At 61.0% G+C, this 54,786-nt stretch carries 58 protein-coding genes and 1 tRNA gene (2 of these 59 only partly in view); 31 read left to right on the top strand and 28 right to left on the bottom strand.

The genetic code is table 11. The features are described from left to right. A protein-coding gene (locus tag ACP15S_RS07085) for a CinA family protein (RefSeq protein WP_425038869.1) crosses the window boundary here: on the top strand, positions 1–332 show its 3' portion. The gene continues 142 nt to the left of window position 1, outside the view; the window shows 332 of its 474 coding nt (coding positions 143–474); the start codon falls outside the window, past its left edge; its stop codon occupies positions 330–332. Between the two features lie 143 nt (positions 333–475). After that, a complete protein-coding gene (locus ACP15S_RS07080) occupies positions 476–1,657 on the top strand; it encodes an ammonium transporter (protein WP_425038868.1) in 1,182 nt (393 codons plus the stop codon). 26 nt (positions 1,658–1,683) lie between these two features. On the opposite strand, the gene ACP15S_RS07075 is transcribed toward ACP15S_RS07080, so the two are convergent. The 3 genes from ACP15S_RS07075 to ACP15S_RS07065 form a co-directional block, all read right to left on the bottom strand. Beyond that, complete coding sequence (locus tag ACP15S_RS07075; protein WP_425038867.1) at positions 1,684–2,949, bottom strand: MmgE/PrpD family protein; 1,266 nt, start codon at positions 2,947–2,949, stop codon at positions 1,684–1,686. A gap of 57 nt (positions 2,950–3,006) precedes the next feature. Beyond that, positions 3,007–3,336 carry a hypothetical protein gene (locus ACP15S_RS07070; protein WP_425038866.1) on the bottom strand — a complete coding sequence of 110 codons (330 nt, stop codon included), beginning with the start codon at positions 3,334–3,336 and terminating at the stop codon, positions 3,007–3,009. Between the two features lie 109 nt (positions 3,337–3,445). Further along, positions 3,446–3,904, bottom strand: coding sequence for a type II toxin-antitoxin system RatA family toxin (locus tag ACP15S_RS07065; RefSeq protein ID WP_425038865.1), 459 nt, complete (start codon positions 3,902–3,904; stop codon positions 3,446–3,448). 70 nt (positions 3,905–3,974) lie between these two features. Here ACP15S_RS07065 and hpt point away from each other — a divergent pair, with 70 nt between their 5' ends. The 4 genes from hpt (at position 3,975) to ACP15S_RS07045 (ending at position 6,101) form a co-directional block, all read left to right on the top strand. Beyond that, positions 3,975–4,514, top strand: a complete 540-nt coding sequence (gene hpt / locus ACP15S_RS07060) for a hypoxanthine phosphoribosyltransferase (RefSeq protein ID WP_425038864.1) — start codon at positions 3,975–3,977, stop codon at positions 4,512–4,514. A gap of 25 nt (positions 4,515–4,539) precedes the next feature. Beyond that, positions 4,540–4,683: a hypothetical protein gene (locus ACP15S_RS07055; protein WP_425038863.1), complete on the top strand. Its 144-nt coding sequence runs from the start codon at positions 4,540–4,542 to the stop codon at positions 4,681–4,683. Between the two features lie 81 nt (positions 4,684–4,764). After that, a complete protein-coding gene (locus tag ACP15S_RS07050; RefSeq protein WP_425038862.1) occupies positions 4,765–5,223 on the top strand; it encodes a c-type cytochrome in 459 nt (152 codons plus the stop codon). A 5-nt stretch (positions 5,224–5,228) separates the two neighbouring features. After that, a complete protein-coding gene (locus ACP15S_RS07045; protein ID WP_425038861.1) occupies positions 5,229–6,101 on the top strand; it encodes a c-type cytochrome in 873 nt (290 codons plus the stop codon). Here the strand turns inward: ACP15S_RS07045 and ccmB are convergent. The 10 genes from ccmB to zwf all read right to left on the bottom strand — a co-directional run bounded on the left by ccmB (position 6,098) and on the right by zwf (position 15,415). Beyond that, entirely contained in the window at positions 6,098–6,754 is a 657-nt protein-coding gene (gene ccmB, locus ACP15S_RS07040; protein WP_425038860.1) for a heme exporter protein CcmB, read from the bottom strand. The two genes, ACP15S_RS07045 and ccmB, sit on opposite strands and share 4 nt — an antisense overlap. Then, positions 6,751–7,362: a heme ABC exporter ATP-binding protein CcmA gene (ccmA, locus tag ACP15S_RS07035; RefSeq protein ID WP_425038859.1), complete on the bottom strand. Its 612-nt coding sequence runs from the start codon at positions 7,360–7,362 to the stop codon at positions 6,751–6,753. The genes ccmB and ccmA overlap by 4 nt, the downstream gene beginning before the upstream one ends. Further along, positions 7,363–7,719 (bottom strand): Mth938-like domain-containing protein, encoded by a 357-nt coding sequence (locus tag ACP15S_RS07030; RefSeq protein WP_425038858.1) that lies wholly within the window; start codon positions 7,717–7,719, stop codon positions 7,363–7,365. A 3-nt stretch (positions 7,720–7,722) separates the two neighbouring features. Beyond that, complete coding sequence (locus ACP15S_RS07025; protein WP_425038857.1) at positions 7,723–8,475, bottom strand: sulfite exporter TauE/SafE family protein; 753 nt, start codon at positions 8,473–8,475, stop codon at positions 7,723–7,725. Further along, a complete protein-coding gene (gene secF, locus ACP15S_RS07020; RefSeq protein ID WP_425038856.1) occupies positions 8,468–9,442 on the bottom strand; it encodes a protein translocase subunit SecF in 975 nt (324 codons plus the stop codon). The genes ACP15S_RS07025 and secF overlap by 8 nt, the downstream gene beginning before the upstream one ends. Before the next feature lie 2 nt (positions 9,443–9,444). Further along, entirely contained in the window at positions 9,445–11,106 is a 1,662-nt protein-coding gene (gene secD / locus ACP15S_RS07015) for a protein translocase subunit SecD (RefSeq protein ID WP_425038855.1), read from the bottom strand. Positions 11,107–11,135: 29 nt separating this feature from the next. Then, positions 11,136–11,423: a preprotein translocase subunit YajC gene (gene yajC / locus ACP15S_RS07010; RefSeq protein WP_425038854.1), complete on the bottom strand. Its 288-nt coding sequence runs from the start codon at positions 11,421–11,423 to the stop codon at positions 11,136–11,138. Between the two features lie 173 nt (positions 11,424–11,596). Then, complete coding sequence (gene pgi / locus ACP15S_RS07005) at positions 11,597–13,174, bottom strand: glucose-6-phosphate isomerase (protein ID WP_425038853.1); 1,578 nt, start codon at positions 13,172–13,174, stop codon at positions 11,597–11,599. 42 nt (positions 13,175–13,216) lie between these two features. Beyond that, positions 13,217–13,888 (bottom strand): 6-phosphogluconolactonase, encoded by a 672-nt coding sequence (gene pgl, locus ACP15S_RS07000; RefSeq protein WP_425038852.1) that lies wholly within the window; start codon positions 13,886–13,888, stop codon positions 13,217–13,219. Between the two features lie 72 nt (positions 13,889–13,960). Continuing rightward, entirely contained in the window at positions 13,961–15,415 is a 1,455-nt protein-coding gene (gene zwf / locus ACP15S_RS06995; RefSeq protein WP_425038851.1) for a glucose-6-phosphate dehydrogenase, read from the bottom strand. A gap of 187 nt (positions 15,416–15,602) precedes the next feature. On the opposite strand from zwf, the gene ACP15S_RS06990 reads away from it, so the two are divergent. After that, complete coding sequence (locus ACP15S_RS06990) at positions 15,603–16,550, top strand: radical SAM protein (protein WP_425038850.1); 948 nt, start codon at positions 15,603–15,605, stop codon at positions 16,548–16,550. 104 nt (positions 16,551–16,654) lie between these two features. Here the strand turns inward: ACP15S_RS06990 and ACP15S_RS06985 are convergent, their stop codons facing one another. The 4 genes from ACP15S_RS06985 to ACP15S_RS06970 form a co-directional block, all read right to left on the bottom strand. Next, positions 16,655–17,203, bottom strand: coding sequence for a VPLPA-CTERM sorting domain-containing protein (locus ACP15S_RS06985; protein ID WP_425038849.1), 549 nt, complete (start codon positions 17,201–17,203; stop codon positions 16,655–16,657). Positions 17,204–17,453: 250 nt separating this feature from the next. Then, entirely contained in the window at positions 17,454–18,419 is a 966-nt protein-coding gene (locus ACP15S_RS06980) for a DUF3179 domain-containing protein (protein WP_425038848.1), read from the bottom strand. A gap of 156 nt (positions 18,420–18,575) precedes the next feature. Beyond that, the gene (locus ACP15S_RS06975; protein ID WP_425038847.1) at positions 18,576–19,127 is read right to left on the bottom strand and encodes a peptidylprolyl isomerase; all 552 of its coding nucleotides are present in this window, start codon (positions 19,125–19,127) and stop codon (positions 18,576–18,578) included. After that, positions 19,120–19,626, bottom strand: coding sequence for a peptidylprolyl isomerase (locus ACP15S_RS06970; protein WP_425038846.1), 507 nt, complete (start codon positions 19,624–19,626; stop codon positions 19,120–19,122). The genes ACP15S_RS06975 and ACP15S_RS06970 overlap by 8 nt, the downstream gene beginning before the upstream one ends. 162 nt (positions 19,627–19,788) lie before the next feature. Between ACP15S_RS06970 and ACP15S_RS06965 the strand changes: the two genes are divergently transcribed. The 7 genes from ACP15S_RS06965 (at position 19,789) to ACP15S_RS06935 (ending at position 26,325) form a co-directional block, all read left to right on the top strand. Continuing rightward, the gene (locus ACP15S_RS06965) at positions 19,789–20,985 is read left to right on the top strand and encodes a phosphoglycerate kinase (RefSeq protein ID WP_425038845.1); all 1,197 of its coding nucleotides are present in this window, start codon (positions 19,789–19,791) and stop codon (positions 20,983–20,985) included. A 106-nt stretch (positions 20,986–21,091) separates the two neighbouring features. After that, positions 21,092–21,391 carry an FtsB family cell division protein gene (locus tag ACP15S_RS06960; protein ID WP_425038844.1) on the top strand — a complete coding sequence of 100 codons (300 nt, stop codon included), beginning with the start codon at positions 21,092–21,094 and terminating at the stop codon, positions 21,389–21,391. A gap of 126 nt (positions 21,392–21,517) precedes the next feature. Beyond that, complete coding sequence (pdhA, locus tag ACP15S_RS06955) at positions 21,518–22,522, top strand: pyruvate dehydrogenase (acetyl-transferring) E1 component subunit alpha (protein WP_425038843.1); 1,005 nt, start codon at positions 21,518–21,520, stop codon at positions 22,520–22,522. Positions 22,523–22,554: 32 nt separating this feature from the next. After that, entirely contained in the window at positions 22,555–23,025 is a 471-nt protein-coding gene (locus ACP15S_RS06950) for a hypothetical protein (RefSeq protein WP_425038842.1), read from the top strand. Between the two features lie 10 nt (positions 23,026–23,035). After that, positions 23,036–24,406: a pyruvate dehydrogenase complex E1 component subunit beta gene (locus ACP15S_RS06945; protein WP_425038841.1), complete on the top strand. Its 1,371-nt coding sequence runs from the start codon at positions 23,036–23,038 to the stop codon at positions 24,404–24,406. An 84-nt stretch (positions 24,407–24,490) separates the two neighbouring features. Then, complete coding sequence (locus ACP15S_RS06940) at positions 24,491–25,807, top strand: pyruvate dehydrogenase complex dihydrolipoamide acetyltransferase (RefSeq protein WP_425038840.1); 1,317 nt, start codon at positions 24,491–24,493, stop codon at positions 25,805–25,807. A gap of 191 nt (positions 25,808–25,998) precedes the next feature. Beyond that, the gene (locus ACP15S_RS06935) at positions 25,999–26,325 is read left to right on the top strand and encodes a CBU_0592 family membrane protein (protein ID WP_425038839.1); all 327 of its coding nucleotides are present in this window, start codon (positions 25,999–26,001) and stop codon (positions 26,323–26,325) included. On the opposite strand, the gene cysE is transcribed toward ACP15S_RS06935, so the two are convergent. Further along, on the bottom strand, positions 26,298–27,110 hold the full coding sequence (gene cysE / locus ACP15S_RS06930) for a serine O-acetyltransferase (RefSeq protein ID WP_425038838.1): 813 nt from the start codon (positions 27,108–27,110) through the stop codon (positions 26,298–26,300). The genes ACP15S_RS06935 and cysE overlap by 28 nt on opposite strands. A gap of 91 nt (positions 27,111–27,201) precedes the next feature. On the opposite strand from cysE, the gene ACP15S_RS06925 reads away from it, so the two are divergent. Continuing rightward, positions 27,202–27,537 (top strand): TraR/DksA family transcriptional regulator, encoded by a 336-nt coding sequence (locus ACP15S_RS06925; RefSeq protein WP_425038837.1) that lies wholly within the window; start codon positions 27,202–27,204, stop codon positions 27,535–27,537. On the opposite strand, the gene queA is transcribed toward ACP15S_RS06925, so the two are convergent. Together queA and ACP15S_RS06915 are read right to left on the bottom strand one after the other, a co-directional pair. After that, the gene (queA, locus tag ACP15S_RS06920) at positions 27,534–28,583 is read right to left on the bottom strand and encodes a tRNA preQ1(34) S-adenosylmethionine ribosyltransferase-isomerase QueA (RefSeq protein WP_425038836.1); all 1,050 of its coding nucleotides are present in this window, start codon (positions 28,581–28,583) and stop codon (positions 27,534–27,536) included. The genes ACP15S_RS06925 and queA overlap by 4 nt on opposite strands. A 2-nt stretch (positions 28,584–28,585) precedes the next feature. Then, positions 28,586–31,933, bottom strand: a complete 3,348-nt coding sequence (locus tag ACP15S_RS06915; RefSeq protein ID WP_425038835.1) for an AsmA-like C-terminal region-containing protein — start codon at positions 31,931–31,933, stop codon at positions 28,586–28,588. Positions 31,934–32,000: 67 nt separating this feature from the next. Here ACP15S_RS06915 and ACP15S_RS06910 point away from each other — a divergent pair, with 67 nt between their 5' ends. From ACP15S_RS06910 to ACP15S_RS06885, 6 genes are all read left to right on the top strand, one after another. Further along, the gene (locus ACP15S_RS06910; RefSeq protein ID WP_425038834.1) at positions 32,001–32,462 is read left to right on the top strand and encodes a peroxiredoxin; all 462 of its coding nucleotides are present in this window, start codon (positions 32,001–32,003) and stop codon (positions 32,460–32,462) included. A gap of 150 nt (positions 32,463–32,612) precedes the next feature. Beyond that, positions 32,613–33,425, top strand: a complete 813-nt coding sequence (locus ACP15S_RS06905) for a ferritin-like domain-containing protein (RefSeq protein ID WP_425039668.1) — start codon at positions 32,613–32,615, stop codon at positions 33,423–33,425. A 199-nt stretch (positions 33,426–33,624) separates the two neighbouring features. Further along, on the top strand, positions 33,625–34,938 hold the full coding sequence (locus tag ACP15S_RS06900) for a DUF5930 domain-containing protein (RefSeq protein WP_425038833.1): 1,314 nt from the start codon (positions 33,625–33,627) through the stop codon (positions 34,936–34,938). After that, the gene (locus ACP15S_RS06895; protein WP_425038832.1) at positions 34,928–35,425 is read left to right on the top strand and encodes a bactofilin family protein; all 498 of its coding nucleotides are present in this window, start codon (positions 34,928–34,930) and stop codon (positions 35,423–35,425) included. The genes ACP15S_RS06900 and ACP15S_RS06895 overlap by 11 nt, the downstream gene beginning before the upstream one ends. Positions 35,426–35,440: 15 nt before the next feature. Then, positions 35,441–36,955, top strand: coding sequence for an MFS transporter (locus tag ACP15S_RS06890; RefSeq protein WP_425038831.1), 1,515 nt, complete (start codon positions 35,441–35,443; stop codon positions 36,953–36,955). A 59-nt stretch (positions 36,956–37,014) separates the two neighbouring features. Further along, positions 37,015–37,088 (top strand) — tRNA-Gly (locus tag ACP15S_RS06885). 51 nt (positions 37,089–37,139) lie between these two features. Here the strand turns inward: ACP15S_RS06885 and ACP15S_RS06880 are convergent. From ACP15S_RS06880 to ACP15S_RS06865, 4 genes are all read right to left on the bottom strand, one after another. Then, a complete protein-coding gene (locus tag ACP15S_RS06880; RefSeq protein WP_425038830.1) occupies positions 37,140–38,249 on the bottom strand; it encodes an acetoin utilization protein AcuC in 1,110 nt (369 codons plus the stop codon). Further along, positions 38,246–40,057 carry an ABC-F family ATP-binding cassette domain-containing protein gene (locus ACP15S_RS06875; protein ID WP_425038829.1) on the bottom strand — a complete coding sequence of 604 codons (1,812 nt, stop codon included), beginning with the start codon at positions 40,055–40,057 and terminating at the stop codon, positions 38,246–38,248. The genes ACP15S_RS06880 and ACP15S_RS06875 overlap by 4 nt, the downstream gene beginning before the upstream one ends. A 202-nt stretch (positions 40,058–40,259) precedes the next feature. Next, positions 40,260–41,000: a GNAT family N-acetyltransferase gene (locus tag ACP15S_RS06870; protein ID WP_425038828.1), complete on the bottom strand. Its 741-nt coding sequence runs from the start codon at positions 40,998–41,000 to the stop codon at positions 40,260–40,262. A gap of 127 nt (positions 41,001–41,127) precedes the next feature. Then, positions 41,128–41,541: an outer membrane protein assembly factor BamE gene (locus ACP15S_RS06865; RefSeq protein ID WP_425038827.1), complete on the bottom strand. Its 414-nt coding sequence runs from the start codon at positions 41,539–41,541 to the stop codon at positions 41,128–41,130. Positions 41,542–41,685: 144 nt separating this feature from the next. Between ACP15S_RS06865 and ACP15S_RS06860 the strand changes: the two genes are divergently transcribed. From ACP15S_RS06860 to ACP15S_RS06845, 4 genes are all read left to right on the top strand, one after another. Next, positions 41,686–42,276 carry a YceD family protein gene (locus ACP15S_RS06860; protein WP_425038826.1) on the top strand — a complete coding sequence of 197 codons (591 nt, stop codon included), beginning with the start codon at positions 41,686–41,688 and terminating at the stop codon, positions 42,274–42,276. 259 nt (positions 42,277–42,535) lie between these two features. After that, entirely contained in the window at positions 42,536–42,742 is a 207-nt protein-coding gene (gene rpmF / locus ACP15S_RS06855) for a 50S ribosomal protein L32 (protein ID WP_425038825.1), read from the top strand. Positions 42,743–42,795: 53 nt separating this feature from the next. Continuing rightward, entirely contained in the window at positions 42,796–43,956 is a 1,161-nt protein-coding gene (gene plsX, locus ACP15S_RS06850) for a phosphate acyltransferase PlsX (RefSeq protein ID WP_425038824.1), read from the top strand. After that, on the top strand, positions 43,953–44,924 hold the full coding sequence (locus ACP15S_RS06845) for a beta-ketoacyl-ACP synthase III (protein ID WP_425038823.1): 972 nt from the start codon (positions 43,953–43,955) through the stop codon (positions 44,922–44,924). The genes plsX and ACP15S_RS06845 overlap by 4 nt, the downstream gene beginning before the upstream one ends. A gap of 156 nt (positions 44,925–45,080) precedes the next feature. Here the strand turns inward: ACP15S_RS06845 and ACP15S_RS06840 are convergent, their stop codons facing one another. Beyond that, the gene (locus tag ACP15S_RS06840; RefSeq protein ID WP_425038822.1) at positions 45,081–45,293 is read right to left on the bottom strand and encodes a hypothetical protein; all 213 of its coding nucleotides are present in this window, start codon (positions 45,291–45,293) and stop codon (positions 45,081–45,083) included. On the opposite strand from ACP15S_RS06840, the gene ACP15S_RS06835 reads away from it, so the two are divergent. Together ACP15S_RS06835 and ACP15S_RS06830 are read left to right on the top strand one after the other, a co-directional pair. After that, on the top strand, positions 45,292–46,032 hold the full coding sequence (locus tag ACP15S_RS06835; protein ID WP_425038821.1) for a VPLPA-CTERM sorting domain-containing protein: 741 nt from the start codon (positions 45,292–45,294) through the stop codon (positions 46,030–46,032). The two genes, ACP15S_RS06840 and ACP15S_RS06835, sit on opposite strands and share 2 nt — an antisense overlap. 584 nt (positions 46,033–46,616) lie before the next feature. Continuing rightward, complete coding sequence (locus ACP15S_RS06830) at positions 46,617–47,618, top strand: hypothetical protein (RefSeq protein WP_425038820.1); 1,002 nt, start codon at positions 46,617–46,619, stop codon at positions 47,616–47,618. A gap of 148 nt (positions 47,619–47,766) precedes the next feature. Here the strand turns inward: ACP15S_RS06830 and ACP15S_RS06825 are convergent, their stop codons facing one another. From ACP15S_RS06825 to ACP15S_RS06815, 3 genes are read right to left on the bottom strand one after another with little or no spacing between them, the layout of a single operon-like run. Continuing rightward, a complete protein-coding gene (locus ACP15S_RS06825; protein ID WP_425038819.1) occupies positions 47,767–49,503 on the bottom strand; it encodes a thiamine pyrophosphate-binding protein in 1,737 nt (578 codons plus the stop codon). Further along, on the bottom strand, positions 49,503–50,636 hold the full coding sequence (locus ACP15S_RS06820; RefSeq protein ID WP_425038818.1) for an enolase C-terminal domain-like protein: 1,134 nt from the start codon (positions 50,634–50,636) through the stop codon (positions 49,503–49,505). Before ACP15S_RS06820 ends, ACP15S_RS06825 begins: the two co-directional genes overlap by 1 nt. Positions 50,637–50,638: 2 nt before the next feature. Next, on the bottom strand, positions 50,639–51,388 hold the full coding sequence (locus tag ACP15S_RS06815; RefSeq protein WP_425038817.1) for an aspartate/glutamate racemase family protein: 750 nt from the start codon (positions 51,386–51,388) through the stop codon (positions 50,639–50,641). 177 nt (positions 51,389–51,565) lie between these two features. Here ACP15S_RS06815 and ACP15S_RS06810 point away from each other — a divergent pair, with 177 nt between their 5' ends. The 4 genes from ACP15S_RS06810 to ACP15S_RS06795 form a co-directional block, all read left to right on the top strand. After that, positions 51,566–52,807, top strand: a complete 1,242-nt coding sequence (locus ACP15S_RS06810; RefSeq protein WP_425039667.1) for an NAD(P)/FAD-dependent oxidoreductase — start codon at positions 51,566–51,568, stop codon at positions 52,805–52,807. A 46-nt stretch (positions 52,808–52,853) separates the two neighbouring features. After that, positions 52,854–53,831: a TRAP transporter substrate-binding protein gene (locus ACP15S_RS06805; protein ID WP_425038816.1), complete on the top strand. Its 978-nt coding sequence runs from the start codon at positions 52,854–52,856 to the stop codon at positions 53,829–53,831. Between the two features lie 89 nt (positions 53,832–53,920). Then, positions 53,921–54,457 (top strand): TRAP transporter small permease, encoded by a 537-nt coding sequence (locus tag ACP15S_RS06800; RefSeq protein ID WP_425038815.1) that lies wholly within the window; start codon positions 53,921–53,923, stop codon positions 54,455–54,457. Positions 54,458–54,462: 5 nt separating this feature from the next. Beyond that, positions 54,463–54,786 carry the 5' portion of a TRAP transporter large permease gene (locus tag ACP15S_RS06795; RefSeq protein WP_425038814.1) on the top strand. 984 nt of this gene lie beyond the right edge of the window, so only the first 324 of its 1,308 coding nucleotides appear in the window; the start codon lies at positions 54,463–54,465; its stop codon lies off the right edge, out of view.

Genomic DNA, 54,786 nt, shown 5'->3' with positions numbered 1-54,786 from the left:
TGACCTATTCAAATCGGGCCAAGATCGAGATGTTGGGCGTCTCCGAGGAGACCTTGCGCACTACGGGCGCGGTCTCGGAAGAAACGGCGCGTGAAATGGCCGAGGGCGCACGGCGTGCGGCCAGCGCGGATCTTGCTGTCTCCATTACCGGTATCGCCGGGCCCGGCGGTTCGGACTTCAAACCCGAGGGCCAGGTCTGTTTTGGTCTCGCCTCTGCGGCGGGCACAGAGGTGGAAACGGTCGAGTTCGGCGCATTGGGCCGCAGCGCAGTCCGCTCCGCCGCCCGTGACCATGCCGTGCGGCTCCTGATCCGCGCCGTGCCGCAAAAGTAAGCGCCACTCCGCAAATACCGCTCATTTTTTAACCGAACCACGAAAGCACAAGCTTTGTGCAGCGATTCCGCCATTTGCCTCTTTTTTCCGCGCGCGTGATTGGGTTTGTCGCCCAAAAAGCCAAAATGAAAGGAATCTGAGGGATGAATGGAGCTGATACAGCGTGGATCATCGTGGCGACGGCCTTGGTCCTGTTTATGACCCTGCCAGGCCTTGCCCTGTTTTATGGCGGTCTGGTCCGCGCGCGGAACGTCTTGAGCGTTTTCATGCATTGCTATGCAATTGCCTGTTTGATGAGCGTTCTGTGGTTCGTCATCGGCTATTCCATCGCGTTTGGCAGCTCTGACAGCGGGATCTGGGGCGGCTATGACAAGATGTTCCTGTCGGGCATCACGGCAGATACCCTGTCCGGAACGCTGCCTGAAGTGCTGTTTTTCGCCTTCCAGATGACCTTTGCCATCATCACCCCCGCGCTGATCGTGGGCGCTTATGTCGAACGTGTGGGCTTTGGCTTCGTATTGTTGTTCTCCGGCTCATGGATGCTCTTGTGCTACGCGCCGGTTGTGCATTGGGTCTGGGGCGGCGGCATGCTCGCGGATGGTGGGATTTTCGGCGAGACGGGCGTGCGCGATTTTGCGGGCGGCATCGTTGTGCACGAGACTGCGGGCCTTGCGGCGTTGATTTTGGCGATGTTCCTCGGCCCGCGCAAGAACCAGACGACACCGCCACATAATCCCGGCTACGTGATGATTGGCGCGGCCATGCTTTGGGTCGGTTGGTTCGGCTTCAATGGCGGCTCGCAACTTGCCGCCGATGGTGGGGCCGCCATGGCGCTCACTGTCACGCATATCTCAGCCGCAACGGCGTCGCTCTCCTGGGCGCTTTGGGAGAAGATCAAATTCGGTAAAGCCTCGCTGGTGGGCATGGTCACCGGGACCATCGCAGGCCTTGCGTCGATCACACCGGCCTCCGGCTTTGTCGGGCCCGTGGAAGCGCTGGTGATTGGCTTTGTCGCGGGGATCCTCTGTCAGGAAGCTGTGAACTTCATTCGCAACATGCTCAAGATTGATGACACGCTTGACGTTTTTGCCGTGCATGGCGTGGGCGGTATCTTCGGCACGATCATGATCGCGCTCTTCGGTGCGGGCAGCTGGGCCGCACAATTGGGCAGTCTCGCCATCGTCGGCGTGTTCACGATCGTTGTGACGGTTGTGCTGATCTTTGTCTGTCGTGCCATCACGCCGCTGCGCGTGGATGAAGAGACCGAAGTGAACGGGCTCGATCTCATGGTCCACGGCGAGCGCGCCTACGACACGGCGAGCTGACTGTAGACGCCCCTGAAAACCACTTCTTAAACGCCCTGAAGCGCCGCGCCAAACTCACTTGGCGCGGCGTTTTCCGTCACAAGGGTCCACAAAGCGTCTGTGGCCTGCGCGCCCAAGAGCGCACCAGCCTTGGCCTTGACCTGCGCTTCTCGCACCTCCGGGCTCTGCCAGGCCGCGAGATCATGCTCCGCCTCAAAAACCTCGGACCCACGCGTGACCCGCACGCGGGCCTGCATTTCGCTGAGCGCATCATTGGCCGAGACCTGCACTTTGGCACGCAAATCTCTCACGCCGGGATCTTGCATCAGCGCATCGCTGTAACTCTCGGGCCTATGTGTGTCATGGCCCAGAAGCGCCATCGCGGCGACGGTCGCGTAGCTGAACTTGGCCCCAAGCCCCGTCTCCGGCGCGCTTTGATTGCACACGCTCATCCAACGCGGATGGGTCTCGATCTCAATGACGTCAGCCTCCCCGGGCGGGCATCCCTCCAAGGCATTCAAGGTGGCATGAAGCCCATGGCAACAGGCGTGCAACTTGTGGCTCACCGCGCTGAACTGCCAGTCTTTGGGAAGTGCTGCGCCCTCTCCGTGATGGGTCTCACCAAAGACGCGCAGCGCATCTGGATTTGACGTCAGGCCGCCCATGACAAGCGAGGCCACCTCGACGCCCGTCTGTGCGGCGAGACCTGCGTTGTAGGGTTTGCCCATTGTGCCGAATTGCGCCTTGAGGCCTGCAGCCCGTGTGGCCGTCAGCCCCAAAACATGCTGCATTAGCGTCTCACCGGCCTTCATCAATCGCGCAGCCGCGACCGCAGCGCCAAACGCGCCCGCTGTTGCCGTTTGATGAAACCCCTTTTGATAATGCGCGCGGCCCAGCCAGACCCCAATGCGCACGGATGCCTCGACACCCATGAGTGCGGCCTCCTGAAAAGCTCTACCGCTTGCCCCTTCCCGCTCGGCCACAGCGAGCGCTGCGGGGATCACGGCAACGGATGGATGGCCGATATGGGCGAAATGGGTGTCATCGTAGTCCAACGCGTGAGACGTTGCGCCATTGACGAGAGCCGCCCCGCGCGCAGGCGCGCGGCCACCGCCAAAAAGCGCCGCTTCGCCCGCGCCCTGCTCCTGCAAGACCATCTGTTTTGTGATGTGAGACACGGGCTCGGAGACGCCGCGCAGGCCGCACGCAAGCCAATCGAGCAAGGAGAGACGAAAAACGGCGCGTGTCTCTTCATTGGCGTCACAGTCTGCAACTGCGAAAGCGCTGAACTCTTCCAAGGGATCAAAAGACATAGGTGGCCTCCGGAGCGGTCATGACCCCAGCTGCCTAATCAGGCTCAAACCAAAATGCTAGAGGCGCGTGTCCTGCGCGCTGCGCGTGGGATCCGACAGCTGCGCATAGCCCGCTTGCGCTTTCGAAAGCGCCTGCTGGCGCGCCTCTGGCTCCACGCGTGTGCTTGCCGTCATCGCGTTCTCGGCACGCGACATGACTTGTGTTTCACTGGGTGCGAAAATGGCCAGCGCGCGCGACACCGCTTCGCCGGAGATAGCTGGCGTCGGGGCATTGGCTTGTTTGGCCGCGGCCTCTGACCGCTCGGCAGGCGGCGTCCCGGAAGACGCCTCTACTCGGGAAGACACAGTCGGCATCGCACCGCTATAGGGACGGATCGAAGACAGCATCGCGCACAGCTCCTTAACTCAGCAGACCCCACAATATCGCAGGCCAGACGAATCGCAGCGCAGTTTCTGCGTTAATGGTTAAAGCGAGGTATGCCGCGCCGGGATGTGATCAGGCTTGCGGGCCGTAGAGCTCTGCCGCGCGGCGCTCAAAGGCGCGCACAATGCGCTGCATCGCTTCATTGAAGACAACCCCAATAATGCCTTGCAAGATCGCGTTCTTGAATTCGAAATCCACGAAGAAATGCACATCACAGCCGCCATCCTCCGCATCCGAAAACGCCCAGTTGGACTTCATGTAGCGAAACGGCCCATCGAGATATTCCGTATCGATCTTCTTTTGCTCAGGCCACAAGACGACACGGCTGCCAAAGCGTTCGCGAAACACCTTGAAGGAAATGACGAGATCCGCCTCCATCAGGACCGACCCGCCCGGTTGTTCGGTTTCCTTGCGAATGCGCGCCGCGGCACACCAGGGCAAAAACTGCGGATACGCCGCCACATCCGCCACAAGGGCATACATCTGATCGGCTGTGTACGGCAGACGTTTGGTCTCGGAATGGGTTGGCATGCGCGGCCTGATTTGTCATGTGTTAGCGGGGGATGTCGCCCCTTTCGTGAGCAAGATCAAGGGGCACCCGATGTCAGAGCGGCCATATGTCATAGACAAGTTAATCTCCGCCAAATCCATTGCGGCGCGGATCGAAGCGCTGTGTTCGGAAATTCGGAATGAATTTTCCCACGCCGATAAACTTGTGGTTGTGGGTCTCTTGCGGGGCTCATTTGTCTTTATCGCGGATCTGGTCCGCGAGCTGGAGATGACTGTGGAGGTCGATTTCATTGAGGCTTCCTCTTACGGCGACGGTATGGAATCGAGCCGGGAAGTTCGTATTCTCAAAGACTTGCGGGGCGCAATTGAAGGGCGCGATGTGCTTGTGGTCGAGGATATCGTCGATACAGGCCACACGTTACATCACGTGATGGGCCTGCTGCGATCGCGCAATCCCGCCCATCTGAAATCCATCGCCCTGCTCGATAAGCCGACCCGGCGCGAGGTTGATTTCCGTGCGGATTGGATCGGCTTTGAAATTCCCGATGAGTTTGTCGTGGGGTATGGCATCGATTTCGCCCAACGAAACCGCAATTTGCCCTATATCGGGAAGGTCCGGTTCACCGATTGAGATGGGCCCGCTTTGGTTTCTCCGCATGGCCAAGTGGGCGCGCAGGCCCCCCTCCGATGCCCGCGTCAAATTGGTCTTTGGCATCCTTGTGCTCTGCGTCATCCTCTTTGCCATCGAACGCTGGATCGGCTGGCCCGACGCCCTGTCCACGCACTGGACGCAACCGTGATCACGATTGCCGTGAGGACCGTTGATCTGACAAGATGTCGCACTAAACTCCGCTCTACACTGCAATGAATGGAGCCTTCACATGAAACTCAGCCATATCGCGCTAGCCCTTGGCATCACCGCCTGCGCCACGACCGCCGTCGCGCAAGACTTCAAAAACCAAGTCAAAGCCCGGCAAGGTCAGTTTCAGATCATGGCTCTCAGCCTCGCTGAGCTTGGCGCCATGGCCAAAGGCGAAGTTGAGTATTCCGAGGAAGCGGCCAAGGCGGCGGCGATGTCCATCGCCGGGATCGCCATGGTCAACCCGGCCACGCTGTGGGTAGAAGGCAGTGACAACATGTCAATCGACGGCACGCGCGCCCTGCCCTCAATCTGGGATGACAACGCCGATTTCGTCGCTAAATGGGGCGCCTTTACCTCTGCGGCTGCTGGCATGCCTGATGCCGTGACGGGCGGTGTGCAGAATGTCGGCCCCGCCCTTGGCAAGGTTGGCGCATCCTGCAAATCCTGCCATGAGGCTCATCGCGCCCCCGCCAATTGATCGGCGTGCCGCGACTTTTGGCATATCTCGGCCTTGCGGGCGTGGCTGTTGCTGCGTCCGCATGGGTGCTCACAGCGCCTGCCCCTCTGGCAGATGACGCGCTGGCTGGTCTCTCTGGCAATGCCGAGGCAGGTGCCACGATATTCGCAGCGACAGGCTGCGCCTCCTGTCATACCCGCGAAGGGGCCGAGACATTAGGCGGCGGCGCGTCTTTCGTCACGGATTTCGGCACATTCTATGCGCCCAATATCTCACCGGACGCGGCGCACGGGATCGGAGGCTGGACGGCTCTGGATTTCGCGAATGCCGTACAACGCGGCGTATCTCCCGGGGGGCAGCATTACTACCCAGCCTTTCCCTACACATCTTATGCGCTGATGACGGCACAGGACGTATCTGACCTGTGGGCCTACATGCAAACCCTTGCGCCGGATGCCACACCGTCCAAGCCCCATGACGTGGGATTCCCGTTCAACATCCGCCGCAGCCTTGGCGGCTGGAAGATGCTCTATGCCGATGCCGGGTATCACGTGGGGCCCTCTGACGATCCAGTCCTTGCGCGGGGGCGTTACCTTGTGGAGGCCATGGCGCATTGCGCGGAATGCCATACGCCTCGGGATTCCCTCGGTGGTCTCGATCGGGCGGCATGGATGAGCGGCGCCCCAAACCCGTCAGGGCGCGGCGAAATTCCTGCACTCACGCCGGACAAGCTCGATTGGAGCGCGGTGGACATCGCCTATTATCTTGAAACCGGGTTTACGCCGGAATTCGATAGCGCAGGTGGCTCCATGGCCAAGGTGGTGAGCAATACCGCAAAACTCTCCGCCGAGGATCGCGCCGCGATTGCAGCCTATATCAAGGCCCTGCCCGCGCCCTAACGCAGATTGACGCGCAGCACCGCCGCACTCGCGAAGGGCAAGAGCGCAATCACCGCGAGAGAAATTCCGGCCAGCATCATAACAGGCGTTTGCACCGCCATGCCTTCCGCCCCGCGCCGGGCCACCTCAGCGCCAAAAATCAGGGACGGCACGTAGAGCGGCAAAACCAGCAAGGACAAGAGCAGGCCGCCCCGCTTGATCCCCACAGTCAATGCCGCGCCAAATGTGCCGATAACGGACAAAGCAGGCGTTCCCAGGGCCAATGACACGACAAGCCAGAGATACCCCTCCAGGGGCAAGTTCAGCAGCACGCCGAAAAAGGGCGCAGCAATCACGAGGGGCAAGGACGTCGTGAGCCAATGGGCGAGCGCCTTGACCGAGACGATGCCTTCGAGCGGCAGCGGCGCTGTTGCGAGCAGGTCGAGCGAGCCGTCCTCCCAATCCAGCGCGAAGATACGATCAAGCGACAGAAGGCAGGCAAGTAGCGCCCCGATCCACAAGATGCCCGGCGCGATGCGACCGAGCAATTCTGTGCTGGGGCCCACGCCAAAGGGTACAAGGATCACAACGATCAAAAAGAACGACAGTCCGAGACCAAATCCCCCTCCCGCGCGCAGCGCCAGCGACAGGTCCCTTCGCAACAAGGCAATCACAAGAACACCTCATCAAACGCGCCTGCATCGGGTTGCTTGGCCCTGAAAGGCGTTACGTCGAAGACAACGCCGTCCAGTCCAAGCTCGATATGTGTGGCAATCAACGCCGCCCCGCCTGTTTCGAGATGGGCCCGCACGGCATCGGCGAACATCTCAACAGCGCGTGTGTCGAGCGACACGGTCGGTTCGTCAAACACCCAGATCCGGCGACCCGTAACGACCATGCGCGCCAAGCCCAGCCTGCGCTTCTGGCCTGCAGACAATGCACCGGCGGGCCGCGAGGCCAGCCCATGCAGATCGAAGGCTGTCAGAGCGGCATCGATGCCTTGCGTGCCAAACACAGACGCCCAGAAGGTCAGGTTCTCGGAGACTGTGAGCGTCGATTTCAGACCATCGGCATGCGCGGCATAGGCCACGTCTTCCAGATCGCCCAGGATCTCGCCGGCATGGGGCGGCTGAAGCCCCGCGATTGTGCGCAAAAGCGTCGTCTTGCCCGAGCCGTTGGGGCCGCGCAGGATCAACGCCTGACCGGGCGTGAGCGCGAAATTAAGCCCCTCGAGAATCGGAACGCCACCGCGCGTGACGCCAAGGTCTTTCAGTTCAAACACTCACGCCACCCGGAGCGCGGCCAGCGCGATGCGGCGGCCTTCTGACAAAAGCACATTGTAGGTCCGACAGGCAGGCGCAGTGGCCATGACCTCAACGCCCAGTCCAGCCGCTTCCAGCCGGGTGCGCAGCGCCGCGGGCATATGGGCGATTTCAGCGCCTGTGCCCACGAAGAGCACGTCGACCTGCCCCGCCAGCGCTTCCAACGCAGCACTGTCGTCCCACCCCTGCCATTCGCCCGTTCCGGTCGGGCCACACAGCACATGCCCACGGATGATCTCACCGCCGACGCGGAATCCCTCCTCGGAATAGCCCTCGACGGGTTTTGCATCGGTGTAGACCACTTCGTTCAGGCGCATCGATTATCCCCAGATTGGCAATCCCCGCAGGACAGCGCCCGCGATGATCAGATAAGCCCCCAATCGATACACCGCCTCGCGGGAGGGATCAAACATCCGCTGACCTATCGCGGACGTCACGAGATAGGGCCCGGCGATAAGGATGCCCACAAGGATCAGTTCCGGAGCTGCGAGATCGCTGAGAAGGAGGATCGCCGCGATCATGATATCGAGGCTGGCCAGGAACAATATCGTGTTGGCCCGCACGACGGACACAGCCCGTGTGCCCGCGAGGTAGAACAAAATAACGACAGGCCCGGTCAATCCGGTCATACCGCCCAGAAGTCCGGCGCCCGCGCCCACAAAAGGCAAGCGACGAGAGGCAACCTCGCCTTGATAGCGCCAGCCCGAGATCAGGCAGATCAGCGTGAATGCTCCTGCGACCGAGACAATCCAGCGGATGATGTCTGCCTCAAGCGTTGTCATGAGCCAGATGCCCAGCGGGATCATGACGAGAGCGCCCGCGGACAGCAATCCGACCTCCCGCACCTCTCCATCGCGCAAGGCACGCGGCAGAAGGACGACATTCGACAAGACCCCCGTGATCGTCAAAATGAAGATGACATCGGCTGGTGGAAGGTAGATGCCCGCCACCGGCACGAAGATGAGCGCCGTGCCAAAGCCCGTAAACCCCCGGACCAGCCCTGCGATGGCCATGGCAATGATAAGTGCGGCCAGCCCCGGCGTTGCAAACGCCGCGACCAGCGCATCAGGCATCTACATTGCCGAACTGATTGCCGGCATTGGCGTCAGGTTTGGACCAATCCCGTTTGACGCCGAGCACAAGCAGAACAGCCGAGGCCACGAAAATCGAGGAATAAGTCCCCACGATCACGCCCCAGATCATCGCAAAAACGAAGCCCCGGATCACATCACCGCCCAGCACAAAGAGCGCAAGCAGCGCCAGAAGCGTCGTGACGGAGGTCATGAAGGTTCGGCTCAGGGTCTCGTTGATTGACAGGTTCAACACCTCGCGCAGCGGCTTTTTCTTGTACTTCATCAGGTTCTCTCGGACCCGGTCGAAGACCACGACGGTGTCGTTGAGTGAGTAGCCGACGATGGTCAAAAGCGCGGCGATGATCGCGAGGTCAAACTTGATCTGAAGCTCTGAGAATATCCCGATGGTCAGAATAACGTCATGCACAAGGGCCGCCACGGCGCCCAGGGCAAATTGCCATTCGAAGCGGAGCCAAATGTAGATCAACACCGCGCCAATCGCCAAAACCACAGCAATGACCGCCGTCTGGATCAGCTCTCCAGATACTTTGGGGCCCACCGATTCCACCGAAGGGAACGGCAGGACAAGGCCCGGATCAGCCGCCGAGAGTGCCGCACCAACCTGATCGATCATATCCCCGGTGACGCTTTCCGTGCCCTCCTGAGACTGAATGCGAATTTGCGCGACAAACTGATCTTCATCGAAATTGGGATCAAAGACCTCAGAGATCGTGATATCGCCCAGGCCCAATGGTGTCAGAGCATCACGATAGACGCCAACGTCAATCGGCTGGTTGCTCTCGGTGCGGATCGTCGTCCCGCCCCGGAAATCGATGCCGTAGTTCAGTCCCTGCAGGATGAACGACACAAAGGCCAACACCATCAGGAGGCCGGAAATCCCCAGCCACAATTTGGGCCGCGAGAAGAAGTCGAAGGCCGTGCCTTGTTTGACAAGTCTCAGGCGCATTCTCAGACCTCCAATGTTCTGGGGCGTTTGCGTTCAAACCACATCACGATCATCACGCGGGTCACGAAGATCGCCGTGAACACAGATGTGAGAATGCCCAGGCCCAGCGTAATCGCGAAGCCGCGCACGGGGCCGGAGCCCATGGCAAAGAGGATCACAGCCGTGATAAAGGTCGTGATATTGGCGTCCACAATAGCGGAGAGCGCTTTCTCGTATCCTTGCTCAATGGCACGTGCCGGGCCCTTGGAAGACCTCATCTCTTCGCGGATCCGCTCGAAGACCAGCACATTGGCGTCCACCGCCATACCCACGGTCAGAACGATACCGGCAATCCCAGGCAATGTCAGCGTGCCGCCGATGAGCGACAGCAGGCCGAAAATAAGCGCGATATTGATGATCAGCGCGACATTGGCGAAGAGACCAAAGAGACCGTAGCTCAGGAACATGAAAACCAACACGGCGCTAAAGGCCACGATCGTCGCGATCTTGCCTGCGTCAATGCTGTCCTGACCAAGCTCGGGCCCGATGGTGCGCTCTTCAAGGAACGTCAACTCCGCAGGCAATGCGCCCGCGCGCAGCAGCACCGCGAGGTTGGTCGATTCCTCAACCGTAAAATTCCCGGTGATGATGCCCGATCCGCCGGGAATGTGGCTCTGGATCACGGGTGCGGAAATGACCTCATCATCGAGCACAATCGCGAAGGGATTACCGATATTCTCGGCTGTGTAATCGCCAAACTTGCGCGCGCCAGACGGGTTGAACCGAAAGTTCACCGCCGGTCTGCCGTTTTGATCGAAGGAGGGCTGTGCATCGACGAGCTCCTCGCCGGTGACAACCGGGTTTTGCTCCAGGATGTAGAACACACCCTCTTCATCCAGCGATGGCAGGATTTCATTGCCGATCCCCGCAGAATCGCTGGCGCTCCCCGCACGGCCCACGACGGGCTGAAAGGTCAGCTGTGCTGTCGTGCCAATGATGTCCTTGAGTTCTTGTGCAGATCCAAGGCCCGGAACCTGAATGAGAATGCGGTCGCGGCCCTGACGTTGGATCGTGGGCTCGCGCGTCCCGACCTCGTCGATCCGACGGCGGATGATTTCAAGCGATTGCTGTACGGTCCGCTCGTCTGTCGCAATCTGCTCCGCCTCGGACAAACGCAGAATGATCAGCGCACCATCGGAGCGCACATCCAGATCCAGCTCGCCAAATGCCGTGGCTGACACGACCGGTTGCGCCAATCCGCGCACCAGTTCCATCGCGCGCGACATGCCGCCTTCTTCGGAGATCAACACATGCAATTCATCTGGCGGGCTCGGCTGACGCCGGATGGTGCCCACGGTGGCCCGCTCAGGGCGCAGCACATCCCGGACTTCGGGCCACAGCGCGACCATGCGTTGCTCATAGACATCCGAGGTCTGCACTTCTGCCAGCAAATGTGCACCGCCGCGCAAATCGAGGCCGAGGTTGACGAGCCCCGAGGGCAAGGCCGAGGGCCAAAGACCCGCTTCCGCCTGTTGCGCGGGCGTGTCTTCGCCCAGCTCAATAGCGTTCACGGCATCATTATGCCGCTCGACACGTTCGTAAAAGAGATTGGGCGTGGCCATGATAATACCCACCGCACAGGTGAGCCAGATCAGGACACGCTTCCACAGATCGATCTGCAGCATGTTTGCCCCTCCCGCTGGGGTTCAGGGGATCAGGACTTGGCCGGTTCCGTCTTGGACCGCACATCCGCGATGGTGGATTGCACAACGCGCACCCGCACGCCGTCGGAGAGTTCAACCTCAACCTCGCCGTCATCCTTGACTTTGGACACCTTGCCGATGAGGCCCCCCGCCGTCACCACCACATCCCCGCGACGGATCGCAGAGACCATCGCCTGATGTTCCTTCATCTTTTTCTGCTGCGGACGAATGAGCAGGAAATACATGATCGCGAAGATCAGAATGAGGGGAATGAACTGCGCGAAAGCGTTACCTTCCATGGGGCGTTCCTTATGTCTTTGGGTTGCCGCGGGACGCCGCCCATAGGGGTGGCCGCTGGATTGAGGCGGAACCTATGCGCGCAAACAAGGGTTTGCAAGGTGCGGCGGGCCAAGCATTGGCCCTGCGACACTTATTATTTACTCCTCGAAGCGCGCGTGGCGTCCGACCAGCCTCAACGGTACTTCAAAACGAAATCGACCAGCGCCTGTGTCGAGCTATCCTTGTGCGCAGCACTTTGCTCGCCCGTCACGATGGGCCCCAAAGCGGTCGCCAGTTCCTTGCCCAGCTCAACGCCCCATTGGTCATAGGAATTGATGCCCAGGATCACGCCCTCGACAAAGACACGGTGTTCATAAAGCGCAATGATCTGGCCCAGAATTTCGGGTGTCAGCTGAGGATAGATGAGCGTTGTCGAGGGGCGGTTGCCCGGGAACACCCGATGGGCCGCCTGACGTTCGAGCTCGTCTCCCTCGAAGGCTCCGGCCACCTTGCCGCGCGCCGTGTCCAGATCGCGGCCACACATCAGTGCTTCGGATTGCGCAAAGCAATTGGCCACCAAAAGATCATGATGATGCTGAAGATCCGGCTCGTGCCCGCGCGCAGCCACCATGAACTCACACGGAACAATACGCGTTCCCTGGTGGATCAGCTGGTAAAAGGCATGCTGGCCATTTGTCCCGGGCTCTCCCCAGACGATGGGTCCGGACGGCGTTGTCAATGCGGCGCCATCCATGGAGACAGACTTGCCGTTGCTCTCCATTTCCAATTGCTGAAAATAGGCAGGCAAACGCGCCAAACGATTGTCGTAGGGCAATACGGCGCGGGTCTCATAGCCCAGCACCTGCGCATGCCACATCCCGACGAGCGCCAGCAGTACCGGCATATTTTCGTGCAGTTCAGCCGTGCAGAAGTGTTGGTCCATTGCCCGCCCGCCCCGCAGAAAGGCGCGAAATGCGTGCGGGCCGATGGCAATCATCAATGACAGTCCAATAGGGCCCCACATGGAATACCGTCCGCCGACCCAATCCTCAAAGCCAAACACGCGCTCAGGCGAGATGCCGAACGCGGCTGTTTTGTCATCCGCGGTGGAAAGTGCTGCGAATTGTCGGGCGGGATCGCCGCCGTTCTCTTTCATCCACGCGCGCGCCGTGCGCGCGTTCGTCATGGTCTCAATCGTCGTGAAGGTTTTGGAGGCAACGATGACAAGTGTTGTCTTCGCCGGGCATTGGCGCAGCGTATCCGCAATGTCAGCCCCGTCCACGTTGGAGACAAAATGGCATCGCGGCCCGTCGTGATAGGGGCTGAGCGCACGCACGGCCATGGCCGGGCCCAGGTCAGAGCCGCCGATCCCGATATTGATCACATCGGTAATCTCGGAGCCCCGAACGGCATCGGCATAGGCTTCCATGCGCGCCAGCGTCGCGCGCACACCGGGGACGACATCCCCGCCATCCACCATAACGCTGCCACCATCGAGATTGCGCAGCGCCGTGTGCAGCACAGCGCGCCCTTCGGTCTCATTGATCGCCTCCCCTGCAAACATGGCATCGCGGCGGGCCGGCACGTGCGCCTCGCGCGCCAGGCTCAGAAGCGCGTCCAGCGCCTCGGCATCGATATTCGTTTTGGAATAGTCAAAGACCATCTCCCCAACGCGCAGCGAAAAGCGCTCGGCCCGGCCTGCGTCTTCAAAAAGATCGGTAATGCGGCGGCCATCGGCACGCGTTGCTGCGGCTTTGAGATCTGCATTCATAATGGTCTGCACCTCCTTGTTATATATTATTTTTTACTCGCCTCAGACAGCCCAGTGAACATCCGCGCCCGTGAGGACCGAGCCGATGGGGGCTTCCCTGACGGGCAAGTGCCTGGCGCGCTCCAGCGCCTCACGCTTCTCCTGCCCGGTGATGACCACATGTTTGCGCAGCGCACCGTCCAAAACGCGTGCCGTCAGGGTCACACGCGGCTCGGGCGCACCGGGCGCGCGCATGGGCATCAAGATGGGCGCATGGGGATCAAGGGCTTCGTCGAGCTTGTCGGCCTCAGGAAAGATCGAGGCGGTGTGCATATCCGCGCCCATACCCAACAGCAGAACATCAATGGGCAATTGCGCGACGATGTTGGTCTCGAGCTCTGCCAACCGATCTTCAGGCGTCTTGCCCGGCAAATACATCGGCAGGTAACGGGCCTTGGCGGCATGGTTCACGAGCAGACGCGCATGCAAAAGCCGCGTGTTCGAGCGCTCATGGTCCTCACGCACCCAGCGTTCATCCGTGAGCATCACATCCACACGCGCCCAATCAAGGTCCGCGGCGCACAGAACATCGAAGATCGGCCCCGGCGTCGTGCCCCCGGGCACCGCGAGCAGCGCGCGCTCCTGATGCTCAAGCGCTTGCGTCAATTCTCCGGCCAAACGATTGGCCAGATCAATCATCATCATTTCCTGATCAGGATATTCGTTGAAGGTCATGCCCTTCCCCCTGCACTCTTTGGCCACGCTCATCGGATGCGACCGGTTCTCACAAACCGTCTCAACCGCCGATTACGCTTTGATCTCGCGCCACTTGCGGCCATCGCGATGCATCAGCATCAAGGCATCCTCCGGGCCGCTCGATCCGCTGTCATAGAGTTTTGGCACATCGCCGCGCGCCTCCCAACCCTGAATGATCGGATCCGTCCAGGCCCAGGCCGCCTCCACCTCATCGCCGCGCATAAAGAGCGTCTGGTTGCCACGGATAACATCCATGATCAGCCGCTCATAAGCATCGGGCACTTCTTCCGCTTCCGGTCCGAGCGCATCGGCAAAGGTCATGTCCAAAGGCACGTCTACAAGGCGCATGCCCCCGGGGCCGGGCTCCTTGATCGTCACGCCAAGTGTAATGCCTTCGTTGGGCTGCAATCGAATGGACAGCACATTGCGGTGCTGCCCTGCTTCGGGGCCAAAGATGGAATGCGGCGTATCCTTGAAGACTACGGCGATCTCGGATGTGCGCGCCTTCATGCGCTTGCCTGTGCGCAAATAGATCGGCGTTCCCGCCCACCGCCAGTTGGAGACATGGGTTTTGAGCGCCATGAAGCTTTCGGTCTTGGACGTCGGGTTCTCCGCGTGATCGCGGTAGGACCCCTCCTCTTCGGACGCGTCGTATTGACCGCGCACGATGTGATGCGGCTCAACAGGTTCGAGCGCGCGGATGACCTTGAGTTTTTCATCCCGCACCGCATCGGGATCGAACTTCGCCGGTGGCTCCATCGCAATCAGGCACAACAGCTGCATCAGATGGTTTTGCACCATATCCCGCATGGCGCCGGATTTGTCGTAATAGCCGCCACGGCCGCCAACTCCTACAGTCTCTGCCACGGTGATCTGGATGTGATCGACATATTGGCTGTTCCAGAGCGGCTCAAAGAGCATATTGCCGAAGCGAACGGCCATCAGGTTCTGGACCGTTTCCTTACCGAGGTAATGGTCAATCCGGTAAATCTGGTCTTCCTTGAAATGCTCCGCAAGCGTCGCGTTCAGCTGACGCGCTGTTTCGAGATCCCGGCCAAAGGGCTTTTCCACGACGATCCGGCTGTCGCGCGGCGCCATGCCGTGGCGGTGCAAACGCTCCGCGATATCGCCAAAAAGACCAGGCCCCACAGAGAAATAGAAGGCCCGCACCCGCCCCTCGCGCAGCCGCGCCGCGAGATCAGGCCAGCCCGCCTCACCGCGCGCATCCGTTGTGACGTAGCCCAATGTCGCAAGGAATTCCGCGAGCTTCGGGCATGTCTTGGGGCGTTCCCCGTCAAACTCGACAATCGCGTCCCGCACAAACTCGCGATAGCCCTCATCATCAAGCTCCGCGCGTGCAGCCCCTAAAATCCGTGCGTCTTCAGGCATTTGCCCTGCACAGAACCGTCGGAACAGGCCCGGCAAAATCTTTCTGCGCGCAAGATCGCCTGTGCCACCAAAGATGACCAGATCGAACGATTCTACGGGAATGACACGTGACACCATTATTTTGCCCTCAGCTCCAATGCAGCTGCGCTGTTAGCGCTAACCTTTGGTTGGGATGCGGTTTACTCACACTTCCCCGCAATGTCCACTGGTAGATTCAAGTTCACAATGGTGTGCGCCGGTGCTTGGAGGCTGGGAAAACGAGAACGCTCAAGTTAAGAATGCCGCAACGCGCAAGGAGCAGATAATGAAAGATGTGGTCGATGCCAACCAAGGCAAATTTATCGATCCTGAGTTGACAGCAAAAGGCGAAGCCCGGGCAAAAGTCGCGCTCAGCAATCCTCAAACTCTTTGGTTCAATACGGGCACCCTGTGCAATATCACCTGCGCGAATTGCTATATTGAAAGCTCACCCGATAATGACCGGTTGGTCTACATCACGCGGAAGGAGGTAGAGAGCTACCTCGATCAACTCGATGCGCGCGGATGGGGCGTGCGTGAGATCGCGTTCACGGGCGGTGAGCCTTTCATGAACCCGGAGATGATCGAAATGGCCGAAGCGGCGCTCGCCCGTGGCTACGAGACATTGATCCTGACCAATGCCATGCGCCCGATGATGCGCAAACGAATGCTTGCGGGTTTGGAGCGCCTTCAGAAAGACTATGGCGACAAACTCACGCTGCGGATCAGCCTCGATCACTGGCAACCCGAGGTCCATGACGCGGAACGCGGCGCGGGGGCTTTTGAGAAAACGCTCGAAGGCATGCGCTGGCTGCGTGATGCCGGGGTGCGCATGGCCGTGGCAGGCCGGATTGTCTGGGCTGAGAGTGAGGCCGATGCGCGGGATGGCTATGCGGCGCTTTATGCGCGCGAAGGTTTTGATATTGATGCGCAAAATCCGGGCATGACGGTTCTCTTCCCCGAGATGGACATGCGCGTTGAAGTGCCTGAAATCACAACTGCGTGCTGGGGTATTCTCAACAAGTCGCCGCAAGATGTCATGTGCTCAAGCTCGCGCATGGTCGTCAAACGCAAAGGGGCCGATGCACCGTCCGTGCTGGCCTGCACGCTTCTGCCCTATGATCCGCAGTTTGAGCTTGGCGAGACATTGGAAGAGGCCGAACGTGAGGTGAGCCTGAACCATCCGCATTGCGCCAAGTTCTGTGTTCTGGGTGGCGCGAGCTGCTCGGCCTAGGGTGATCCACACCAGCACTGCGACGGCGCGACACGTCAGGCACAAAAAAGGGCTCCAATCGGAGCCCTTTTTCGGTTCTTACCCTAGTGAACCGCCGTCCCGGATCAGGCCGCGTCGGCTTTCTTCTTGCGACGACGCAAGGCGACCAGCGCGCCAAAGCCCATCGGCAAAAGCGCGGCCGACGCAGGCACAGGAATCGTCGCGGCTGTGATCACGCGGACCCAGTCGCCCGGCTGTGTAATGACGAACTCATCGGCTGTGAAGACCGAGCCCGACACTTCATAGCCATCGCCATTTGCGCCCCCAAACTCAAGGCCGCGCGCGGTGAATGTGTCATATGTGGTGCCCGGACCAAGCAACGCATCGGTGTTGCCCAGTTGAGCTGTATTTGAAATCACGCCAAGGATCATGCCATCGAATGTGACGGACCCGGACAATCTGACCAGCGCAGAGCCCGTCTCGCGGTTGGCAAAGACCATGTGGCTGTTGATGCGCGTCCCTTCGACGATTGTCCCGCCGTCAACGCTGAGATCATCATCAAGCGTCAAGCCTTGAATTTCGTCGAATGCTTTGATGATGGCATCGCTGCCCGGATTATCGTCCGTGACAGATGTGGGCGTGCCAATCTGTTGAACGCCTGGACCGACAGACACAATCGCAGCTTGGGCGCTAAGGCCAGCAAGGCTCAAACCTACCGTTAAACCGAGTAACTTGTTAAACATCTTTTCCCCTTCGAGAGTTAGACCATAGTGATGAATTCACTAACACATCGCTCACACCGGGTGACATAAAAAAGACGCATTTACCTTAGGTTATCCGCAATTCTGCCACTATTGGCGTGTGATTGGAGACTAGGCGTGAACAATCGCGCACCACACGGCGGACTGTCCGCCGCAAGGGACATCACCGGGCGATCATCCACGTCCCGTCCGGCCAGAACGCGTGAAAGGCAAATGCAAACATCACGTCATGGGCCACATCGCGGCCCTGCGCATCGCGCACCCGGATCGTGCCAACATCGCGCCCGGCGTTGATGTCCTGACTGTCCAGAGCCGAGGCTTGCCCGGGCGCCCAGCTGAGGTTGACGCCTGCCTCGGAAATCTCGGTTGCCGTCTCGAAGCGAGACAACGGCCAGGCGCGATCGCCCACGCGCACAACCCGCATGAGCGCCGGGATGCCATGAGGGGGCAATTCTCCCGAATACAGAAACGGGCGATGGGACGAATCGTAGTTTTGATACGGGTTGGCCCCATACATGCGCGGATACCCGGGCTGCGCCATGACAAGACCGTCAGGGTTGCGCGCTTTGAATTCCGCCCAGCTCTCCATCCATGTCGGGATTTGCTCCAGCTCGGTGCCCAAAAGATCTCCGACAATGGCCTCACCCACCGCCTGCTGCCACCAGCTCTCGGTTTCGCGGTCATACATGATCATGTCCGAGTTGCGCAGCTTGCCGGACACACCAAAGCTCAAGACGCCGTGCCGCGTTCTGCGATCGAACGTGATGCCGGAATTGCACAGCGGGCAAAACGTGACAGCGACGGGGACACCGCCGACAGTGTCATTCACAATCTCATGCCATGTCAGATACCGGATCGGATAGGCGCGATTGTCATCCCCGATCTCGACCGTGATGACGGGCTCGCGCGCGCCGACGGTGGTCTTGTCCGCGACATTCTGAAAGGTCGGATTGTCAATTGCGGGGATGCCATCCTTGGGCGGCCCGCCCGAGAGGATCTCGACCCAGTTTTCGACAGATGACCTCTCGAAATTGGTGTTGGGCCATTCGCGTGACCAGAAATCCGGGCTGGCCAGCGCCTGCCCTGCCATTATCACGGCTGTTGCCGCTGCAAAGATCACGTGTCGCATGAGACATCTCCTTTGGCAGAGAGCTTGTCCCAAAAGTGCCGCGCTGCCCAGAGGCCTGACACAGATGTGAAAAGGCGTGCGCGCCCTCGCCCGCACGCCTTTTGTCGTTTCCGAGCGCCTTTAGCGGATCGCCATCAGCGCAGGACGATGCAGGTGCTACTCGGTGACCGTGACCGTGACCATCCGGTCAGGCTGTCCGATCACTGCGCCATTCCGGCCCTCGCCGCGCTTGATCGCATCCACCACATCCATGCCCTCTGTTACCCGGCCCACGACGGTGTATTGACCGTTGAGGAAGGCACCTTCTGCGAACATGATAAAGAATTGCGAATTCGCGCTGTCAGGGCTCTGAGACCGGGCCATCCCGACGACGCCACGCTCGTAGGGCACATCAGAGAATTCCGCCGCCAGGTCGGGTTGATCAGACCCGCCCCGACCGGCCATGCGCATATCGCCGCCCATCTTGCCGAATTGCACGTCGCCGGTTTGCGCCATGAAACCGTCGATAACCCGGTGAAACACCACATCATTGTACTGACCATCCGCGGCCAGCGCTGTGATCCGCTCCACATGGCCGGGGGCCACATCCTCGAGAAGATCAACCTTGACGACCCCATTGGCCCCCTCTCCGGCAATCTCGATCTCGAGACCCGCGGAAAAGGCAGGCCCTGCGAGACAGAGGGACGCTGCGATCAGAGCCTTACGCATCGGAGGCCACCACGCATTTGATCATGCGATCGGGCTCGGCTGGTGGCTCACCCCGGGTGATCGCGTCGACATGCTCCATACCGGAGATCACACGGCCATAGACCGTATATTGTCCATTGAGGAAATGGTTGTCCGAGAAGTTGATGAAGAACTGCGAATTGGCCGAATTGGGATTGGCCGAGCGCGCGGCGCCCAAAGTGCCACGATCATGGGGCAGCTTGGAGAATTCGGCGGGAAGATCGGGCTTGTCGGAGCCGCCCGTCCCGGCCATGCGCAGGTTGAAGCCATCTTCCATATCGCCGTGTTGCACGTCGCCGGTCTGGGCCATGAACCCCTCGATGACCCGGTGGAAGGCCACATTGTCGTATTGCCCTTCCCGCACGAGCTCTTTCATGCGTGCGCAATGCTCGGGCGCAACATCGGGCAAAAGCTCGATGGTCACATCTCCGCCTTTCAGCGTCACAATGATCGTGTTTTCGGGGTCTTTGATATCGGCCATTTGGCTCTCCTGTTGATGTCTTGGCCCATACCTAAGCCCCCCTTGCGCGAACGACAAGCAAGCCCGGTGGCGAAAGAGCGCGGCAATCCGGTTGACGCCCGGGCAGTGAAGGGCCAAACCCTGCACGCAACGCACACCCCGACCTGCCCACAGGAGACCCCCATGAGCTGGAAAACTCTCGACGACATGACATTGAGCGGACAGCGCGTGTTGGTCCGTGTGGACATCAATGTGCCCATGGACGCAGGCCGCGTGACGGATGCAACGCGGATCGAACGCATTGCCCCCACGATCCGCGATATTCTCGCCGCAGGTGGCAAACCTATCCTTCTTGCGCATTTTGGCCGCCCCAAGGGCCAGCGCGTCGCCGAGATGAGCTTGCAACACCTGGTCCCGGCACTGGAAGACACGCTTGGCGCACCGGTGGTCTTTGCGGCTGATTGTGTGGGCGACGCGGCGCAGGCCGTGGTGGACGCGCTCCAACCCGGCCAAATCGCGCTGCTTGAGAACACGCGCTTTCACGCCGGAGAGGAAAAGAACGATCCCGCCCTCGCCCTCCAGATGGCAGCGCTTGGCGATATCTACTGCAACGACGCCTTCTCTGCCGCGCACCGGGCCCATGCCTCAACCGAAGGCCTCGCCCGGCATCTGCCAAGCTGTGCGGGACGTTTGATGCAGGCTGAGCTCTCGGCGCTGGAAGCCGCCCTTGGCACGCCCGAACGCCCGGTCACGGCGGTTGTTGGCGGCGCCAAAGTCTCCACGAAGCTCGATCTGCTGGGCAATCTCGTTGAAAAGGTCGACACGCTGGTCATTGGCGGGGGCATGGCAAACACCTTCCTTGCCGCCCAAGGCATTGGCGTCGGCACATCGCTTGCCGAGCATGACATGACGGAGACGGCCTCCGATATCCTGGCCAAAGCCCAAACGCTGGGCTGCACGATCCTGCTGCCCACGGACATCGTTGTCGCGCGCGCCTTTGAGGCCAATGCGCCCAACGAAACCCTGCCCGTCGATGCCTGCCCGCAAGACGCCATGATCCTCGATGCCGGCCCGGCCTCCGTGGCGCGGATTTCCGAGGCGCTGAAAGCTTCCAAAACGCTCATCTGGAATGGCCCTCTTGGCGCTTTCGAGATTACGCCGTTTGACGCAGCGACCAACGCCGCCGCGCGTGAGGCAGCCGCCTTGTCCGCCTCTGGCGCGCTTGTTTCCGTCGCGGGCGGTGGCGATACGGTGGCTGCGCTCAACCAGGCAGGCGCGGCTGACAGCTTCACCTATATCTCCACGGCAGGTGGCGCATTTCTCGAATGGATGGAAGGCAAGGAATTGCCAGGCGTGGCCGCGTTGAGCAACGCGTCCTGAAGCATCGCTTTTCAGCCTCAAGCGGTCCGGAAATAGTTTCACAAGCCGGGCGTGCTGTGTCATACTGCAGGGAACGTCCGTCAGAGACGACTTGAGGTAGATATTCATGCGCACGAAAGCAGGGCAGAACCTGACCCCTATCATTGTGTTTGCGGTGGCCTTCACGTTGGGCGCCTATTTCACCTTTGCCGCCGTGCAAGGCGATTACGGCCTCTTCCGCCGCGCCGAAATCCTCGATGAGGCTGCACGTCTCGAAGCCGAGCGCAACGCGCTGTTGGGCGAGGTGCGTCGCATGGAGAACCTGACGCGCCGGCTCTCGGATGATTATCTGGACCTTGATCTGCTGGACCAACAGGCCCGCGACATTCTTGGAATGGCCCGAGCCGACGAAATGATCATTCGTTAACGCTTCTCTCAGCCGTGCCTCCGGCGATACGACGTGTCGCGCCACGCAAGTGCATTCTTTTCTTCCCCAAAGAGCATTTTAGCGTTAGTTTAAGGCTAAACTACCGCCTAAGCCCGGGAGGAGCACATGGCCGCACGCAAAGCAACGAAATCGGCTGCCAAACCGAATGTCTCTGCCGAGGAGCTCAAATCCTACTACCGGGATATGCTATTGATCCGCCGGTTCGAGGAAAAGGCAGGGCAGCTTTACGGCATGGGCCTGATCGGCGGCTTTTGCCATCTCTACATCGGGCAGGAAGCCGTTGTTGTTGGCCTCGAGGCGGCGGCTGAAGAGGGCGACAAGCGTATCACCTCCTACCGTGACCATGGACACATGCTGGCCTGCGGCATGGATCCCGATGGTGTCATGGCCGAGCTCACAGGTCGCGAGGGCGGCTATTCCAAAGGCAAAGGCGGCTCCATGCACATGTTCTCGAAAGAGAAGCATTTTTATGGGGGCCACGGAATTGTTGCGGCGCAAGTGCCGCTGGGCGCGGGCCTCGCTTTTGCAGACAAATACAACGACAATGGCCGAGTCACCTTCACCTATTTCGGCGATGGCGCCGCCAATCAGGGCCAGGTCTACGAAACCTTCAACATGGCCGCGCTCTGGCAGCTCCCGTGTGTTTTCGTCATCGAAAACAACCAGTACGCCATGGGCACCTCCCAACAGCGCTCCACATCCACTCCAGACATTTACACGCGCGGCGAGGCCTTTGGCATTCCAGGCGAAGCGGTCGACGGCATGGATGTTCTTGCGGTCAAAGCGGCCGGTGAAAAGGCCGTGGCGCACTGCCGCTCTGGAAAAGGGCCGTATATCCTTGAAATCAAGACCTATCGCTACCGCGGCCATTCGATGTCTGATCCGGCAAAGTACCGGACACGCGAGGAGGTCCAGAAGATGCGCGATGAACGCGATCCGATCGAAAATGTGCGCGAGATGCTTTTGCAAGGCAAACATGCGACCGAGGACGACCTCAAGGCCATCGACAAGGAGATCAAGGCAATCGTGAACAAGAGCGCGGATTTCGCTCGAACAAGCCCCGAGCCCGCCCTCGAAGAGCTCTGGACCGATATTTATGCCGACGCCTGAGAACACATCCCACCATGATCGTAACCATTGTCATGAGCCTTTTTCTGGTGGCTCTCTATTCCGCCGTACAAGCGGTACTGGTGTATCTCATCTTTCGGTTTGGGATAAAGCAAACGCCGGAATTGTCACCTGTTTTTGGCATTCTTCTGACGTTTGGGATCATCTATCTCATTGTGAACGCCACCCTGACCTTCATCATTGGGGCTCAAGTGCGATCTGCCATCGCAGCGGCAGGCGACACAGCCGATCTCGCGCAGATCGCGGCAGAGTTCAATGCCTCCGGACCGTGGGCTCTGCTGAACCACTGGCTGACCGAATATGTCACGCTCGCACTTCTGACCCTGCTCACTGCTTGGGTCATGTCGCGACTGGTCGAAACCGTGGATGGGCACCCTGTCGCCTTCCGCGCCGCGCTCATCGCCAATATCGGCATGCAACTCATCATTTTGCTCATCGGCAGCGGGCTGGCGCTCGGGTTGGTGTCACTTTCTCCGGCTTTGTGAGGTAAATATCATGACCACAGAGATCCTCATGCCCGCCCTCTCGCCCACGATGGAAGAAGGCACGCTCGCCAAATGGCTTGTCAAAGAAGGAGACGCGGTCTCCTCCGGCGACATCATCGCTGAGATCGAGACCGACAAGGCCACGATGGAATTCGAAGCTGTTGACGAAGGCGTCATGGGCAAGATCCTGATCGCCGAGGGCACGGCCGATGTGAAGGTCAACACGCCAATCGCCATTTTGGTGGAAGATGGCGAAGAGATCCCCGCCGCCAGCGCGCAGCCTGCCCCGAGCGTGCCTGCAGCGGCCCCCACAACTGCACCAGCCTCACCTGTTCCTGCGCCAGATGCGCCGGCCCCGACGGCCACAGCCCCAGAACCCGACTGGCCCGAAGGCACAGCCATAAAACAGCAGACCGTCCGCGAAGCGCTGCGTGATGCCATGGCCGAGGAAATGCGGCGCACGCCAGAGGTCTTCCTCATGGGCGAAGAGGTCGCGGAATACCAGGGCGCCTACAAGATCAGCCAGGGCTTGCTGGACGAATTTGGTGCCCGCCGCGTCATCGATACCCCCATCACGGAGCACGGCTTCACCGGGATCGCCGTGGGGGCTGCCTTTGGGGGCCTTAATCCGATTGTGGAATTCATGACGTTTAACTTCGCCATGCAGGCCATTGATCAGATTATCAATTCCGCCGCGAAGACACTCTACATGTCCGGTGGCCAGATGGGCTGCCCCATCGTGTTCCGGGGGCCCAATGGCGCGGCCGCCCGCGTCGGTGCACAGCACAGCCAGGACTACGCCGCCTGGTATGCCCATATCCCCGGGCTCAAGGTCGTCATGCCCTATTCTGCGTCTGACGCGAAGGGCCTGCTCAAGACCGCCATCCGCGATCCCAATCCCGTGATCTTTCTCGAAAACGAGATCTTGTACGGACGCAGCTTCGACGTTCCCGAACTCGACGATCTCACAATTCCCTTCGGCAAGGCCCGGATCTGGCGCCAAGGCAGCGATGTGACGCTCGTCTCCTTCGGCATTGGCATGCAATACGCGCTGGAGGCCGCCGAGACACTGGCGGCAGACGGTATCAGCGCGGAAGTCATCGACCTGCGGACCCTGCGCCCCATCGACTACGACACAGTGCTTGCTTCCGTGATGAAAACCAATCGATGCATCACAATCGAGGAAGGCTGGCCTGTGGGCGCCATTGGCAACCACATCTCGGCCACGATCATGGAGCGCGCCTTCGATTACCTCGACGCGCCGGTTCTCAATCTGACCGGTAAGGATGTGCCCATGCCCTATGCCGCCAATCTCGAAAAGCACGCGCTCGTAACAACTCAGGAAGTGATCGATGCCGTGAAAAAGGTCACATATCGCTAGTCCCGCCCTTCTTTTGCCTCGAAATACCTCGGGGAGCGCGAGGGGCTGGCCCCTCGCTCCCACACCCGCCACAGGAAGTGTCTCATGCCCATAGAAATCCTGATGCCCGCCCTGTCCCCCACGATGGAAGAGGGCACCCTTGCCAAATGGCACGTGAAAGAAGGTGATGCGGTGAGCTCCGGCGATGTGATTGCCGAGATCGAGACGGACAAAGCCACGATGGAATTCGAGGCTGTGGATGAGGGTGTGATTGGGCAGATTCTGATCGCCGAGGGCACTGCGGATGTGAAGGTCAATACCGCCATCGCCGTGTTGCTCGAAGACGGCGAAAGCGCCGATGATATTGCCAATACACCCGCGCCCGCAGAGGCAGCGCCGCCAGCCGCAGCCGCATCACCGGCACCCACTCCGCGTCCGGCCCCCGCTCCGCGCCCGGATCCCGACGCTGCCCGGGCAGGTCGCGTCTTCGCCTCCCCGCTCGCACGCAGGATTGCGGAGCAAAAGGGGCTGGATCTGAGCCAGATCGTCGGGTCCGGGCCACGGGGTCGAATCGTGAAGGCAGATGTCGAGGCGGCCGATCCCAGCGCGCAGAGCGCTGTGCCTCAAGCGCGTGCGACGACACCAGCGCCCGCTGCAGAACCCCAACTGGCCCCAACCACGCCAAAAGCCCCGCAAGACGCGGGCAAGATCGCCGCCATCTTCGAGGGCCGCGAGTTCACCGAGGTGCCTCTTGATGGCATGCGCAAAACCATTGCCGCACGGCTGACCGAGGCCAAACAGGACATTCCGCATTTCTATCTGCGACGCGACATCCAGCTTGATGCGCTGCTGGCCTTTCGCGCAGAGCTCAACGCGCAATTGTCGGCGCGCGGTGTGAAACTGTCGGTGAATGATTTCATCATCAAGGCCTGTGCCAACGCTCTGCAACAGGTGCCTGCGGCCAATGCTGTCTGGGCGGGTGACCGTATCTTGCAACTCACGCCCTCAGATGTGGCCGTGGCCGTGGCGATTGAGGGCGGGCTTTTCACGCCTGTGCTGAAAGACGCCCATCAAAAGTCCCTCTCCAGCCTGTCCGCCGAGATGAAGGACCTCGCCGCGCGGGCGCGCGACCGCAAGCTCGCCCCCCATGAATATCAGGGCGGCAGCTTTGCCATCTCCAACCTCGGGATGATGGGCATCGAGAACTTTGACGCCGTGATCAATCCGCCCCATGGCGCCATTCTGGCCGTGGGCGCAGGCATCAAAAAGCCCGTGGTTCAGGAAAACGGCGCTTTGGGCGTGGCCACCGTGATGTCAGTGACATTGTCGGTGGATCACCGTGTTATCGATGGCGCTTTGGGGGCTGAGCTCCTGGCGGCCATCAAGGATGGTTTGGAAAACCCGCTGGCGCTTCTCGCCTGACATCCAAATTCTGCCAAATCAACAGACTCTGACAGGCACCCTCCGCCCGGTGATCTCTTGTATCAGCGGGCAAAAAGCCATGAGGTCTGGAATACCTCACCTGACGTCAAGCGCAATTCCGCCTAGGCTCGCTCTCATTGATAGGTATGTTTTTTCGGTTTTTCCGACATCTTCTAACCATTGAGACACAAATGATTGCTTACGACTTTTCTTCCTTTGATTTGGAAACTCTCTGCCGCGCCCTCGGGCTGATCGGATTCGCGATATATGTTGTTGCCTTCCTCTGCCTGAGCCTTGGCAAGCTCGACAGTACACGGCCTTTGTATTTCGCGATGGTGCTCGTCGCCTCAAGCTGTGTTCTGGCGAGCTTGTGGGCGGACTTCAACTTGTCCGCCGCACTCATTCAGGGGTTTTATATCGCGATGTCCTTTGGCGCGATCGTGCTACGCTGGCGCCGTTGGAAGATGGCGATGCGGCCGAAGATCGTGCCTCACCCGCCGCAGCCGCGCAATATCTGATCCATGCTCATGGAAGGCTGATCGCAGCCGGCCTCGCCCACGATTTTGGCGGGCACGCCTGCCACGGTCTTGCAGGGCGGCACCTCGGCCAGAACAACAGAGCCCGCGGCAATCCGGGAGCAATTTCCGACATGGATATTGCCCAGCACCTTGGCCCCTGCGCCAATCAGAACGCCGTCGCCAATCTTGGGGTGACGGTCTTCTTCTTCCTTGCCCGTACCCCCGAGCGTCACGGAATGCAGCATGGAGACATTGTCTCCCACAACCGCCGTCTCACCGATCACGATAGAATGGGCATGGTCGATCATGATCCCCTGCCCGATCCGCGCGGCGGGATGAATATCGATGCCAAATACTTCCGAGACGCGCATCTGAATGAAATAGGACATATCCAACCGGCCCTCGCGCCACAGCCAGTGGCCAATGCGATAGGCTTGCACCGCCTGAAAGCCTTTGAAGAAGAGCAGCGGTTGCAGGAATCTGTGGCATGCCGGATCACGATCATAGACGGCCGCGATATCGGCACGCGCCGCAAGACCGATACCGGGATCGCTGGCATAAGCCTCATCCGCGATTTCCCGCAGCAATTGCTCCGACATTTCGCCTGACGCCAGCTTGAGCGCAATACGGTAACTCAGCGCACGTTCCAGCGACGTGTGATGCAACACGCTTTGATGGACCAGCCCTCCCAAGAGAGGCTCATCCTGAACGGCCTCCTCTGCTTCCCTGAGAATCCGCACCCAGACGGGATCCATTTCGCGGATTTGCGTGTCTGTATAGGCCATGTCATGCTTCCGGTGGTTGGGTTGGCTGGGATGTATATAACACCGCGGTCCCGGCAGACCAAATATTAAGCTGTGATGGAGCCCATCAGACATGGTCACGCAAGCTCAAATCCGCGCACGCATAGCCGCCCGGCTGGCGGAATTGACGGAGGAAAACGCGTTAGGGGCCGAGGCTCAATCCGTCGTGACGCTGGATCAACAGGCCGTGGGGCGGCTCTCTCGCCAGGACGCGCTTTTGGGGCAATCCATGGCCAAGGCCACGCAAATGCGGCGCGATGCTGAGGTCCAGCGGTTGCGCGATGCCCTGTCCAGACTGGAGACCGATCCCGATTTCGGATTTTGCGAGGATTGCGGTGAGGCCATTGCGGAGCAAAGGATGCTCTTTGATCCCAGCACACGGCGTTGCATTTCCTGCGCGACAGGCTAGGCGTTCGGGAGCAAGAGCGACGCATCTCCGTAGCTGAAAAACCTGTATTTCCCTGAGATTGCGTGAGCGTAGAGCGCCATCATGCGCTCGCGGCCCATCAAAGCCGAGACAAGCATCATCAGGGTCGATTTGGGCAGGTGAAAATTCGTCATCAAGCCATCGGCCACGCGGAACTCAAATCCGGGATAGATGAAGATATCCGTCTCACCTTTAAAGGGCGCAATCGCGCCTGTCTCCCGCGCCGCGCTCTCAATCAGACGCAGGGCCGTTGTGCCCACGGGGATCACACGGCGGCCCGCGGCTTTGGTTGTTGCCATGGCCTGAGCCGCCTGGGCACTCACCTGCCCCCATTCCGCATGCATCTTGTGGGTTGTGACGTCATCGACCTTCACGGGCAAAAACGTACCCGCTCCCACATGCAGCGTCACATAGCTGATCTCGACCCCTCGCGCCGCCAATGCGCGCATGAGCGCGTCATCGAAATGCAACGAGGCCGTGGGCGCTGCGACGGCGCCTGTGTGACGCGCCCAGATGGTTTGATAATCGATGCGATCCTGCGCATCAGCGGGCCGTTTGGCCTCGATATAAGGGGGTAGCGGCATCGCACCTGCCGCATTGAGCGCAGAATCGAAATCATCGCCCGTCAGGTCAAAACGCAAGAGCCCCTGACCTTCTGCCTTGGCCTCCAGCGTCGCGGACAAATCGTCGGAAAAGCGGATGGTTTCGCCTTCGCGCACTTTTTTCAACGGCTTGATGAGGGCCGACCATGTGCCTTCCGCCTGCGGCTCCAGAAGCGTGACCTCCATCTTGGCCCCGTCCGTTCCTGCGCGCTCGCGCAGGCCGCGCAGACGCGCGGGGATCACTTTCGTGTCGTTCAAGACCAACCTGTCGCCGGGCTCCAGAACGTCCGGTAAATCGAAAACATGCAGATCTCGGCTCCCCTCGCGTCCTTGGGCCACCAGCAAGCGCGCCGAGGAACGCGGCCGGGCGGGCCGTGTGGCAATGAGGGCTTCGGGCAGGTCAAAATCAAAATCGCTGAGCTGCATTTTTATTCCGATACGGTGGGAGGTGGGCGGCGGAATATGTCCCGGAACATGCCCGGTGTCAAAGCGGAGAATGGATTGACCGAAACGGTTGGATCAGATGCGGCGCCCGTCATGTTGAAGTTGAACCCAATCAGCCCCTCGCCCTTGCGTGCGATGGCGCGGCCCAGAATGTTGACTGCATAGAGCGGCGAGACCACGCCTTGCATATCCATCTCGCCGCGCGCGATGTCGTAAAACCCATCGAGCGAAATGCCCATGGATGGCCCAACCGCGCTGGAGGATGTCAGGATAACCCGGCTGGGCGAGAGGCGGAACCGCGCCTCGACTTCCTGAAAGTAGATCCCCTCGCCATTCAGCTGGGACAGGAGGCCCACCACAGACACGGCATTGAGCAGCTCGGCAATGGCGGGCGCATTGCGCAGGCGTGGCTCGTTGATTGTGGCCTCACCATCAAAGGTGCCCGGCTGGCCCGTTGGCCGCAAGCGCAGGGTCAAACGCCCATCGCTGAGATTGCGAAAGAGCCCGGCATCGCGCAGCGCATCGCCTGCATCCTCGGCACGGATGACAAAACCCGTGCCCCGGTCTTCGGCCCGGGCCTGCCCTTCGATCTCAGCCCCGCCGTTGATGCGCGCGGTAAAGGGGCCGACAAGCCCGCGGCCCGTCTCGAAATTGCCGAGAAAATCGGTGAGTGCGAGCGTGTCAGTGATTTGCAAGCGGTCGACCGCGATGCGCAACGGACCGCCGCCCCCGCCTGCGCTCACACCGCCGCCGCTGGCGCCAAAGGGGGCACGGCGCAGATCAATGGTCCCGCCGCGCACCGCGACGGCGAAAGGTTGGCCCGCCCCGCGCCCGGCCAGTGTGACCGGGCCATCCAGCCATCCGCCGACGCGTACGCGGTCCAGCTCCAGACGATCCAGCCCGCCGCCCTCCTGCAACCCGATGCGCCCGGACGCCTCGAGCCCCGGCGCGTCAAGCGCGATCCGGTCCACCCGTACGGGTTGGCTCAACGCGCCCGCAAGGCTCAGCCGCCCCTTTGCGCCGCGCGAGAGCGCCCAACCGATGGGCGCGATCTGCAGTCCCAGACCGGTCAAATCCGTGCTGACTGAAAAACTGGGCGTCTCTCCGGGCGGCAAATCGACGACAAGACGACCACGGCCGCGGCCCTCCAGCATACCCTCTGGCAAATCCACATTCAGCGCGGCAAGGCTCGCGCTGGACAATTCGATATCCGCTTCGACCACCGAGGTCGCGGGTTCGGCGCCAATCGGGCTCTGCCATGCGCCTTCGAACGGCACGCCATCGAATGTTCCCGCTCCGGCAATGCGGATATCTGTGGGGGTCACGTCGATCTCCAGCAGATCCGACGCGATCTCCCGTCCCGCAACAATCTGATCCGAGCGCACATTCCGCAACGCGCCCGAGACGTCATAGGCCACGGAGATCCCCTCCTGCCCGTCAGCGCGCCCCAGCGCGAAGGACAAGAGCCCCGTCAAATCAGCGCGACCTTCGGCCAGATCAACAGGCCGATCGGCCTTTTGCATCACGGCGAGAGGCTCGGCATCAATCAACGACAGGGCCGCTGTGATGGTGCTCTGCGTTTTGAGATGTACCTGCGCCTGCCCGCTCTTTTCACGGACATCCGCCAGCACGAATTTCGTCCCATCAGCCTCAATCGCGCCGCCCTCTTCTGGCCGGACAACCGCCTGATCCGCAATGACCACCAAACGGTGGTCTTCCAATGTCAGACGTCCGGTCAGATCCTGCAAAGGCGGCATGGTGGGCAGGAATTGAACCGTCGCCTTTTGAACGCTGCTGCCCAGATAGATGTCAGGCTTGGCGCCTTCCCGGGCGCGCAGGACAAATTGCAGATCGCGAAACTCGGCTTCGGGAATGCTGCGCGCGATCCAGTCCCGCGTGCCGCTCAGCGCTGTTTGCGGCCAGAATTTGAGGACCTGCGCCGGCGTTGCGGTCTCTGCTTCCGCCATCGCGCTGACCTTCCAGCCCTCATCATCTGCAACCACGCGGCCCTGAGCCAAGAGCGCGGCGTCGCCGCTTTGCGCCGTCACCTGGCCCAGTCGCAGAACAAAGGGATCGAGCGCCAGATGCAAGGCCATGGTGGCGTCATCAATCTGGCGCGGTGCGTCGTAGAGCTCAAAGGGATTCGCGCTGACATCACTGAGGCGCAATTGCGCCGTGAGCCCCGCAAGCCCAGCCGCGCCTTCTGTCTCAAGCGTGGCCGTGCCTGTGCCCGATCCCGTGACCCAATCACTGCGGACCGAGACCTCCGAGAAATCAAAGGCGCGGGTTGCCGGTTCATAGGTGAAATAGGCGCGGGCCGCTTCGAACGGAACAGGTTTCGCAGCATCGTTGGGTTGCAAAACGCCTTGGCCTATCTGCAATGTCGCGTTGAGCGGTTGCAATGCGCCAGTTTCGTCAAACCCGGTGCGCAACGCGCCCGAGATCGGCGCGCGCAAAACGCCCAGCCATTCCAGAGCGCTGCTTTGCGTTGCGATGTCGCCCGCCGGGATGTCAGTCAGCGTGACACCAATGGCTATCTGGGGCGAGCCCAAAGGCGATGTCGCGTTCAGAGCGACGCTCGCGGCCTCCGCCCCGCCCGTGAGCAAGGCGAAATCGCTGGAAGCAGACAGCATCGCGCTGTCGCGGCGCAATGCGATCCGGCCACCGTCAATCAACCACGACCGCCCCGAGACGGCGTCTTGATACTCCAGCGTGACCGCGTTGAGCGTGACTTCACGGAGCGCGTCGAGCTGCGCATCTTCCACCACCGCATCAAATTGGCGCAAAAGCCCCGCCATATCGGGCGCCGAGCGGTTCAGACCGCTGCCAAAAGAGAGATCAAAGGCCCCGTCTCGCCCCCGGCGCAATTGCAAGAACAACCCCGCCGCGCTGACCTGCTTGGCGCGCACTTGACCGCTCAGCAGATTGCGGCGCGAAAACTCCGCATCGAGCCGTGTCAGGCTCACCAGAGGCCGCCCGCTCAGGGGATCAGAGACGGTCACATTGTCGATGCTGACAGCCGGGTTGAACCCCTCATCCACCTGAAGCGTGATGGCGCCCATATCGATACTGACTTGCGGGAGCGCCGCATCAAGCCGCGCTTCGATCTGATTGCGCACCCAATCGGGCGCCGCGATGGCCCGACCCAGAAGCGCCCAGCCTGCCGCAGCGCCTGCCATAGCCAGCAGCACCACCACAGCGCCCATCCACAACACCACGCGACGCCCCCGCCGCCGACCTTTCGTCGGGGCGTCTGAGGACGCGGTATCCACATCCTCCGGAGCCGCATCTTCGGACCCCGATGTCACTGTCTCACCCTTGGGGCGGGTCACTGCTTTCCTCTCGCCTGTTGCGTTCTACTATGATGCACCTGCGATCCAACCAAGAGGACAAATCGATATGAGCGATGAAATGACCATGGCCCCTGATGTGACTTTGCCACGCGATGGCGGTGAGATGGTGCGCCTCGCGGATCTGCGGCCGTCAAAAGTGGTCCTCTTTTTCTATCCGCGCGATGACACGTCGGGGTGCACGAAGGAAGCGATCGCATTTTCTGCTCTGAAGGCCGATTTTGAAGCAGCAGGCGCGCAGATCTTCGGCATCTCCAAGGACAGCGTCGCCAGCCATGACAAATTCGTCGCCAAACATGATCTCAGCGTAGCACTTCTCTCCGATGAAGGGGCTGACATCTCCGAGAGTTTCGGGGTTTGGAAAGAAAAGAAGATGTATGGCAAGACTTTCATGGGCATCGAACGCTCAACCTTTCTGATTGATGGCGAGGGCTGCATCGCGAAGGCCTGGCGTAAGGTCAAGGTTCCCGGACATGCAGAAGAGGTGTTGCAGGCGGTGCGCGATCTCTGAGCTTGGAAGGCCGCGCCATCAGGGCCGTGCTCTCCGGCATCAGGTGCCCGCACCAAACATGCGCACAAAGGGTCACGGAACGAGCGTCGGCTCCGATGAGGCTTTATTCGACCGCAATGCTATGGCAAGGCTCTTGGGATGACACAGGATATGAAACCTCTGGCCGAGATGGCCGACGATGTGCTGCGCACCGCAGATGGGCGCGCGAAAACGGCACTGTCCTTGAATTATGCCGCCCAGTGGCAAGAGGCGCGACGTGCAGGCCAACCCGTCGAGATCGGACACGCTGCGCCGCCGCTCCATCCCGCGCGCCCCGCCAGCCCCGAATTGCTCAGCCCCCGCGATGTGCCGAAACGCAAACCCGGCAGCCCGCAAGGGCGGATCGCCCTGCTGCACGCCGTCGCCCATATCGAGCTGAATGCTGTCGATCTGCACTGGGATATCATCGCGCGCTTTACCGATACGCCAATGCCCATGGGCTATTACGACGACTGGGTGCAGGCCGCCATGGAAGAGAGCAAGCATTTCAACCTGATGTGCGATTGCCTCGAAGAGCTCGACAGCCACTACGGCGCATTGCCCGCCCATGCAGGCATGTGGCGCGCGGCCGAAGATACTGTGGATGATCTCATGGGCCGTCTTGCTGTCGTGCCCATGGTGCTTGAGGCGCGCGGATTGGATGTGACGCCGGGGATGATCGAGATCTTCAGGAAGGCCGGAGCGCGCTCGGCCGCAGAGGCGCTGGAAGTCATCTATTCCGAGGAAGTGCACCATGTCTCCTATGGCTCGAAATGGTTCCATTTCCTGTGTGGGCGGCACGATCTGGATCCCAAGATTGTCTTCCATGAGCTTGTGAGAAAATACTTCAAAGGCGGCTTAAAACCGCCTTTCAATGAGGAAAAGCGCGCTGAAGCCGGGCTGCCACCTGACTTCTACTGGCCCCTTGCCGAAGGCGCCGCGTGAGGGCCTTCGCGTAACTTCGCCATGCAAGCCATTCTTGTAGGCGGATTTTTGCCAGTTTCGGTTACAGAAGACACAGGTGACGAATCGCCTCTGCTCCGCCTGTTGCGCGATTATTGCGCGGTGGTTAAAGAAACTGACCAAGGCGCCCGGTTTGGGGAACGGAGCGCTGCTGATTGGGTTGGGATAAAGGATGCCTGTCGTGATAGCACGCTTGGCTCAGAATTTTCATGTCGCGCTTGAGCGGCATTTTCCGGAACGTCGCGTCTTTCTGAGGTCCGACACCGACACGCGGTTCATCCGTCTCAAGCCCGGTACGCAGCTGATCGCCTTCACGGGAACGGCGCTCATCGTGGCATGGTCGATCATCGCCACATCCATCTTGCTGATGGACAGCATTGGCGCGGGCAACTTCCGCGAACAGGCCAAGCGCGAACAAAACACCTATATGCAGCGCCTCAACGCGCTCTCCGAAGAGCGCGATGCCTATGCCGCAGACGCCATCGCCGCTCAGGAGCGGTTCAATTCGGCGCTGGAGCGGATTTCTGTGATGCAATCGGAGCTTTTGTCCGCCGAGACCCGGGCGCGCGAGCTCAAGACTGGTCTCGAAGTCGTGCAAACAACGCTGCGCGATGTCATGGGCGAGAAGAAAGAGACGCGTGCGCAACTGGCCGAGCTGCAAGAGGCGCTTGAGGGTGACGGCACTCTGCCGGGCGCGGGCGACGGCGCGAGCTCCGAGGCGGTCGATCTGCTGGCCGCAGCGCTGGAACGCACCGCCAAGGAACGCGATCAGGTTGTGGCCGATGCGCAAGACGCCCTTCTGGCGGCAGACGAAATGGCCCAGCGTATTCGCGCCATGGAAACCAAGAACGACGCGATCTTCCGACAGCTCGAAGAGGCCATGACCATTTCTGTCGAACCGCTGGACAAGATGTTTCGCGCCGCGGGCATGAATACCGAGCGCCTGCTGGACCAGGTTCGTCGCGGCTATTCCGGGCAAGGGGGTCCGCTGACGCCGCTCTCATTCTCGACGCGCGGCGAAGAGCCCGGCCTTGATGCAAGCCGCGCCAATGGCATCCTGGGCCAGATGGATCGGCTCAACCTCTATCGGATCGCCGCGCAAAAAGCGCCCTTTGCCCTGCCCGTCAAAGCCAATTTCCGCTACACCTCCGGGTTTGGCATGCGCTGGGGCCGGATGCACAAGGGCTCTGACTTCGCCGCCCCGCACGGGACAGATATCTTTTCAACCGCAGATGGCGTCGTGACCTTCGCAGGCTGGCTCTCGGGTTACGGCAAGCTGGTCAAGATCCAGCATGAATTTGGCATCGAGACGCGCTATGCGCACATGTCAAATATCCGCGTGAAGAAAGGTCAAAGGGTCTCGCGTGGCCAGCATATCGGTGATATGGGGAACACAGGACGCTCCACCGGCACGCATTTGCACTATGAAGTGCGCGTAGGTGGCAAGGCGGTGAACCCGATGATCTATATCAAGGCTGCGAACGATGTTTTCTAAAAGCAAAATCAACGAACCCGGACCCAAAACTGACGACGCGGCCAAGCCAGCAGCACCAGAAGCTGCCGCTCCGGCGTCGCCCCGGCCGGACAACTTCAAGGCGAGCCCCCCAAAGGCCAAACCGCCTGCGTCAATCCTGTCCGCGGATCTTCACGTCACCGGCAATATGCGCACAACAGGCGATATTCAGGTGGAAGGCACTGTCGAAGGCGATATCCGCGCGCACCTGCTGACTGTGGGCGAAAGCGCGACGATCAAAGGCGAGGTGATTGCCGATGATGTGGTGGTCAATGGCCGCATCGTGGGCCGCGTGCGTGGTCTCAAGGTCCGGCTGACGGCAACGGCGCGGGTTGAGGGTGATATCATCCACAAGACAATCGCCATTGAAAGCGGCGCGCATTTCGAAGGCTCCGTGCAGCGTCAGGATGATCCGCTCAACGCGGGCAAACCCAAAGCGACGGCTCCCGCACCCAGCGTCGACGGCTAAACGCGACGCAAGACTGTGAGTGATCTCGCCCAATCTGGCGAGGCCCGCGAAACCCAGGCGCCTCAGGACGATCCCTCGTCCGAGGCAACTGCCTTTCATGACGGCTTCTGTGATCCAGCACGACGCAAGCGCGTTTTGTGGGCGGCTATTCTTGCATCCTCACTGGGCTTCATCGATGGCTCAGTGGTCTCGATTGCCCTTCCCGCCATGCGCGAGACTTTGGGCGCAAGCCTCGGGCAAGCAATCTGGTTCTCCTCCGCATACCTCCTGACCCTGACCGCCCTGATCCTCACAGGCGGCGCTCTGGGCGATCGGTTTGGGCTCGGTCGCGTCTTTGGTGGGGGCATTACTCTGTTTGTCCTGGCATCCATGGCCTGCGCCGCTGCCCCAAGCGCGGAAAGCCTGATCGCTGCGCGCGCGATCCAAGGCATTGGCGCGGCCTTCATGGTTCCGGGATCGCTGGCGGTTCTCAATCGCGCCTTTCCGAAGGAAGAGCGCGGCGCGGCTATCGGCTTCTGGGCGGGGATCTCAGCGCTCACAACCGCGCTCGGGCCCATCATTGGCGGGCTTGCGCTGACCTTTGGCGGGCCTGAGATGTGGCGCGCGGTTTTTGCGGTCAATCTGCCGTTTGGCGGTCTCGCGCTTTGGCTCCTGTTCTCCGCGCTCAAGCGCGACGACAGCCGTTCGCGCGCCCCCGTCGATCTTCCCGGTGTCCTCACTGCGACGGCTGCATTGCTGCTTATGGCCTGGTCACTCTCCGGCGCCGAACATGACGGTACTGTGCACGGGCTGGGCCTTGTTGCCGGATGTGCGCTGCTTGGGCTTTTCATCCTGATCGAAAAGCGCAGCGCGCATCCCATGGTCCCTTTGAGCCTCTTTGCCAACCGAACCTTCGCCATGACGAACCTTTATTCACTGGTGATCTATGGCGCGCTGGCGGCTGTGTTCTTCTTTCTGCCGATGGTTCTCATCGCCCTCTGGGAGACCACGGAGATCATCACGGCAGCCATGTTTGCGCCACTGTCCGTCTTCATCGCGGCGCTCTCGGGTCGTGCCGGCAAATGGGCGGGTAAAATCGGACCGCGCCCGTTTCTCGCCCTTGGCGCCGCCTCGATTGCCATAGGCTACGTGTTGCTTTGGTGGGCCGCACCCGCGCAAGCACTCTGGTCCGGGGCCTTTGTCGCCATGTGTTTCATAGGTCTCGGCATGGCGCTCCTCGTTGCCCCACTATCGACCGCGATCATGGCGTCCGTACCCGAAGCCTCGGGCGGCACAGCTTCCGGTGTGAACAATGCCATCAGTCGGATGGCCTCCATGATGGGCATCGCGAGCTTCGGCGCGCTGGCCGCCGTCATGTATCATCGCGCAGGCGGCGCGTTGAGCTTTGCCGCGGCGGGCGGTGATGAGCTCCACATCGCGCAATCCACGATGGCCTTTCAAACGATCATGCTGACCGCCGCCGCTCTTGCTGCTTTGGCCTGCCTCACTGCGCTGCTCGCCCTGCCCGGCAAAGCCACTGCGCGCATTTAGTCTTCTATGGAATTGCGCTTGACCCGCTGGGGTCTCGGGCCTAATCACAGGCCCTGAGCGCGGGTATGGTGAAAAGGTATCACGCGAGCTTCCCAAGCTTAAGTTACGGGTTCGATTCCCGTTACCCGCTCCAGATCTCCCGCCAAAACACCAATCCGCTCACGGACTAATCAAGCCCACAAGTTCACGACCAATACTCGACGCGCTGGATCGCTTTTTGCGCCAAGTCGGCAATCTCCGGGCGCACCGGCCCCGGGCGCGGCGTGTCGAGCAAGGTCGTCCAGTGATGCTCTTGCGGTTGCGCCTTTCGGGACCAACGCAGGCCGCGCAGAACATCTTGGGCCGCATCGGGCAAACGATCCGGTATGTCATAGCCCGCGAGCGTTGCCCATATGGCCGTCCAGCAGCGGCCCACGGTCCACGGATTATATCCGCCACCGCCCAGCACCAGCAGCCGTGAGCAGCGTTCCTTCAACGCCGCGACCATCTTGACATGGCACCTGTTGGACAAAGCCAAGCGCGCCAGCGGGTCCTCCAGAACAGCATCCGCCCCACATTGCAGCACAACGGCCTGCGGCGCGTAGCGCTCCACCGCAGGCAAGATTACATGATCCATCAAATGGTCAAATTCGCTGTCATTAAACCCTCTTGGCACAGGCAGGTTCAACGCAGCACCACCGGCATCATCGGCAAAGGCACCTGTAAAGGGCCAGCGATCTTTCTCATGCACCGAGATCAGGAACACATCTTCGGCGCCCATGAACGCCGCCTCAACGCCATCGCAATGATGCGCATCGACGTCGATATAGAGGATCCGCTGCAATCCCTGTGCCCTGAGTGTCATGAGTGCCAGCACGGGATCGTTGAAGTAGCAAAAGCCATTGGCGCGATCTGACAATCCATGATGCGTGCCGCCGCCGGGATTGAACACATGGCCGCCCGCCTTGATCAGCATCGCCCCCATAAGAGAGCCGCCTGCGGCCGTGGCGGGTCTGCGATACATCTCGGGAAAGACGGGGTTTGACAATGTGCCCAGACCATACCGCACGCGAACATCATCATTTACGGCCTGCGTGGTTTCCGCGTCCTGGACAGCGCGAATGTAATCCTCCGTGTGAAAAAGCGAAAGCGCCGCTGGTTTCGCGCGCGGGCTCGTACGGTATTGCGCGGGGCTGAGCCAACCAAGCGCACGCGCAAGATCAATGACCGTCGGCACACGCGGAATACTCAGCGGATGGAAGGGGCCATAGCTGGAGCCTCTATAGATATTCGAGCCTATGAAAAGCGCGCTCACGTCGCGGCCTTCTCCTCAAGCGTCAGCCATTCCTCTTCCGCCGCGGCGAGCTTCTCCTGGCGTACGACCAAAGCTTCTGTTGCCTTGCGAAACTTCACAGGTTCGCGCGTGAAAAGCTCGGGATCCGCCATGAGTTCCTCGAGCTTGGCAATCTCGGCTTCCAAACGTTCGATCTCTGCGGGCAAAGCGTCCAACCTGTGTTGCTCGGTAAAGCTCAAACCCTTGGGTTTGGGCGCAGGCTTTTCTGCCGCTTGTTTGGCTTTTGCTGGCTTGGCATTGGCTTTTGCTTTGGCGCCATCGCTTTGTCTTTGCGCCTGATAATCGGACCATCCCCCCGCATAGGCGACCGCGCGGCCATTGCCTTCCATCGCGATGGTGGTGGCCGCAACGCGGTCCAGAAAATCCCGGTCGTGGCTGACAAGCAACACTGTTCCCGGATACTCCCCAAGCAGATCCTGCAACAGATCGAGGGTTTCGACATCCAGATCATTTGTCGGCTCGTCGAGCACCAGCAAATTGCTCTCCCGCGCCATGATCCGAGCGAGCAAGAGCCGCGCGCGCTCTCCCCCTGAGAGCGAGCGGACCGGCGCGCGGGCCTGAGCCTCGTCAAAGAGAAATTCCTTGAGATATCCCACCACGTGTTTGGGCTGGCCACGCACCATGACCTGATCGGACTTGCCCGACACACGCATCTCGGGATCATTGGCGAGGTTATCCCAAAGCGAAGCATCGGGATCGAGCTTGGAGCGCGCCTGATCAAAGACGGCGGCTTCGATATTCGTGCCGTGTTTGACGCTCCCTTCATCCGGCGTGACCTCGCCCAAAAGCATCTTCAGAACCGTGGTTTTGCCCACGCCATTGGGGCCAACGAAGGCCACGCGGTCGCCCCGATTGATCTGGATCGAGAAATCCCGCACGATGGGTTTACCCGCGTAAGCCTTTGAAATACCGCGCGCTTCAATAACCTTCTTGCCGGATTGCTGCCCCGCATCCAATGCCATGGCCGCAGCACCTTGACGACGGATCATCGCGGCGCGCTCGGCGCGCAGATCGCCAAGGGCGCGGACCCGGCCCATGTTGCGCTTGCGCCGTGCCGATATGCCCTCGACCGCCCAACGGGCCTCCTCCTTGATCTTGCGATCGAGCTTATGACGGGCGATGTCCTCATCTTGCCAGACCTTGTCACGCCACGCCTCAAAGTGGGCAAATCCCTTTTCCTGACGGCGCGTTTTTCCTCTGTCAATCCAGAGGGTTGCGCGCGTCAGTGAATTCAGAAATGCCCGGTCGTGCGAGATCAACACAAAGGCCGCGCGGGTGGCGTTCAGCTCGGCTTCAAGCCAGGCGATGGCCTCGATATCGAGATGGTTGGTCGGCTCGTCCAGCAGCATCAATTCCGGCGCTTCCGCCATCAGCTTGGCCAAAGCCGCACGGCGTTTTTCTCCGCCAGATGAAGTACTTACAGGGCGATCTGGATCAAACTTCAGCCCTTCGCCAGCCCGCTCAACCTTGTAGACCTCGCTGGCCTCAAGCTGCGAGGTGGCAAAGTCCCCCAAGGTGGCAAAGCCCGCCATATCGGGCTCTTGCTCCATATAACCCACAGAGGTCCCCGGCCCCAGAACGCGCCCCCCGCGATCCGGTTCAACAAGACCCGCCATCACTTTGAGAAGCGTAGACTTTCCCGATCCGTTGCGCCCCACGAGAGCGACCCGATCTCGCTCCTGGACCACCAGATCCAAAGCGTCAAAAACAGGATCGCCGCCGAAGGTCAGCGAGATGTCGGTGAGTTGAAGAAGAGGTGCCTGTGCCATGCCCCGGGAGGTAGCGCAGCGCGCGACAAGAGGAAAGAGCCCGCTCCCATGGAAGCCTCCTCCAGGGGGGTATTTGTGCGAAACACCCCTCAAATCGCACAAAAGCCCCCCCAAGACAGGCCGTGCAGCGCGCGCTCACTTCGCAACAGCGCAGGCGTTACTTCATCTTGCCAAATAAACTCCCGCCGGAGGCTCCCGTCCTCTACCCCGCGACCGCGCGCAGAAGTCTCTTGCGCGCATCCGGGATCGCGCCAATCTCGACGCCGGTAAAGACGTGCAGCGTATTCATCTGGGGGTCCACAACCGCATGATCGCTGACCCAGCCGCCCATCATGAGATAGGTGCGCAGCAGCGGCGGCATGACCTGCATGGCGCGCTTGGCATCCGGCTTGCGGCGCAGCCGCGCGGCGAAGCGAAAGACGTTGGGCGCCTTGATGCGCGGCAGCCAGCGCGCGGGCGCAAGGTGCCGAGCCTTGAGCACGGCGAAGGCATCGTCATAAGGCGCATGTTCCGTGCCATCAAAGGAGGTACAGCCAAAAAGCAGCGTGACGCCGCGCGCATCCACATATTGCGTCAGGGCCGCCCAGGCGACGCGCAGAATGTCCCCGTCCTTTGATGCCGGATGCACGCAAAACCGCCCCATCTCGACGACCGGCCCCTCGAAACCATGCAGCGCGGAGAGGTCGTAGAATTGCGCGGAATAGCTCGTGTCGATCTCCGCACCGCTATGCAGCGTCAGCATCCGGCAGGTGCACACAAGCTCTCGTGTGCCCGCGTCTTCCACGAGCAGATGATCGCAGCGCGCGTCAAAACCATCGCAATCGCGCCCCACCCCGCCGTGAAAGGCCGCAAACCGCAGCGCCTGCGCTCGGGCCACATCCTGTGGGCCCTCGGCAAGCCGGGCGGTGTATTGGCCTTTGGAAATCATGCAAACGGTATCCATGGATCATGCCCTGAAGGCGACATGATCCAAGCTTAGGAAGCTCTGCGGGATCGGGCAAGCGCATTGGGCACGACCGGTGGTCGCGGCCCGGATATGGCGCTGACGCGGTCTGCTCAAACAGTCCGGGTCAGTTGTTGCCCAAAAGGCCGTCCGTGCTCAGGCCGCCGATATTGCCGAAGAGCTTGCGGATGAAGCTGATGTCGCCATCGGAGGTCTCGGTCACGCGGCGCACAATGGGCACGACGCGGCCATCCTCCAGCCCGTAACGGGTCACGTTCTCGACCACACCGGCCTGATCAAACGTCACCGCAACAATCTCGCGCTCTATGATCTTGGGCGCTTGCCAAGCATAGCTGCGCACCTTGTCGCCGACATAGTAGAAATTACCGCCCGAAAGGATGCCCGCCGTGGTAGGCGGGCCCAGCGTTTCGGCCACGGTATCGCGGGTATCGAGGCCCACAACAACATTGGCGAGGTCTTCTTCTCCGGGCAGATAGCCATGGTTGCGGATTGATTCCGTGCAGCCTGCTGTTGCCAGCATGAGGCCTAGCGCCCATGTTGCCATGCGTGCTCTCGTGCCAAACCTTGCGGTAGTCGCGCCCATGAAGTGCCTCTTGCGTTGACCTGCCCTGCCTTTTAACGACCACTACACCACAAGCAATGAACCTTTCAAGCGATGCCCGATATGACCCCTCCTGATGCCCCGTCCGACAGCGTCCGCCCTGCGGGACCCAGCGCCTATGCAAAAGCCGTCTCGGGCCTGTCACAGGCCGCGCCTACGGCAGTCACCATTGAGCTGGACGAGGCCGCGCGCGCCGCGCTGGCCCGCGATCTGGGGTTTGAGGCCATCCGCAAGGTGCGCCTTGAGGCGGAGATCGCCGCTTTTGGCAAGCGCGACTGGGTTCTGACCGGGACATTGGGCGCCACGATCGTGCAGGCCTGCGTCGTCACGTTGGAGCCTGTGGTCACGCGGATCGATGCGCCGGTCGAGCGGCGCTATCTCGCGCGGTGGGAGGAGCAGCCGGAGGCGGGGTCGGAAACGGAGATGCCCCAGGACGATACGCTGGAGCCATTGGGCACCCATATCGATCCCTTTGTGGTGCTACAGGAAGCGCTGGCGCTGGAGGCGCCGGACTTCCCGCGCACCGATGGTGCGGAGGCGCTGGCGTCCGTCACGGTCACAGAGCCGGGCCTGGCCCCGCTCACGGACGAGGATGTCAAACCCTTTGCGGGTTTGGCAGCGCTCAAAGCGCAGATGGAGCGCAAGGACGACTAGGGCTGCGCAGCGCCCTGATCTCGTCCGCCCTGATCTCGACGGCCCTGATCTCGCTCTCCGTGATCTCCCGCTCCCTGATCTCTACTCTGAGGCGCCGAATCTCCTTGCCATATGGCAAAAGCTTTGTATGTTCGCGCCTCCGATGGAATTTCGGGCTTGTGCCCCCGGCTCAAAGGGGATTATCAGCCCTTGTAATGTGAATCCCGCGCATGCATTTCGGCTTTGGCTGGATGTTCCGCGCCCCAGACGAGGTTGAGACATGGCTGTCCAACAGAACAAAGTGTCCAAATCGCGCCGCAACAACCGTCGCGCGCATGATGCATTGGTCGCTGCAAATCCGAATGAATGCACAAACTGTGGCGAGCTGAAGCGCCCGCATCACGTGTGCCCCTCCTGTGGCCATTATGCCGACAAGGAAATCGTTGCGGTTGCAGATGAAATTGATCTCGACGAAGACGCAGCATAAGCTGGTCTGACCGGCGTATTCACCGGCGAGATTGAAGGGGCAAGAGCCCGTCCATGCAGGCCACCAGAACATCACAGACGGCGCAGAGCGGTTCCCCCGCCCGCGCCGTTGTTGCGTCTGATGGCTCCGGTGTGGCGGAGGCCACGGCGCAGGTTGTTGTCTCCGTGGATGCCATGGGCGGCGACAAGGGTCCGCAGCCTGTTGTCGAGGGGCTGGCTAAGGCCGCCTACAAGAACCCCAATTTGCGTTTCATCCTGCACGGCCCTGTGGCTGAGCTGCGCCCCCTTCTGGCCCGCAAGCGCGGGCTGTCGGAGATTTGCGAGCTGCGCGAGGCGGCCGGCGTGGTGTCCATGGAGGACAAGCCCAGCCAGGTGATGCGCCATGGCAAGGACACCTCCATGTGGTCGGCCATTGAGGCGGTGCGCGCGGGCGAGGCCAAGGTGGCTGTCTCTTGTGGCAATACCGGCGCGCTCATGGCGGTCTCCATGGTGCGGTTGCGCAAGCTGCCCGGTGTGGCGCGGCCTGCGATTGCCGTTTTGTGGCCCTCGCGCAACCGCCAAGGCTTCAACGTGATGCTCGATGTTGGCGCGGATATTCGCGCCGATGCGCAGGATCTGGTGCAATATGCTTTGATGGGCGCGTCTTACGCGCGCAATGGCATGGGCCTGCCCCGCCCGCGCATTGGCCTGCTCAATGTGGGCACGGAGGAGCACAAGGGCCGGGCCGAGCTGAAGGAAGCCCATGATCTGATCGCAGCACGCACCGATGCGGGCAAATATGATTTCGTAGGCTTCGTTGAAGGCGGCGATATCCCCGGCGATCGTTGCGATGTGATCGTGACCGATGGGTTTACCGGCAATATCGCGCTCAAGACGGGCGAAGGCACGGCCTCGCTCATCGGGGATTTCCTGCGCGAGGCCTTTGCCTACACGCCCCTGTCGCGGCTGGCCTCACTGCTCGCGCTGACCTCGCTGCGCCGCCTCAAGAAGCGCATTGATCCGCGCCGCGTCAATGGCGGTGTGTTTCTGGGCCTCAACGGCACGGTCGTGAAGAGCCACGGCTCTGCAGATGCCACGGGCGTCTCGGCCGCGGTCAAGCTGGCCAGCCAGCTGGCCTCCTCGGGCATGGGTGACCGGATGGCGGCGCGAATTGCCGCCGCGGCCGTCGAAGTCCAACAAACAGAGGCCAAGGGCCCGGAAAGTGAGAGCCAATGACGCGTCGGGCCGTGGTGCGAGGTGTGGGGCATTATCTGCCTGAGCGTGTGGTCGACAACCATTGGTTCGAAAGCTTTATCGAGACTTCCGACGAATGGATTCGCGCGCGCTCCGGCATTGAGCGCCGCCACTTCGCCGCCGAAGGCGAGCTGACCTCTCATCTGGCCACCAAAGCCGCGCAAAACGCGCTGGACGATGCCGGGATGCAGATCGGGGACGTGGATGCAATCATCGTGGCCACCTCCACCGCCGATCTGACCTTCCCCTCCGCCGCCACCATGGTGCAGGCGCAACTAGGCATGACGCGCGGCTTTGCCTTCGACGTCCAGGCCGTCTGCGCGGGCTTTGTCTTCGCACTCGCCAATGCCAATGCGCTGATCCTCTCGGGTCAGGCGGAGCGCGTTCTGGTCATCGGCGCGGAGACCTTCAGCCGCATCATGGACTGGACAGACCGGACCACCTGCGTGCTCTTCGGAGATGGCGCTGGCGCGCTTGTGCTGGAAGCGCAAACCGGCGCAGGCAAGGCCGATGATCGCGGCATCCTCTCCACCGATCTGAACTCCGACGGGCGATATCAGGAGATCCTCTACGTGGATGGCGGCGTCTCCACCCAGACAACCGGGCATCTGCGCATGGCGGGCAAAGAAGTCTTCCGCCACGCGATCGAAAAGCTCGCCCGCACCGCCGAGACAGCCATGGAGCGCGCAGGCGTCACGGCGTCAGACGTGGAATGGATTGTCCCGCATCAGGCCAATATCCGCATCATCCAAGGAACAGCCAAGAAAATGGGCCTGTCCATGGAGAATGTCGTGGTGACAGTTCAGGATCACGGCAATACTTCCGCCGCCTCGATCCCGCTTGCGCTCTCGGTCGGTAAGGAACGCGGCCAGATCAAGCAAGGCGATCTGATCGTGACCGAGGCCATCGGCGGTGGCCTCGCCTGGGGCGCTGTGGTCCTGCGCTGGTAAGCGACCAACTGTCGCCACCTGACCTTTGTCTGCTTAATTTGAAATGCCGTCCGGCGCGTCAAGCGTTGGGCCAGAAAGCTGAGCCAAAGCTTTTGAACACACGCCGCGCGGCGTTTGCGCCCAGCCTAAATTCAGCCTGCATCCGATGTTTCGGCGTTAAGGCGAGGCGCTTTGCGGATATATGCCTGAACCGCCACCATTGTCGAAAAGATAAAAACAGTTCGGATTTTCATCCGCTTTTTGTTTCCGCCGCGATGTCTCTGAGCGATCCAGCCTAGGTCGGAAAGCATTTTTACTGTCGTGCAAGTCAAAATTTTGCTGAGGGTTAACACACCATTTTATCTCTTTATCAAACATTGAGGTCTTCATGAACCGTTTCCTTTCCGCCATCGTCACAAGCGCCGCCCTGTTGGGCGCGAGTATCGCAAGCGCCGGTACCGTTCTTGTCTCTGGTAGTCCGCTGTCATCCTTTGCTGTTGACGGATCATCCAAAACGGCATTTCGCGGCATTCTCGAAGCCGACAACACGCTGGTTTTTGCAGCTGACATGTCCGACGCCGCGCAGGTCGCCTCGGCTGACGCGCTCTACGTGGAAACACGCGGCACCACGTCCCAATTGTCTGCTGCTGAACTGGCGAACATTGCCGCCTTCATCAGCACCGGCAAGCGCGTTTACCTGGGCGGCGAGAACACAAGCTGGACAACCTGGAACAATTCCATTCTCAGCCTGGTCGGCAGCAGCGCAGGGGCAAGCGTAACCGGTTTTCAAACAACCACTTTGATGCATCCGCTCACAGCTGGCGTTGCGCAGGTAAATGTTCCAGCGGGCTCAGGCCCGGCGACAGGCGGCACCAGCCTGTTCAGCGGTAATTTTGCGAACCTCTGGGGCGCCGATCAGAACGTGTTGACCCTTCAGGACACCAACATGTTTCAGAACGCCTTTATCGGCGAGCAAGACAATACGCAGTTCGCGCGCAATGTCTCTGCCTGGCTTGCAGACGGCGATGTGACAACGGCGCCTGTGCCAGTGCCTGCGGCCCTGCCATTCCTGCTGACCGGTCTGGCCGGTTTGGGGCTGATGGCGCGCCGCCGCAAAATGAGCGCCTGAAGCGACACGTACATACACGACGCACATCGCCGTCCGGGACAACCCGGGCGGCTTTTTGTTGGTCTTGCATCAGGCCTGCCTCTGGCGTTTGCCTGACGCAAAATCAGTTTGCCGCCTGCCTCATTCCGACCCAACGCCAGAGCTGGCTCACTCAGGGTCAAACGAGATCGCTTGAACAGAAACACAGCGGGATTTTCGCCTGCGCTGCATGCCCCTTGTTGGCCCACAAGGCAGGACAAGATCCTCAATCGCGCGCAATGATCTCCGGAGCACGCGGCCCTTCATCGGCAACCGCAGCCTGTCAAACCGGCGCAATCGCGGCCTCCGTTGCGCTGCGGTCCGCCACACAGTCAAAGCCCTGGGCGCCTTGGTCATCATGCCCGCTCCGCAATTGATGAACACTGGCGCACCCATCTGGCCCATCTGGTTCGCCTCAAAACGCCCCATCATCCGTTGTGGCGCTTTTTGGTTAGGCCGCCCTCAAAGTCTGTGACAAACGCGGCCCAGCCACGTAGGCTTCCGTCCAGTGCACCGACGTCAGGCATTTTCTGGCTCCGCTATCCCAGGGTAAAGGATGTTTAACGATGAAGTCCGCGGAGGCGACAGCCAAGCCAAGCCTGCCAAAATACTGGGTGTTCCGGATCACAGAAGCCTTGCCCATTCCCTATTGGCAAACCTGCTGCCTTTATAGCTGCGTGTTCTTCGCGGTCCTGCTCTCCGCGCTCATCGCCACGGGCGCGGATTTTTCCAACAAAACCTACATTCGCGGCCTCGTCCTGATGCCGCTTTTGGCGGGATACATTACCGCGCTTGGCCCCATGGTCTCCAATAGCGCAAACCGCATGATCGAAAGGCTGGAATACTGCCTCAAGCCGGGTGCCCCGGTGGACCGGTTCAAAACCGAAACCTACACGCTCAACGCCAAGACCTTCTGGACCTGGACGATCATCTTTCAAACCATCTCCCTCGCCTTGCAATTGCTGGGATCGGAGCGCGAAAACAGCAGCGACTGGGTCATCTTCTTCGCGCGGCAGTTTCTCTTTCTGCACTACACGTTCTATGCGTTCCTCTTCGTCAAGATCCTGCAGATTTCGGGCTTTCTGGACAAATGGGTTGTGGCCTCGGTCTATAAATCCGCCGATCTGGCCGCTGTGGGCCGGTTGGGCATGTCGCTCGCAGGGCTGGTGACCATCGCGCTGGCCTTCGTGGGTGTGATCCAGATCGCGCTGGAGGCGCCCGTGGGTGTGCTGGTCATGGTGGTGATCATGTCCCTGCCCGGCTACGTTCTTGTGGCCTTCACGCTCTACCGCCCGGCCCGCGTTGTGCAGCGCAAGATACGCGCAGCCAAAGAAGCCGAGAAGCGGCGGATCGCAGACGCCATCCACGACAAGTCAACCTTGCTCGTTCTGGGAGAGAACCTCGGCGGGACCGATCTGATGGATTACAAGAAACGCATCTACTACATGCGCGAATGGCCCTTTGACTTCACCACGATCCGCGCCTTTGGAGGCTTTTTGCTCTTCCCCTTCTTTTCATGGACCTGCGCTGCAATCATTACGGTCTTCGTGCGCAAAGCCCTGATGTAGCCCACAACCCCGCGCGGCCCGGAGCCGCCACACCCCCTCTTCTTTTGTCCTCAAATACCTTGGGGTGAGCGCGCGCAGCGCGCGAGGGGCAAAGCCCCTCAAAGCGCGGAGCAACACGCCCAGACCACCACCTGCAGGCCCAGGCGCGTCAGTAAAAATGCGGCAGGTTCTTGGCCCGGGCCGCGCGGACCCAGGAGGGCACAAAGGGCACGATGACATCCTGCGTGGGCACGCGCAGCTCGATGAAACTCGCGCCCGGATGGGCAAGTGCCGCTTCCAGCACAGGCGCAATCTCCGCCTCCGTCGTGATGCGTGCGGTCTCAAATCCAAACCCTGCGGCCACCTTGAGATAATCCACGGCGCCAAAGTCCGTGGACCACGGCTCATCGACCTCATCGAGCAAGATCGCCTCGCCCCGGATCCAGCCAAAACTGTCATTGCGATTGAGAATGATCGTGACATTGCGCCCGGAGCGTTTGATCGTCTCCATATCGCCCATCACAAACCCCATGGAGCCATCGCCGGTGAGCGAGATCACCGGCCCTTCCCCCGCATAAGCCGCGCCCAGCCCTGCAGGCAACGCATAGCCAAGCGCGCCCATGGAGTAATTCGTGATGTAGCGCCGCCCCGGTCTTCGAAAGGTCAGAAGCGCAGAGGGGTAAATCGCGCTCACCCCCGGCTCGGAGGTCACAATCGCATCCTCAGGCATCAGCTGATCGAGCACCTGCGAGAGTTTGACCGGGGAAACCGTGCCGTCGGGCATGGGAATATTGGCGTTAAAGACCTTTTGCAGCGCGCTGCGTTTCATCTCGGTCAGATCGCGCCTGGGCCTTTGCAGATCAGGATGCGCCGCTTTGAGCAAGGTGACCATATGCTCAAGGCTCGCCCGCGCATCGCCCACCATGCCAACGGCCACGGGGAAATTATTGCCGATATGGGCCTCGGCAATATCGAGATGCAGGAAGGTTTTGCTCTTGGGATCGCCATAAAGCTTCCAGTGATCCGTGGCGGCGCTGTCCGTGTTTGAGCCGATAAAGAAGATCAGATCGGCATCATGCACATATTGGTTGGAATATTCCATGCCCCCGCGCCCGCCGATCACGCGCAGCGAGAGCGGATGATCCTCCGCTATCGTGCCTTTGCCCGGCGTGGTCGTCCCCACGGGGATTTGCAACAGCTCCGCCAGAGCCAGAACAGCCTCCCCCGCCTGCGAAATCAGCGCGCCTTGCCCGCAGACAATGGCCGGGGCCTCAGCGCCCAGCAGCAGGTCAATCGCCGCGCGCAGCTTGTCATGATCGGCCACAGGCCGGTGCGCGGGATAGCGGCTGTACTCAGGCTCGGCATAAAGATCGTCCATCTCCGCAGCCTCGCCAAAGATATTGATCGGCACCCGGATGTGCACGGGGCCCGGCCGCCCCGACGTGGCCACGCGAAACGCGCGGCGCAGCAGGAAGGGAACATCGCTGACCTTGGAGATCACGAAGCTCTCCTTACAGATCGAGGCATAAAGCGCCGTCTGATCCACGCCGGTCAGCCCGTGGCGCTTGTCATGGTTGATGGGGATATCGGAGGAGAAAAAGATCACCGGGACGGAGCTCAGATAGGCCTCGGTGATGCCCGGCGTGCAATGTGTGACCCCGGGGCTCGGCGCTTCGAGCACGGCAGGTCGGCCAGTGATCTTGGCATAGGCCTCCGCGGCATAAGAGGCGGTGCGTTCATCACGGGTCAGCACAAAGGTAATGTCGGAATGCGCGCGCCATTCCTTGTACCACCCGATGGTCGTCTCACCGGGCAGGCCAAAGACATGCGACACGCCATGCAGCGCCAGCATATGTAAAAGCGCCTGTGCGCCATTGAGGGTACGGGGGGCGGGTATCTCGGGCATCACACCTCCCCTTCACTCATCAAAGCCGTGCGGTAACGCGCGAGAGCGTCGGGATCGGGCGCCGTGCCCAGCCCCGGCGCATCCGGCACATGCACATGGCCCCCGGACACCGGAAAGGCGGTATGCGCAATATCGGCTGCGGCGTAATAACTCGACATGTAGAACTCGCAGCCCAGCGTCAGATCGGGGATCGCCGCCATCAAATGCGCACCCGCCATATGGGCAATGGATGTCTCGAACATGCACCCGCCATAGACCTCGATACCTGCCGCGCGGGCGATGGCCGCAATCTCCATGCAGCGCCGGAGGCCGCCGGATTTGGCAATCTTGAGCGAGAAGATCCGCGCGATGCGGGCCGCCGCGCCCTCTTGCGCCTCGCGCACGTTGAACACGCTCTCATCGGCCATGATCGGCACAGCCACCGCGCGGGTGATCTCGGCCAGGGCGGCGCGTTCGTGCATCTTGACGGGTTGTTCGACGAATTCGGGCCGGAAGGCTTCGAGATCGCGGATCTGGCGGATCGCATCATGGGCAGAAAGCCCCTGATTGTAGTCGATCCGCAACCGGATCTCATCGCCAAACCGGGCGCGCAGCCGCTCCAGTCGCATCAGGTCAAAGGCATGATCGGCAAAGCCTGTCTTGAGTTTGAAGATCCGAACACCGTCGTCCCAAAGGGCCGCGACATCTTCCATATCTGCGTCAAAATCAGGATTGGCGACGGAAAAGCTGAGCGGGATCTGGCTGCGGTGCCGCCCGCCCAAAAGCTCGGCAATGGCCAGACCGGAAATCTGGCCGGTGAGATCAAGCAGCGCTGTCTCAAGCGCGGCCTTGGCCTCGGGATGGCCCACGAGCACCCGGCCCGCCTGTGCCATGATGGGCTCCACCAGACGCGGATCCTGCCCCACGACATGGGGGCGCAGATGCACATGCAGCGCGGCCGCGTTGCCTTCCACTGTTCCGGTAAACACCGGCCAGGGCGAGGCCTCGCCCCAGCCTGTGAGGCCAGACGCCGTGCCCAGCTCGCAGAGCACGGCATTGATCCCGCTCACATCACCGGAGCCATGGGAATGCACTGCCTTGGCCGGGATGGACACGATATGCACGCGCATGCGGGTGATGACATGGTCGCTCATTCTCAAACCTCCCGCCGATCATCAAGAAACGGCTCAAACCGGCGCGGCAGGAGCCCCGCCTGAAACCACAGAAGATAGCTGTAGATCGAGAAGACAGGCCGCCCTGTCGCGCGGCGGATATCTGCGGCATAGGGCACCATATTCGTGCATTCGAGCAGGATCGCACCAACGCCGGGATGCTCCGTCACAAGGCGCTGCGCGGCTTTGATATTGTCGGCCCGGGCCTGCGCGAAATCGATCTCGAGGGCATCGCCCAGCACGTGTTCGGTGAAATGCGCGCCTGCGCCGGTGCCCATGACGGGCGTGTCGGCGGGCAGGCCTGCGGCATCGAGATGGACCCGGGTCAGCGTCTCGGAGGATATCGTCAGAACGCCCACGCGCTGCCCGGGCGGCAGGGTGGCCTCGATGGCGGGCCCTTGCAGCAGCGAGGACGCGGCCACCGGCACGCCAAGGGCTGCCTTCATCTCTGCCTGAAACGGCACGAGGAAGCCGCAATTGGTGGCCACCCCGTCGCAGCCCAGCTCCACCAGCTCGCGTCCCGCCGCAATGAAGGCATCACGCAGAGGCGTCGCATCCCCGCGCACCACATTGTCAGGCGTCGCTTCGCGCACGACCTTGTATTGCACAGGAAAGGGCCAGGTGCTGGCATTGCCGATATCGCCGGGGATACGCGGGAAGCGGGTGTTGAGCATCAAGATACCGACGCTCGCGCCATAGACGGTCTTGCCGCCTCGCAAGACATCCTGCGTCATGATCTGCTCCCGGGTGGCCTGGGCCTGTGGTTCATCTGTGCTGCCCTTCCCGGAGAGTCTTTGTGTCAAACCAGCCTAGCGTCCTGCTTGCTTTGCGCGCAAGGCTGTGCATTCATTTGCGCAAGTCAAGACGGCGCTCGGCTTGCGTCACATCCAAAAGCTGCGGGGGGACCGATCATTCCTGAACATGTGATTATCGCGGGCGCTGGTATTGTTGGCGTTGCGACGGGGATCTGGCTGCGGCGCATGAGCGATGCGCGTGTCACGATCATTGACCGGCTGCCCCCCGGCGAGGGCACATCCCATGGCAATGCGGGCGTTCTGGCGGCCTGTTCCATCGCGCCTGTCACGGCGCCTGGGCTTATCGCCAAAGCGCCCAGGATGGTGATGAACCCCGATTTTCCCCTGTTCATGAAATGGGGCTATTTTCCAAAGCTCCTGCCCTGGCTCCTGAAATATCTCTCGCATGCCAATGACGCTGATACCCGCCGCATCGCTCAGGGGCTGACCCCGATCGTGAGCGACAGCGTGGATCAGCATCTCTCGCTGGTCTCCGAGACGGATGCGGCGGAGTGGGTCGTTCAGAGCGACTATTCCTTTGCCTATGCAGACCGCGCCGCCTTTGAGGCCGATCACTATACGTGGGGTCTGCGGCGGGATGCGGGCTTTGAACCGGTGCTGCGCACGGGCGCCGAGATCCGCGACTATGAGCCCAGCCTTTCGCCCCGGATCGGGCTTTTGGCGAGCATGCAGGATCATGGCTTCGTGCGCGACCCGGGCGGCTATGTCAAAGCGCTGGCGCAGGCCTTTGAGCGTCTGGGCGGCACGCTCCTGCAAGCCGAGATCAAGGATTTCGAGCTCACCGACGGCAAGATCACGTCAGTGCTCACCGATGCGGGGGCCCAGCCCTGTGATCGTGCAATCCTGGCGACGGGCGTCTGGTCCGGGCCCTTGATGAAAAAACTGGGCCTGAAGATCCCGATTGAGACCGAGCGGGGCTATCACATCGTCTTTGAGGATGCCGAGGGCGGCCCCTCCCACCCGGTGATGGTGGCCAGCGGCAAATTCGTGGCCACGCCGATGGCGGCGGGCCTGCGCTGCGCCGGTGTCGTGGAATTCGGCGGGCTGGAGGCAGGCCCCTCCGAGACGGCCCTGGCGCTCTTGCGAAAACAGACGCGCCTGGCCTTTCCCAACCTGCGCCATGGCGCCGAGATCCCGTGGCACGGGCACCGGCCCGCACCGTCCGACAGCTTGCCTCTCATCGGACAGGTCCGCCAGTCAGGCATCTACACCGCCTTTGGACATCACCACATTGGATTGACCGGCGGGCCAAAAACGGGAAGGATCGTCGCAAGCCTCGTGGCTGATCACCCCGTCAACACCGATCTGGGCGCCTATGATCCCATGCGGTTTTCATGACGCAACACAAACAAAAACCAACAAAAACATCATCAGGGAGAATATGATGACCAAGACCACAACAGCTTTTGTCACACTGGCCGCGACGACCGCGATGGCGCTGCCGGCGCTTGCGGCGGAAAAGTGGGATCTGCCCATGGCCTATGCCGGGTCCAACTTCCACTCCGTGACCGGCGCGGAATTTGCCCAGTGCATCACAACCGGCACAGGCGGCGAGATTGAGGTGACAACGCACCCCTCCGGCTCCCTCTTTGCTGGCGGCGATATCAAACGCGCGGTCCAGACCGGTCAGGTCCCGCTGGGCGAGCGCCTGCTTTCGGGCCACCAGAACGAAAGCGCGATTTTCGGCTGGGATTCGGTGCCCTTCCTCGTGTCTTCCTTCGACGAGCACGACAAGCTCTATGCCGCGGCCAAGCCCCATCTCGAAGAGCTTCTGGCCGAGCAGAACATGACCATGCTCTATTCCGTGCCATGGCCGCCGCAGGGGCTCTACTTCAACAAGGAAGTGAATTCCGTGGCCGATATGGAAGGCCTCAAGTTCCGCTCCTACAACAACGCGACAGCGCGGATGGCCGAGCTCACCAAGATGCTGCCCGTCTCCATTGAAGCCGCTGAGATCAGTCAGGCTTTCGCCACAGGCGTGGCCGAGAGCATGGTCTCATCGGGCGCCACGGGCTATGATCGCAAGGTCTGGGAAAGCCTGAGCCATTTCTACTCGGTCGATGCGTGGTTGCCGCGCAACTACATGCTGATCAACAATGATGTCTGGTCCGGTGTCTCCGAGCAGAACAAGAACGTCATCAATGCCTGTGCGCGCATGGCGGAATATGCAGGCACCTGGCGCGCCAAGGAATACACCGGCTTCACGCTGGCCGGTCTGGCCGCGGGCGGCATGACCGTTCAGCCCGCCGGTGATCAGCTGATGAACGATCTGCGCGCCGTGGGCGAAACCATGGCCGCGGAATGGCTCGAAGCTGCAGGCGAGACCGGCAAGGCCATTCTCGACGCCTACAACGGCCAATAAACATCACCTGACATGCTGACAGGGGGCTGCGCGATCTCGTGCGGCCCCCTCCTCGCCCGGAAACGGGCGCCAGAACGGGAGACGGGCCGATGACAGCTGCCCTGCGCGGTCTGCGCCGCATCTTGGATTTCATCTATCAAGCCGCCGGTGTTCTTGCCGCACTCTGCCTGATCGCCATCTTGTTGCTGATCGTGGCGCAGATGATTGCGCGCTGGACCGGTGAGATTTTCCCCGGTGCGGCGAATTACGCAGGCTACGCCATGGCGGCGGCCAGCTTCTTTGCCTTTGCCAATGCGCTCAATCGCGGCGCCCATATCCGGGTCTCGCTGGTGCTCAATGCCCTGCCCAAGGGGGCCAAGCGGATTATGGAGATCTGGTGTTTCGCCATTGCCGCCGGCGTCATGTGGTATTTCACCTATTACGCCTATTGGTTCACCTATTGGTCCTGGAAGTTCAACGAGGTCAGCCAGGCGCAAGACGCCACGCCCCTGTGGATCCCGCAATCCGTCATGGTTATCGGCGGCGGCATTCTGGCCATCGCGCTGACCGATCATCTCATTCACGTGCTCTTTCGCGGCGATCACAGGATCACGCGGGATCTCGTCGATCAAAGCCACGGGGAGTAACGCTCATGGAAGAAATCACCGCCATTGCGCTGTTTCTGGGCGTGCTCTTCTTGCTTCTGGGCACAGGGGTCTGGGTGGGCCTTGCGCTGATGGGCGTGGCCTGGGTCGGGATGGAGCTCTTCACGTCGCGCCCTGTGGGCGACACGATGATCACGACGATCTGGGCCTCCTCTTCCAGCTGGACGCTGACGGCCCTGCCGCTCTTTATCTGGATGGGGGAAATCCTGTTTCGCACGCGGCTCAGCGAAGACATGTTTCGCGGCCTCTCGCCCTGGCTTGCGCGGCTTCCGGGCGGGCTCGTGCATACCAATATCGTGGGCTGCACGGTC

The sequence above is a fragment of the Primorskyibacter sp. S187A genome, from assembly GCF_049800955.1.
In the GTDB taxonomy this organism is placed as follows: Bacteria; Pseudomonadota; Alphaproteobacteria; order Rhodobacterales; family Rhodobacteraceae; genus JAKVBH01.
Note: the sequence above shows the minus strand (reverse complement) of the source record. Positions and strands in the feature narration are given on the sequence as shown.

What these genes read in the sequence shown, in the direction of transcription:
- ACP15S_RS07080 (WP_425038868.1), top strand. Translation starts at nt 476, where the DNA reads ATGAATGGAGCTGATACAGCGTGGATCATCGTGGCGACGGCCTTGGTC.
- ACP15S_RS07075 (WP_425038867.1), bottom strand. Translation starts at nt 2,949, where the DNA reads ATGTCTTTTGATCCCTTGGAAGAGTTCAGCGCTTTCGCAGTTGCAGAC.
- ACP15S_RS07070 (WP_425038866.1), bottom strand. Translation starts at nt 3,336, where the DNA reads ATGCTGTCTTCGATCCGTCCCTATAGCGGTGCGATGCCGACTGTGTCT.
- ACP15S_RS07065 (WP_425038865.1), bottom strand. Translation starts at nt 3,904, where the DNA reads ATGCCAACCCATTCCGAGACCAAACGTCTGCCGTACACAGCCGATCAG.
- hpt (WP_425038864.1), top strand. Translation starts at nt 3,975, where the DNA reads ATGTCAGAGCGGCCATATGTCATAGACAAGTTAATCTCCGCCAAATCC.
- ACP15S_RS07055 (WP_425038863.1), top strand. Translation starts at nt 4,540, where the DNA reads ATGGCCAAGTGGGCGCGCAGGCCCCCCTCCGATGCCCGCGTCAAATTG.
- ACP15S_RS07050 (WP_425038862.1), top strand. Translation starts at nt 4,765, where the DNA reads ATGAAACTCAGCCATATCGCGCTAGCCCTTGGCATCACCGCCTGCGCC.
- ACP15S_RS07030 (WP_425038858.1), bottom strand. Translation starts at nt 7,719, where the DNA reads ATGCGCCTGAACGAAGTGGTCTACACCGATGCAAAACCCGTCGAGGGC.
- ACP15S_RS07025 (WP_425038857.1), bottom strand. Translation starts at nt 8,475, where the DNA reads ATGCCTGATGCGCTGGTCGCGGCGTTTGCAACGCCGGGGCTGGCCGCA.
- secF (WP_425038856.1), bottom strand. Translation starts at nt 9,442, where the DNA reads ATGCGCCTGAGACTTGTCAAACAAGGCACGGCCTTCGACTTCTTCTCG.
- secD (WP_425038855.1), bottom strand. Translation starts at nt 11,106, where the DNA reads ATGCTGCAGATCGATCTGTGGAAGCGTGTCCTGATCTGGCTCACCTGT.
- yajC (WP_425038854.1), bottom strand. Translation starts at nt 11,423, where the DNA reads ATGGAAGGTAACGCTTTCGCGCAGTTCATTCCCCTCATTCTGATCTTC.
- pgi (WP_425038853.1), bottom strand. Translation starts at nt 13,174, where the DNA reads ATGAATGCAGATCTCAAAGCCGCAGCAACGCGTGCCGATGGCCGCCGC.
- pgl (WP_425038852.1), bottom strand. Translation starts at nt 13,888, where the DNA reads ATGACCTTCAACGAATATCCTGATCAGGAAATGATGATGATTGATCTG.
- zwf (WP_425038851.1), bottom strand. Translation starts at nt 15,415, where the DNA reads ATGGTGTCACGTGTCATTCCCGTAGAATCGTTCGATCTGGTCATCTTT.
- ACP15S_RS06990 (WP_425038850.1), top strand. Translation starts at nt 15,603, where the DNA reads ATGAAAGATGTGGTCGATGCCAACCAAGGCAAATTTATCGATCCTGAG.
- ACP15S_RS06980 (WP_425038848.1), bottom strand. Translation starts at nt 18,419, where the DNA reads ATGCGACACGTGATCTTTGCAGCGGCAACAGCCGTGATAATGGCAGGG.
- ACP15S_RS06975 (WP_425038847.1), bottom strand. Translation starts at nt 19,127, where the DNA reads ATGCGTAAGGCTCTGATCGCAGCGTCCCTCTGTCTCGCAGGGCCTGCC.
- ACP15S_RS06970 (WP_425038846.1), bottom strand. Translation starts at nt 19,626, where the DNA reads ATGGCCGATATCAAAGACCCCGAAAACACGATCATTGTGACGCTGAAA.
- ACP15S_RS06965 (WP_425038845.1), top strand. Translation starts at nt 19,789, where the DNA reads ATGAGCTGGAAAACTCTCGACGACATGACATTGAGCGGACAGCGCGTG.
- ACP15S_RS06960 (WP_425038844.1), top strand. Translation starts at nt 21,092, where the DNA reads ATGCGCACGAAAGCAGGGCAGAACCTGACCCCTATCATTGTGTTTGCG.
- pdhA (WP_425038843.1), top strand. Translation starts at nt 21,518, where the DNA reads ATGGCCGCACGCAAAGCAACGAAATCGGCTGCCAAACCGAATGTCTCT.
- ACP15S_RS06950 (WP_425038842.1), top strand. Translation starts at nt 22,555, where the DNA reads ATGAGCCTTTTTCTGGTGGCTCTCTATTCCGCCGTACAAGCGGTACTG.
- ACP15S_RS06945 (WP_425038841.1), top strand. Translation starts at nt 23,036, where the DNA reads ATGACCACAGAGATCCTCATGCCCGCCCTCTCGCCCACGATGGAAGAA.
- ACP15S_RS06940 (WP_425038840.1), top strand. Translation starts at nt 24,491, where the DNA reads ATGCCCATAGAAATCCTGATGCCCGCCCTGTCCCCCACGATGGAAGAG.
- ACP15S_RS06935 (WP_425038839.1), top strand. Translation starts at nt 25,999, where the DNA reads ATGATTGCTTACGACTTTTCTTCCTTTGATTTGGAAACTCTCTGCCGC.
- cysE (WP_425038838.1), bottom strand. Translation starts at nt 27,110, where the DNA reads ATGGCCTATACAGACACGCAAATCCGCGAAATGGATCCCGTCTGGGTG.
- ACP15S_RS06925 (WP_425038837.1), top strand. Translation starts at nt 27,202, where the DNA reads ATGGTCACGCAAGCTCAAATCCGCGCACGCATAGCCGCCCGGCTGGCG.
- queA (WP_425038836.1), bottom strand. Translation starts at nt 28,583, where the DNA reads ATGCAGCTCAGCGATTTTGATTTTGACCTGCCCGAAGCCCTCATTGCC.
- ACP15S_RS06910 (WP_425038834.1), top strand. Translation starts at nt 32,001, where the DNA reads ATGAGCGATGAAATGACCATGGCCCCTGATGTGACTTTGCCACGCGAT.
- ACP15S_RS06905 (WP_425039668.1), top strand. Translation starts at nt 32,613, where the DNA reads ATGAAACCTCTGGCCGAGATGGCCGACGATGTGCTGCGCACCGCAGAT.
- ACP15S_RS06895 (WP_425038832.1), top strand. Translation starts at nt 34,928, where the DNA reads ATGTTTTCTAAAAGCAAAATCAACGAACCCGGACCCAAAACTGACGAC.
- ACP15S_RS06875 (WP_425038829.1), bottom strand. Translation starts at nt 40,057, where the DNA reads ATGGCACAGGCACCTCTTCTTCAACTCACCGACATCTCGCTGACCTTC.
- ACP15S_RS06870 (WP_425038828.1), bottom strand. Translation starts at nt 41,000, where the DNA reads ATGGATACCGTTTGCATGATTTCCAAAGGCCAATACACCGCCCGGCTT.
- ACP15S_RS06865 (WP_425038827.1), bottom strand. Translation starts at nt 41,541, where the DNA reads ATGCTGGCAACAGCAGGCTGCACGGAATCAATCCGCAACCATGGCTAT.
- ACP15S_RS06860 (WP_425038826.1), top strand. Translation starts at nt 41,686, where the DNA reads ATGACCCCTCCTGATGCCCCGTCCGACAGCGTCCGCCCTGCGGGACCC.
- rpmF (WP_425038825.1), top strand. Translation starts at nt 42,536, where the DNA reads ATGGCTGTCCAACAGAACAAAGTGTCCAAATCGCGCCGCAACAACCGT.
- plsX (WP_425038824.1), top strand. Translation starts at nt 42,796, where the DNA reads ATGCAGGCCACCAGAACATCACAGACGGCGCAGAGCGGTTCCCCCGCC.
- ACP15S_RS06845 (WP_425038823.1), top strand. Translation starts at nt 43,953, where the DNA reads ATGACGCGTCGGGCCGTGGTGCGAGGTGTGGGGCATTATCTGCCTGAG.
- ACP15S_RS06835 (WP_425038821.1), top strand. Translation starts at nt 45,292, where the DNA reads ATGAACCGTTTCCTTTCCGCCATCGTCACAAGCGCCGCCCTGTTGGGC.
- ACP15S_RS06840 (WP_425038822.1), bottom strand. Translation starts at nt 45,293, where the DNA reads ATGAAGACCTCAATGTTTGATAAAGAGATAAAATGGTGTGTTAACCCT.
- ACP15S_RS06830 (WP_425038820.1), top strand. Translation starts at nt 46,617, where the DNA reads ATGAAGTCCGCGGAGGCGACAGCCAAGCCAAGCCTGCCAAAATACTGG.
- ACP15S_RS06825 (WP_425038819.1), bottom strand. Translation starts at nt 49,503, where the DNA reads ATGCCCGAGATACCCGCCCCCCGTACCCTCAATGGCGCACAGGCGCTT.
- ACP15S_RS06820 (WP_425038818.1), bottom strand. Translation starts at nt 50,636, where the DNA reads ATGAGCGACCATGTCATCACCCGCATGCGCGTGCATATCGTGTCCATC.
- ACP15S_RS06815 (WP_425038817.1), bottom strand. Translation starts at nt 51,388, where the DNA reads ATGACGCAGGATGTCTTGCGAGGCGGCAAGACCGTCTATGGCGCGAGC.
- ACP15S_RS06805 (WP_425038816.1), top strand. Translation starts at nt 52,854, where the DNA reads ATGACCAAGACCACAACAGCTTTTGTCACACTGGCCGCGACGACCGCG.
- ACP15S_RS06800 (WP_425038815.1), top strand. Translation starts at nt 53,921, where the DNA reads ATGACAGCTGCCCTGCGCGGTCTGCGCCGCATCTTGGATTTCATCTAT.